The organism is Nocardia sp. NPDC004711, assembly GCF_053601595.1.
Genome location: NZ_JBSGCB010000035.1, coordinates 1 through 56,135, shown reverse-complemented (window position 1 = coordinate 56,135; position 56,135 = coordinate 1). Strand labels below are relative to the sequence as shown.

General features: G+C 64.6%; 60 protein-coding genes and 2 pseudogenes (1 of these 62 running past the window's edge). 41 read left to right on the top strand and 21 right to left on the bottom strand.

Annotation, left to right across the window (positions count from 1 at the left end):
* From ACWEKS_RS31270 to ACWEKS_RS31255, 4 genes and pseudogenes are all read left to right on the top strand, one after another.
* On the top strand, positions 1-88 hold the end of the coding sequence (locus ACWEKS_RS31270) for a carbohydrate ABC transporter permease (RefSeq protein ID WP_452343410.1). The gene continues 746 nt to the left of window position 1, outside the view; only the last 88 of its 834 coding nucleotides appear in the window; its start codon lies off the left edge, out of view; the stop codon is at positions 86-88.
* Complete coding sequence (locus tag ACWEKS_RS31265) at positions 88-792, top strand: glycerophosphodiester phosphodiesterase (RefSeq protein WP_452343409.1); 705 nt, start codon at positions 88-90, stop codon at positions 790-792. The genes ACWEKS_RS31270 and ACWEKS_RS31265 overlap by 1 nt, the downstream gene beginning before the upstream one ends.
* 190 nt (positions 793-982) lie before the next feature.
* A complete protein-coding gene (locus tag ACWEKS_RS31260) occupies positions 983-2,227 on the top strand; it encodes an ABC transporter substrate-binding protein (RefSeq protein WP_452343408.1) in 1,245 nt (414 codons plus the stop codon).
* A gap of 185 nt (positions 2,228-2,412) precedes the next feature.
* Positions 2,413-2,832 (top strand): annotated as a pseudogene (locus ACWEKS_RS31255) (transposase); the annotation flags it as partial.
* Here the strand turns inward: ACWEKS_RS31255 and ACWEKS_RS31250 are convergent.
* On the bottom strand, positions 2,832-3,200 hold the full coding sequence (locus ACWEKS_RS31250; protein ID WP_452343407.1) for a group II intron reverse transcriptase/maturase: 369 nt from the start codon (positions 3,198-3,200) through the stop codon (positions 2,832-2,834). The pseudogene ACWEKS_RS31255 and the gene ACWEKS_RS31250 overlap by 1 nt on opposite strands.
* Before the next feature lie 20 nt (positions 3,201-3,220).
* Between ACWEKS_RS31250 and ACWEKS_RS31245 the strand changes: the two genes are divergently transcribed.
* Positions 3,221-3,427, top strand: a complete 207-nt coding sequence (locus tag ACWEKS_RS31245; protein WP_452343406.1) for a DUF4158 domain-containing protein — start codon at positions 3,221-3,223, stop codon at positions 3,425-3,427.
* A 180-nt stretch (positions 3,428-3,607) separates the two neighbouring features.
* On the opposite strand, the gene ACWEKS_RS31240 is transcribed toward ACWEKS_RS31245, so the two are convergent.
* From ACWEKS_RS31240 to ACWEKS_RS31230, 3 genes and pseudogenes are all read right to left on the bottom strand, one after another.
* Entirely contained in the window at positions 3,608-3,838 is a 231-nt protein-coding gene (locus ACWEKS_RS31240) for a helix-turn-helix domain-containing protein (protein WP_452343463.1), read from the bottom strand.
* Positions 3,833-4,178, bottom strand: a pseudogene (locus ACWEKS_RS31235) (recombinase family protein); the annotation flags it as partial. The gene ACWEKS_RS31240 and the pseudogene ACWEKS_RS31235, both read right to left, overlap by 6 nt.
* A 359-nt stretch (positions 4,179-4,537) precedes the next feature.
* The gene (locus ACWEKS_RS31230; RefSeq protein ID WP_452343405.1) at positions 4,538-5,128 is read right to left on the bottom strand and encodes a recombinase family protein; all 591 of its coding nucleotides are present in this window, start codon (positions 5,126-5,128) and stop codon (positions 4,538-4,540) included.
* Between the two features lie 276 nt (positions 5,129-5,404).
* Between ACWEKS_RS31230 and ACWEKS_RS31225 the strand changes: the two genes are divergently transcribed.
* Complete coding sequence (locus ACWEKS_RS31225; RefSeq protein ID WP_452343404.1) at positions 5,405-5,869, top strand: hypothetical protein; 465 nt, start codon at positions 5,405-5,407, stop codon at positions 5,867-5,869.
* A 56-nt stretch (positions 5,870-5,925) separates the two neighbouring features.
* Positions 5,926-7,806 (top strand): tetratricopeptide repeat protein, encoded by a 1,881-nt coding sequence (locus ACWEKS_RS31220; RefSeq protein ID WP_452343403.1) that lies wholly within the window; start codon positions 5,926-5,928, stop codon positions 7,804-7,806.
* A 42-nt stretch (positions 7,807-7,848) separates the two neighbouring features.
* Here the strand turns inward: ACWEKS_RS31220 and ACWEKS_RS31215 are convergent, their stop codons facing one another.
* Positions 7,849-8,121 (bottom strand): hypothetical protein, encoded by a 273-nt coding sequence (locus tag ACWEKS_RS31215; RefSeq protein WP_452343402.1) that lies wholly within the window; start codon positions 8,119-8,121, stop codon positions 7,849-7,851.
* Positions 8,122-8,236: 115 nt separating this feature from the next.
* Between ACWEKS_RS31215 and ACWEKS_RS31210 the strand changes: the two genes are divergently transcribed.
* The 3 genes from ACWEKS_RS31210 (at position 8,237) to ACWEKS_RS31200 (ending at position 10,536) form a co-directional block, all read left to right on the top strand.
* The gene (locus tag ACWEKS_RS31210) at positions 8,237-8,740 is read left to right on the top strand and encodes a nucleoside deaminase (protein ID WP_452343401.1); all 504 of its coding nucleotides are present in this window, start codon (positions 8,237-8,239) and stop codon (positions 8,738-8,740) included.
* 240 nt (positions 8,741-8,980) lie between these two features.
* Entirely contained in the window at positions 8,981-9,172 is a 192-nt protein-coding gene (locus ACWEKS_RS31205) for a hypothetical protein (protein ID WP_452343400.1), read from the top strand.
* A gap of 419 nt (positions 9,173-9,591) precedes the next feature.
* Complete coding sequence (locus tag ACWEKS_RS31200) at positions 9,592-10,536, top strand: AbiTii domain-containing protein (RefSeq protein WP_452343399.1); 945 nt, start codon at positions 9,592-9,594, stop codon at positions 10,534-10,536.
* A gap of 606 nt (positions 10,537-11,142) precedes the next feature.
* Here the strand turns inward: ACWEKS_RS31200 and ACWEKS_RS31195 are convergent.
* Positions 11,143-11,283, bottom strand: coding sequence for a hypothetical protein (locus tag ACWEKS_RS31195; protein ID WP_452343398.1), 141 nt, complete (start codon positions 11,281-11,283; stop codon positions 11,143-11,145).
* Between the two features lie 238 nt (positions 11,284-11,521).
* Between ACWEKS_RS31195 and ACWEKS_RS31190 the strand changes: the two genes are divergently transcribed.
* The 4 genes from ACWEKS_RS31190 (at position 11,522) to ACWEKS_RS31175 (ending at position 13,342) form a co-directional block, all read left to right on the top strand.
* Complete coding sequence (locus ACWEKS_RS31190; RefSeq protein ID WP_452343397.1) at positions 11,522-11,746, top strand: hypothetical protein; 225 nt, start codon at positions 11,522-11,524, stop codon at positions 11,744-11,746.
* Positions 11,736-12,695, top strand: a complete 960-nt coding sequence (locus ACWEKS_RS31185) for an RNA polymerase sigma factor (RefSeq protein ID WP_452343396.1) — start codon at positions 11,736-11,738, stop codon at positions 12,693-12,695. The genes ACWEKS_RS31190 and ACWEKS_RS31185 overlap by 11 nt, the downstream gene beginning before the upstream one ends.
* Positions 12,692-12,886, top strand: coding sequence for a hypothetical protein (locus ACWEKS_RS31180; RefSeq protein ID WP_452343395.1), 195 nt, complete (start codon positions 12,692-12,694; stop codon positions 12,884-12,886). The genes ACWEKS_RS31185 and ACWEKS_RS31180 overlap by 4 nt, the downstream gene beginning before the upstream one ends.
* Positions 12,887-13,219: 333 nt before the next feature.
* The gene (locus ACWEKS_RS31175) at positions 13,220-13,342 is read left to right on the top strand and encodes a hypothetical protein (RefSeq protein ID WP_452343394.1); all 123 of its coding nucleotides are present in this window, start codon (positions 13,220-13,222) and stop codon (positions 13,340-13,342) included.
* A 68-nt stretch (positions 13,343-13,410) separates the two neighbouring features.
* On the opposite strand, the gene ACWEKS_RS31170 is transcribed toward ACWEKS_RS31175, so the two are convergent.
* The gene (locus tag ACWEKS_RS31170; protein WP_452343393.1) at positions 13,411-14,094 is read right to left on the bottom strand and encodes a hypothetical protein; all 684 of its coding nucleotides are present in this window, start codon (positions 14,092-14,094) and stop codon (positions 13,411-13,413) included.
* A gap of 929 nt (positions 14,095-15,023) precedes the next feature.
* On the opposite strand from ACWEKS_RS31170, the gene ACWEKS_RS31165 reads away from it, so the two are divergent.
* From ACWEKS_RS31165 to ACWEKS_RS31105, 13 genes are all read left to right on the top strand, one after another.
* On the top strand, positions 15,024-15,902 hold the full coding sequence (locus tag ACWEKS_RS31165) for a carbohydrate ABC transporter permease (RefSeq protein WP_452343392.1): 879 nt from the start codon (positions 15,024-15,026) through the stop codon (positions 15,900-15,902).
* The gene (locus ACWEKS_RS31160) at positions 15,899-16,720 is read left to right on the top strand and encodes a carbohydrate ABC transporter permease (RefSeq protein WP_452343391.1); all 822 of its coding nucleotides are present in this window, start codon (positions 15,899-15,901) and stop codon (positions 16,718-16,720) included. Before ACWEKS_RS31165 ends, ACWEKS_RS31160 begins: the two co-directional genes overlap by 4 nt.
* Before the next feature lie 68 nt (positions 16,721-16,788).
* A complete protein-coding gene (locus ACWEKS_RS31155) occupies positions 16,789-18,063 on the top strand; it encodes an ABC transporter substrate-binding protein (RefSeq protein WP_452343390.1) in 1,275 nt (424 codons plus the stop codon).
* Complete coding sequence (locus tag ACWEKS_RS31150) at positions 18,060-19,187, top strand: ABC transporter ATP-binding protein (protein WP_452343389.1); 1,128 nt, start codon at positions 18,060-18,062, stop codon at positions 19,185-19,187. The genes ACWEKS_RS31155 and ACWEKS_RS31150 overlap by 4 nt, the downstream gene beginning before the upstream one ends.
* Positions 19,187-20,008 carry a glycerophosphodiester phosphodiesterase gene (locus ACWEKS_RS31145; RefSeq protein WP_452343388.1) on the top strand — a complete coding sequence of 274 codons (822 nt, stop codon included), beginning with the start codon at positions 19,187-19,189 and terminating at the stop codon, positions 20,006-20,008. Before ACWEKS_RS31150 ends, ACWEKS_RS31145 begins: the two co-directional genes overlap by 1 nt.
* Positions 20,001-20,735: a GntR family transcriptional regulator gene (locus ACWEKS_RS31140; RefSeq protein ID WP_452343387.1), complete on the top strand. Its 735-nt coding sequence runs from the start codon at positions 20,001-20,003 to the stop codon at positions 20,733-20,735. Before ACWEKS_RS31145 ends, ACWEKS_RS31140 begins: the two co-directional genes overlap by 8 nt.
* Positions 20,669-21,184 (top strand): phosphonate C-P lyase system protein PhnG, encoded by a 516-nt coding sequence (locus tag ACWEKS_RS31135; protein ID WP_452343386.1) that lies wholly within the window; start codon positions 20,669-20,671, stop codon positions 21,182-21,184. Before ACWEKS_RS31140 ends, ACWEKS_RS31135 begins: the two co-directional genes overlap by 67 nt.
* Positions 21,181-21,837, top strand: coding sequence for a phosphonate C-P lyase system protein PhnH (locus ACWEKS_RS31130; RefSeq protein WP_452343385.1), 657 nt, complete (start codon positions 21,181-21,183; stop codon positions 21,835-21,837). Before ACWEKS_RS31135 ends, ACWEKS_RS31130 begins: the two co-directional genes overlap by 4 nt.
* Position 21,838: 1 nt before the next feature.
* Positions 21,839-22,927 (top strand): carbon-phosphorus lyase complex subunit PhnI, encoded by a 1,089-nt coding sequence (locus ACWEKS_RS31125; RefSeq protein ID WP_452343384.1) that lies wholly within the window; start codon positions 21,839-21,841, stop codon positions 22,925-22,927.
* Positions 22,920-24,704, top strand: a complete 1,785-nt coding sequence (locus ACWEKS_RS31120) for an alpha-D-ribose 1-methylphosphonate 5-phosphate C-P-lyase PhnJ (protein ID WP_452343383.1) — start codon at positions 22,920-22,922, stop codon at positions 24,702-24,704. The genes ACWEKS_RS31125 and ACWEKS_RS31120 overlap by 8 nt, the downstream gene beginning before the upstream one ends.
* A 1-nt stretch (position 24,705) precedes the next feature.
* Positions 24,706-25,431, top strand: coding sequence for a phosphonate C-P lyase system protein PhnL (locus ACWEKS_RS31115; RefSeq protein ID WP_452343382.1), 726 nt, complete (start codon positions 24,706-24,708; stop codon positions 25,429-25,431).
* Positions 25,428-26,570 carry an alpha-D-ribose 1-methylphosphonate 5-triphosphate diphosphatase gene (locus tag ACWEKS_RS31110; RefSeq protein WP_452343381.1) on the top strand — a complete coding sequence of 381 codons (1,143 nt, stop codon included), beginning with the start codon at positions 25,428-25,430 and terminating at the stop codon, positions 26,568-26,570. The genes ACWEKS_RS31115 and ACWEKS_RS31110 overlap by 4 nt, the downstream gene beginning before the upstream one ends.
* A gap of 26 nt (positions 26,571-26,596) precedes the next feature.
* Positions 26,597-27,448 (top strand): inositol monophosphatase family protein, encoded by an 852-nt coding sequence (locus ACWEKS_RS31105; protein WP_452343380.1) that lies wholly within the window; start codon positions 26,597-26,599, stop codon positions 27,446-27,448.
* Between the two features lie 476 nt (positions 27,449-27,924).
* Here ACWEKS_RS31105 and ACWEKS_RS31100 read toward each other — a convergent pair whose 3' ends face one another.
* Positions 27,925-28,125: a three-helix bundle dimerization domain-containing protein gene (locus tag ACWEKS_RS31100; protein WP_452343379.1), complete on the bottom strand. Its 201-nt coding sequence runs from the start codon at positions 28,123-28,125 to the stop codon at positions 27,925-27,927.
* Between the two features lie 368 nt (positions 28,126-28,493).
* On the bottom strand, positions 28,494-28,652 hold the full coding sequence (locus ACWEKS_RS31095) for a hypothetical protein (protein WP_452343378.1): 159 nt from the start codon (positions 28,650-28,652) through the stop codon (positions 28,494-28,496).
* 306 nt (positions 28,653-28,958) lie between these two features.
* Between ACWEKS_RS31095 and ACWEKS_RS31090 the strand changes: the two genes are divergently transcribed.
* Together ACWEKS_RS31090 and ACWEKS_RS31085 are read left to right on the top strand one after the other, a co-directional pair.
* A complete protein-coding gene (locus tag ACWEKS_RS31090; protein ID WP_452343377.1) occupies positions 28,959-29,237 on the top strand; it encodes a hypothetical protein in 279 nt (92 codons plus the stop codon).
* Positions 29,238-29,386: 149 nt separating this feature from the next.
* A complete protein-coding gene (locus ACWEKS_RS31085) occupies positions 29,387-30,271 on the top strand; it encodes a MurR/RpiR family transcriptional regulator (RefSeq protein ID WP_452343376.1) in 885 nt (294 codons plus the stop codon).
* A gap of 124 nt (positions 30,272-30,395) precedes the next feature.
* Here the strand turns inward: ACWEKS_RS31085 and ACWEKS_RS31080 are convergent, their stop codons facing one another.
* The 8 genes from ACWEKS_RS31080 to ACWEKS_RS31045 form a co-directional block, all read right to left on the bottom strand.
* Positions 30,396-30,641 (bottom strand): hypothetical protein, encoded by a 246-nt coding sequence (locus ACWEKS_RS31080; protein ID WP_452343375.1) that lies wholly within the window; start codon positions 30,639-30,641, stop codon positions 30,396-30,398.
* Between the two features lie 83 nt (positions 30,642-30,724).
* Positions 30,725-31,426, bottom strand: a complete 702-nt coding sequence (locus ACWEKS_RS31075; protein WP_452343462.1) for a hypothetical protein — start codon at positions 31,424-31,426, stop codon at positions 30,725-30,727.
* Positions 31,427-33,319: 1,893 nt separating this feature from the next.
* Positions 33,320-34,426: a dipeptidase gene (locus ACWEKS_RS31070; protein WP_452343374.1), complete on the bottom strand. Its 1,107-nt coding sequence runs from the start codon at positions 34,424-34,426 to the stop codon at positions 33,320-33,322.
* 20 nt (positions 34,427-34,446) lie between these two features.
* Complete coding sequence (locus ACWEKS_RS31065; RefSeq protein ID WP_452343373.1) at positions 34,447-35,316, bottom strand: carbohydrate ABC transporter permease; 870 nt, start codon at positions 35,314-35,316, stop codon at positions 34,447-34,449.
* Positions 35,306-36,121: a carbohydrate ABC transporter permease gene (locus tag ACWEKS_RS31060; RefSeq protein ID WP_452343372.1), complete on the bottom strand. Its 816-nt coding sequence runs from the start codon at positions 36,119-36,121 to the stop codon at positions 35,306-35,308. The genes ACWEKS_RS31065 and ACWEKS_RS31060 overlap by 11 nt, the downstream gene beginning before the upstream one ends.
* Positions 36,122-36,240: 119 nt before the next feature.
* On the bottom strand, positions 36,241-37,551 hold the full coding sequence (locus ACWEKS_RS31055; protein WP_452343371.1) for an extracellular solute-binding protein: 1,311 nt from the start codon (positions 37,549-37,551) through the stop codon (positions 36,241-36,243).
* Positions 37,552-37,909: 358 nt separating this feature from the next.
* Positions 37,910-39,040 carry a pyridoxal phosphate-dependent aminotransferase gene (locus ACWEKS_RS31050; RefSeq protein WP_452343370.1) on the bottom strand — a complete coding sequence of 377 codons (1,131 nt, stop codon included), beginning with the start codon at positions 39,038-39,040 and terminating at the stop codon, positions 37,910-37,912.
* Positions 39,041-39,044: 4 nt separating this feature from the next.
* Positions 39,045-40,601: an alkaline phosphatase family protein gene (locus tag ACWEKS_RS31045; protein ID WP_452343369.1), complete on the bottom strand. Its 1,557-nt coding sequence runs from the start codon at positions 40,599-40,601 to the stop codon at positions 39,045-39,047.
* Between the two features lie 346 nt (positions 40,602-40,947).
* Between ACWEKS_RS31045 and ACWEKS_RS31040 the strand changes: the two genes are divergently transcribed.
* From ACWEKS_RS31040 to ACWEKS_RS31010, 7 genes are all read left to right on the top strand, one after another.
* Positions 40,948-41,838 carry a MurR/RpiR family transcriptional regulator gene (locus tag ACWEKS_RS31040; protein WP_452343368.1) on the top strand — a complete coding sequence of 297 codons (891 nt, stop codon included), beginning with the start codon at positions 40,948-40,950 and terminating at the stop codon, positions 41,836-41,838.
* A 259-nt stretch (positions 41,839-42,097) separates the two neighbouring features.
* The gene (locus ACWEKS_RS31035; RefSeq protein ID WP_452343367.1) at positions 42,098-43,177 is read left to right on the top strand and encodes an ABC transporter ATP-binding protein; all 1,080 of its coding nucleotides are present in this window, start codon (positions 42,098-42,100) and stop codon (positions 43,175-43,177) included.
* A gap of 413 nt (positions 43,178-43,590) precedes the next feature.
* On the top strand, positions 43,591-44,745 hold the full coding sequence (locus ACWEKS_RS31030) for a trans-sulfuration enzyme family protein (RefSeq protein ID WP_452343366.1): 1,155 nt from the start codon (positions 43,591-43,593) through the stop codon (positions 44,743-44,745).
* Between the two features lie 97 nt (positions 44,746-44,842).
* A complete protein-coding gene (locus ACWEKS_RS31025) occupies positions 44,843-46,051 on the top strand; it encodes an FAD-dependent oxidoreductase (RefSeq protein ID WP_452343365.1) in 1,209 nt (402 codons plus the stop codon).
* Positions 46,052-46,087: 36 nt separating this feature from the next.
* A complete protein-coding gene (locus tag ACWEKS_RS31020) occupies positions 46,088-46,780 on the top strand; it encodes an HAD hydrolase-like protein (protein WP_452343364.1) in 693 nt (230 codons plus the stop codon).
* Between the two features lie 772 nt (positions 46,781-47,552).
* Entirely contained in the window at positions 47,553-47,831 is a 279-nt protein-coding gene (locus ACWEKS_RS31015) for a hypothetical protein (RefSeq protein ID WP_452343363.1), read from the top strand.
* Between the two features lie 59 nt (positions 47,832-47,890).
* Positions 47,891-48,379 carry a hypothetical protein gene (locus tag ACWEKS_RS31010; protein ID WP_452343362.1) on the top strand — a complete coding sequence of 163 codons (489 nt, stop codon included), beginning with the start codon at positions 47,891-47,893 and terminating at the stop codon, positions 48,377-48,379.
* Between the two features lie 622 nt (positions 48,380-49,001).
* Here the strand turns inward: ACWEKS_RS31010 and ACWEKS_RS31005 are convergent.
* Both ACWEKS_RS31005 and ACWEKS_RS31000 read right to left on the bottom strand, forming a co-directional pair.
* The gene (locus ACWEKS_RS31005; protein WP_452343361.1) at positions 49,002-49,463 is read right to left on the bottom strand and encodes a DUF397 domain-containing protein; all 462 of its coding nucleotides are present in this window, start codon (positions 49,461-49,463) and stop codon (positions 49,002-49,004) included.
* Complete coding sequence (locus ACWEKS_RS31000; protein WP_452343360.1) at positions 49,460-50,356, bottom strand: helix-turn-helix domain-containing protein; 897 nt, start codon at positions 50,354-50,356, stop codon at positions 49,460-49,462. Before ACWEKS_RS31000 ends, ACWEKS_RS31005 begins: the two co-directional genes overlap by 4 nt.
* 193 nt (positions 50,357-50,549) lie before the next feature.
* Here ACWEKS_RS31000 and ACWEKS_RS30995 point away from each other — a divergent pair, with 193 nt between their 5' ends.
* The 5 genes from ACWEKS_RS30995 to ACWEKS_RS30975 are packed head-to-tail and all read left to right on the top strand — an operon-like array spanning position 50,550 to position 53,548.
* The gene (locus tag ACWEKS_RS30995; protein WP_452343359.1) at positions 50,550-51,113 is read left to right on the top strand and encodes a hypothetical protein; all 564 of its coding nucleotides are present in this window, start codon (positions 50,550-50,552) and stop codon (positions 51,111-51,113) included.
* A gap of 26 nt (positions 51,114-51,139) precedes the next feature.
* A complete protein-coding gene (locus ACWEKS_RS30990; protein WP_452343358.1) occupies positions 51,140-51,931 on the top strand; it encodes a hypothetical protein in 792 nt (263 codons plus the stop codon).
* Positions 51,928-52,722, top strand: a complete 795-nt coding sequence (locus ACWEKS_RS30985) for an SAM-dependent methyltransferase (RefSeq protein WP_452343357.1) — start codon at positions 51,928-51,930, stop codon at positions 52,720-52,722. The genes ACWEKS_RS30990 and ACWEKS_RS30985 overlap by 4 nt, the downstream gene beginning before the upstream one ends.
* Positions 52,723-52,745: 23 nt before the next feature.
* Complete coding sequence (locus ACWEKS_RS30980; RefSeq protein WP_452343356.1) at positions 52,746-53,081, top strand: hypothetical protein; 336 nt, start codon at positions 52,746-52,748, stop codon at positions 53,079-53,081.
* The gene (locus ACWEKS_RS30975) at positions 53,078-53,548 is read left to right on the top strand and encodes a hypothetical protein (protein ID WP_452343355.1); all 471 of its coding nucleotides are present in this window, start codon (positions 53,078-53,080) and stop codon (positions 53,546-53,548) included. Before ACWEKS_RS30980 ends, ACWEKS_RS30975 begins: the two co-directional genes overlap by 4 nt.
* Positions 53,549-54,218: 670 nt before the next feature.
* Here the strand turns inward: ACWEKS_RS30975 and ACWEKS_RS30970 are convergent.
* A complete protein-coding gene (locus tag ACWEKS_RS30970; protein WP_452343354.1) occupies positions 54,219-54,899 on the bottom strand; it encodes an MspA family porin in 681 nt (226 codons plus the stop codon).
* Between the two features lie 54 nt (positions 54,900-54,953).
* Positions 54,954-55,574 (bottom strand): MspA family porin, encoded by a 621-nt coding sequence (locus ACWEKS_RS30965; protein ID WP_452343461.1) that lies wholly within the window; start codon positions 55,572-55,574, stop codon positions 54,954-54,956.
* Positions 55,575-56,135: the final 561 nt, after the last annotated feature.

Below are 56,135 nucleotides of genomic sequence, written 5' to 3'. Positions count from 1 at the left end.
CCTGGCCGTTGCCCCACTGATCCTGGCGTTCCTTCTCGCGCAACGTCACTACGTGCGCGGGATCGCCTTGCGAATGAACGCGGACTGATGACACTGATCTTCGCCCACCGTGGCCGTACCAGCAGTTCCCCCGAGAACAGCATCACCGGAATCATCTCTGCCGCGCGGGCCGGCGCCGACGGTGTCGAAATCGACGTTCGCGTCACCGCTGACGCGACCGCGGTGCTGATGCACGACCCTACCGGTCTACGCACCACCGGCCATCCCGCCCCGATCGATCGGAGTAGTGCTGCGGAAGTGACGCACTGGCAGCTCAGCGACGAACCCGTTCCCACACTCGAGCATGCGCTCACCGTGGCAGCTGCACTGAAATTGCACGTCATCGTCGACCTCAAAGATCCAGCCGCCGCAGACGCGGTCGCCCGCACCACCCACGACACACGCCACGCCATCGATCCCACCCGCCTTCTCGTCTGGACCGCCGACCCCGACGCGATCGACCTGCTGACACATGCGCCCACCACGCTCGCGATCGGCTTCGCCAGCCAACACAGCACCCACCCCACGGCACAAGCGGTCGGCTACGCCGCGAAGCTCGGGCTGCCCCACATTGTCATTGACCACACCGAGCTGAGCACCGCCATTCTCGACACATGCGCACGCCAAGGCTTGGCAGTCAGCAGCTACTTCCCGAACTCATCCACCACCGCACACCCCACGCTGTGGCGCCAGCTGCGCGCGGCAGTCATCGATACCCCGGCCAACTACCCACGAGCCCACCGGCACCGGTGAGCACCGCTTGGTTGCAGGACCGGAGAACTCATTCGGACGTGCGCAGAGACTGTGGCGATTCCTTCAAATACCCGTAACAGCCCAACCGCAACTTCAGTCGAGTTGAAGAAACCGGCATGTATTCGAGGAGAAGCATAAAATGCCGTACAGAATATCCAGCAGCTATAGGCGAATCCCGCGGATCGCGGCCATGGTCACCGCAGTCATTGCGCTAGGAGCGCTTCTACCCGGTTGTGCATCGTCGATGAAGAGCCAGCGCGACGACAAAACAATCGAGATCGTGACAGGCTACAAGAAACAAGCCGACACGATTTCGGCAACCCTGGATGCGAAATTCACCGCCCGGACCGGGATCACGGTCAAGGTCGTCAATACCGGTCAGGAAAACTACGAGTCCGTAGACGAACGCCTCAAGTCCGATGCCGCGGCCGGTACACTCCCGCAACTGGCCGCCGTCGGCATGAGTTCGGTAGCCACCTACGCTGGATCCGCCGCGAAGCCACTGACCACATTCCTCAACTCCGACAAGGACTTCGTAGAGAAGAATTACGGTCAGTCACTGCTGAACGCCGGCACAGTGGCCGGCGATGTATACGGTGTCCCGTACGCGATGTCGAAGATGATGATGTTCTACAATGCAGACGCATTCAAGGCGGCCGGCCTCGATCCGCAATCGCCTCCGACAAGCTTTTCCCAGCTCGCCGACGACGCAACTGTCCTGGCCAAGTCCGGGGCGAATCGGTGGGGAGTCAACTGGCCCAACGATATGAGCAGCAACCTGGGGTTTCAGAACTTTTTGTTCTCGAGCGGCGGCCAGATGATGGACGCCGCCGGGAAGAAGGCCACGTTCAACGAGCCAGCCGGTGTTGCTGTTGTCAAATTCTGGCAGCAATTGGTGCGGTCGGCTGCAGCCTTGGACGCCACTCAGGATCAAAGCGATGAAGCCTTTTTCCGCGGCGACCTTGCGGTCAACATTGCCAGTACCGGTCGACTGGCCAAAATGACCAAGAACGCTCGCTTCGACGTCCGAGTCGCGGCGTTGCCCGTCCCCGATGGCGGCAGCCGCAAGACAGTGCCGGGTGGGTCCGCGCTGATCTCCTTCTCCGACAATCCCGCCGTGTGGACAGTGATCAAGGAACTGACAGGACCCGAAGGCTCGGCGCAGCTGACCAAGTCCACCGGCTACACGCCGGTGAGCCGAACCGCAGCCAGTGACCCGCAGTACCTCGGAGCATGGCTGGCTGAGAATCCACTGAACAAACAGGTGCTACTGGGCGACGAAACGGTGGTGCCGTGGGTGCAGTTCCCCGGTCCCAACGCCGTCGAAATGAGCGACACGCTCCGCAACCAGATCGAATCCGCGCTCACACACGGTACAGACCCCAAGGCAGCATTGGATTCGGCAGCGATACAGATCCAGAACCTGCTCAACTGACACCGACCGCCGTCCCACCACCGGAGGCGTCCGCAGGTCCTCGACCGATCGGGCCGGGTGGCGTCCAATAGCGTGGTGGAGCAACAGCGATCGGCTGCTGAGTCCGTAGTAGTCCCGGACAGCGGGGTGGCCATCGCGTGATCCTTCCAAAGACCTACCAAGTCGCTCCGAAGGAAGAAAAGACCATGCGATTGCCCGATCTCCAGCCTATCGACCCTGCCAGGCCCCTTCACCGAGCAATTGGCAATGGCCAGCCCGGATCTGTTGCGCGCCATGGTATCGAGCTTCGTGCCAGATGCTGATGTCCGCCGTAGCCGGCGCCGCGTGCGGCGCTGGCTACGGCGGACAGCGACGACCGCGTCAAAACCGCAACGGCTACCGCCGCCGCGATTTCGACACCCGGGTCGGCACCATCGCCGAAGGTCGGCGAGAACGGGCGTGTGGTGAACGTGCAGTGCCTGATCGCCACTGGCGTCAACGCCGACGGCTATGGCGAAATCCTCGGTGTCGAAGTGACTTCCGGTGAAGACGGAGTCGGTTGGTTGGCATTCTTCCGCGACTTGGTCGCCTGCGCACTGAGCGGCGTCGCCCTGGTCACCTCCGATCACTGACGCCGACCTGGTCGGACAAGTTGGTCGGCGAGGTGGTGCGCCTTCTTGCCCTCGCGCGTGAGGCTCGCTTCGAAACATGTTTTTGGCCCGTGCGGTGTGGGGGTCTTGGCCTTGAATCTGGCGGTCATTTTCGACACCGACGAACCATGTTTGCCCGCAAGCGTTTTGAGCATGGAGCTCTCCATAACCCAGCGCGGCCGGTGAAGTCGCTGAACGTCCCCGGCGGGCAGGTAATACTGGACGATGCCCCGATATTCGGCCCCGAATCGGCCGACGATGTAACTGTCGGTTTCGTTGACCAACGCGCTCCGGCATGCGGGTTTTCCGCGTGACAGATACGGGGCTGACTTGGCCTCGATCACGGCCGGGTGATCCACCGTGTGTGCCGGAGTGTCTGGCGAGGGAGAAGACGAATCTCGAACACGCCTGGGAGATTCAGCAGGCATACGGGCTGAACTCGTTCGTTGGCGTCGAGCCGGAATTGGCCGCGTGGATGACTGGCGATGACCCGAAAGCGATTCTGACCGGCGCGGTGGCGTGGCTGCAGTGGCGCGAGGCCCTGATGCCGGGGATCACGCCATTAGAGTAGCTGGTCGCCGCCGGAGTGACCGGAGCCGACAGCTTCTTCTGCGCGCTAATCGCGGAGGCTGCGCGAACCGTATTCTCTCGCGACTTCTCTGCCTCTTGGGGTTCCGGTAGTAACCGGACGAAAAACAACGACAATGGCTTGACCAGCAGTGATGGCTCTAGTCGCAAGCGGTCATTGCGTTCAGGCGGGTTCGAGGTGGCGGTAGATGGTCTTGCGGGAGACGCTGAAGGTTTCGGCGATCTGGGCGACGGTGTATTTGCGTTTGCCGTGGTGGTCGCGTTCGTCGTACATCTCGCGGGCCTTTAGCGCTTGCAACTGGGTGAGCGCGGGTGGCCGGTCGCCGACTCGTCCTCGGGCGCGGGCGGATTCGAGTCCTTCGAGGGCGCCTTCGCTGATGAGGTCGGCGAGCATCTCGTCCATCGCGGCGATGACGTGGAACAGGAACCGCCCCGCGGGGCGCGGGTTCGATGCCTTGTTTGAGCACGACCAGATCGATACCGCGTTCGTCGAGTTGGGCGGCGAGTTCGGTCATGTGCCGCACCGAGCGGAATGGGCGCGAGAGCCGGGTGATCACCAGTTCGTCACCACGGCGCAGGTGTTCGAAGCATTTGTCCCACTCCGGGCGACGCGCCAGCTTCCCGGAGGCCTTGTCCACCCAGATTCGCTCGCACCCGGCTGCGGTGAGCGCGTCGATCTGGGAATCGTCTTTCTGCCCTCGCGTGGACACCCGCGCGTACCCGAACCGAGCCATACCCCGGACTGTCCCAGAAAGGGCCGACACATCCGGTTTCGTCCCGTAGATACCGCACACGGGTTCTGACCCGAAATGGGTAAGCATCGATCTGGGCAGACGCGGCACGCGGTGAGGTGGCTCAGTTTGGGCCAGAAACGAACGTTACTGACCCACAGCAGTACGCGCGACCGAACGCGTAGTGAGGTTCAGCGGTGTGAATGTAGTTGTGCGAGAAGCTGTTGCAGGTCTTGGTTGTGACTCGCAGCGGTAGATGGCGGTGTTCTCGCACCGTCATGTGGCGCCGATGACGAGGGGTGCTGCGGGCAGTTTCGACGACATCGGTGGTAATGGTGTCACTCCGGTCGACCCAGCCGGGGTCACGCCTCCATTTCCGCTGCGGCAGAAGACAGATGCCGGTAAATGGTGGGGCGGGTGACGCCGAACTCGGCCGTGATCTGCTCGACGGTGTAGCGGCGCTTGCCACACTCGTCGAGTTCGTCGTACATCTGCCGCGCCAGATCCACCTGGCGGGGTCCGAGTTTGGGCTTCTGCCCGCCGGTGCGCCCGCGGGCACGGGCGGCGGCCAGGCCGTCACGGGTGCGTTCGGACATCAGGGCATGCTCGACTTCGGCTATTGCGCCGAGGATCTGGAAGAACATCCGCCCGACAGCGGTGGAGGTGTCGATGCCCTGATCGAGGACCAACAGGTCCACGCCGCGGTCCTGCAAAGTCTTCGAGAGCTCGATCAGATGCTCGAGGGAGCGGCCGAGCCGATCGAGCTTCGTCACCACCAGCTGGTCGTTGGGCCGGTTGGCCACCAGCAGCGCCTTGCTCAACTCCGGTCGGGAGGCGAGCTTGCCGGAGGCCTTGTCGATGAAGATCTGCTCGCAGCCGGCCGCGGTGAGTGCGTCGTGCTGGGACTCGGGATGCTGATCGCGGGTGGAGATCCGCCCATAGCCGATTCGCATGCGACGCAGTGTATTGCGAACCCCCGACAGGTTGACATTGGTGTCGATGTTCGGAGTCGTCTGCACGGATGTCCGAAGTCGTCTGCCCACGCTCGGGCTGAGTAGCGCTTTTTGTCACATCCGACGATCTTGTGGTCGATGTGGGTGAGGTTGTCCTGCAGGTCCTTTGCGCTGTCGCCTATTCGAATGACTGTGGGTGCGGTGCTTTTTGGTTACATTGGCGGTGTTGGCCAAGGGCCGGATGGGCCGAGTTGTGAGAGTGGGAGGTTCACCGAGGTGGATCCTGTGACGGCGGCGGTGGTCGCGGCGATCGCGGCGGGTGCGGCGGCGGGGGTGAAAGACACCGCAGTGCAGGTGGTGAAGGACGCCTATGCCGGGTTGAAGAGTCTGCTCTCACGCAAGTACCAGAATGTGGATGTCTCCGGGGTGGAGCGTAAACCCGATTCGGAGACGAAGAAGGCGTCGCTGGCCGAGGACCTCGAAGACGCCGGCGCCGCCGGTGACGCGGAGCTGGCGGCGGCGGCTGCGGCGCTGCTAGAGGCGGTGCGCCGGCACGCCCCGCACGCGGTCGTCGGTGTCGATGTCGACGACCTGACCGCCGCGGCGCTGGACATCTCCGATGTCCGATCGACCGGGGACGGAGTGCGGGTGAAGAACAGCCGGATCGACGGTCCAGCGAAGATCAGTGGGGTGCGGTCGGGGTTCGGTGGAACACAGGACCCTGGGACGGCGCGGGCCTGAGTCCCGGTAGCCCCGCGCCCGGTGCCCCGGCTCCTGCTGGTGGCACGACGATCACCGTGACCGGGAGCCAGTTCTACGGCGATGTCACGATCAACGAGTCGAGTGAACGTCCACGCCGGTTGTTACAGCAGTTGGTGCAGGTGTTCGGCGGCACCGATCTCCCGATGGTTGGTGAGGTGAACCCGTACCTGCTGGGGGCGACGAGTTCGGCGTTCGGTGGACCCACCGACTATGGCCGTCGTGACGAGTATGTGGCGCGGACGGCGAACGAGGTCGATGCCCGGCTGGCCCGGGCGTTGACCGGTGCGCGGATGGTGATCGTGGTAGGCCCGTCGAAGGCAGGCAAGACCCGTACCCTGTTCCAGGCGGTTCACGCCTTCGACCCGGGAGCGCGGGTGGTGTGCCCGGTGCACGACGGAATCGGTGAGCTTGCTGGCCATCCTCGCCTGGCCGGGAGCATAGACACGGTCGTGGTGTGGCTCGATGACCTGCACGAGTTCCTCACCGGCACGAATTCCCTCACCCCGGCTGTGCTGGCCCGACTGACCGCTCGCCGGGGCCGGACGCTGGTGGTGGCGACATTGCGGTCGGAGATGCGCGCCCAGCTGCGTGGTGACGGCGAGCTGCGCCGGGAGACCCGCATGCTGCTCGAACAAGCAGTGCTCATCGACCTGGCCTCCACCAGCGACGACCCTGCCGAGACCGCCGCGGCCGCGGCCGCGTACCCCAGTCAGGAGTTCGACGGTCACGGGCTGGCGGAGGTGCTGGCGGGGGCATCGGAGCTGCTGGCACGCTACGACGACGCGAGGGCCGCCGACCCGATCCGGCACACCGTGATCGCCGTATGCATCGACTGGGCGCGGATCGGGCGACCGGATCCGATCCCCGAGGCTGTTCTCACCGAGTTCATGATTCAGTCGTTGCGCCAGACCCGCCCGGAATTGGACACGACCGAGGACGCGGTGCGTGCTGCGATCACGGCCGCGCGGACACCCCCGCAAGGGGCGGGGCGGACGGCGGCGTTGCACACCCGCTACCTCCACGACGGGCTCCGCGGGTACCGGCCCTTCGACTACCTCGTCGCCGCCGACGACGGCCAAGACGACCACACCCCACGACCCATCCCGGATACGTTCTGGCACACAGCAACCCGCGACACCGACCCCGAAACCCTGACAGAGGTCGGGACTACCGCCTATCGCCGCGCCAACACCTCCATCGCGGGCACACTCTGGCGCAAGGCCGCCGACGCCGGGCACGCCGGTGCGATGTCGAACCTCGGGGTCCTGCTGGCGGAGCGGGGGGATCGGGCGGAGGCCGAGACGTGGTCGCGCAAGGCCGCCGACGCCGGGGACGCCGTCGCGATGTACAACCTCGGGATTCTGCTGAAGCGGCCGGATGATCGGGCGGAGGCCGAGACGTGGTGGCGCAAGGCCGCCGACGCCGGGCACACCGACGCGATGTACAACCTCGGGGTCCTGCTGGCGGAGCGGGGGGATCAGGCGGAGGCCGAGACGTGGTACCGCAAGGCCGCCGACGCCGGGCACACCCACGCGATGTACAACCTCGGGGCCCTGCTGGCGGAGCGGGGGGATCGGGCGGAGGCCGAGACGTGGTGGCGCAAGGCCGCCGACGCCGGGGACGCCGTCGCGATGTACAACCTCGGGATTCTGCTGAAGCGGCGGGATGATCGGGCGGAGGCCGAGACGTGGTGGCGCAAGGCCGCCGACGCCGGGCACACCCACGCGATGTCGTACCTCGGGACCCTGCTGAGGGAGCGGGGGGATCGGGCGGAGGCCGAGACGTGGTGGCGCAAGGCCGCCGACGCCGGGGACGCCGTCGCGGCGTTGCAACTTGCGGTCTTGCTCGCCGGGCGGGAGAGTCGGCGGAAGCGGAAGTTCTGGTGGCGCAGGGCTGATGACGGTGCGTCGTCTTGAAGGTTCTCGTCCGGGGTGCACCCCGACACCCGCTGATGATCATCATGTGGTCGCGTTGTGTAGTCGGTCCCGGTAGATCCGAAGTGCTTTGCGATCGGCGGCCGAAGCGCTCTCACCGACGGTTTCGGCGGCGGCCAGCAGCGCCCGGTGGACGTGCGGCGGTGCGGTGACGTGCAGGCTGTAGCCCTGGCCGCGTCGTACTTCCCGGCCCTGTTGCAGGGCGTAGTGCTCGGTTTCACCGAGGTCGGCGGCGTAGCCGGTCAGGCGGCGGGCAATCTTGCCCGGCATCTCGATCCGGATCGGGGGGGTCGCCATCCGCACCGCCTTCGCCGACCTGCTGCCCGGCCGACCCGAACAACCAGCACGCGTCGGCATCGACGAACCGGAGAGGGCCCGCCGAGTACACGGTGACGACGATAGTGTGACGGTGATGATGGAGCCGTACGAAGCTGTGGGACTTGCCTTGTCGGTCGCTGACGACGGATTGTCCGCTGGTGAAATGCCGATAGGTGCGGTGGTGTTCGATGACGAGCGGATCCTCGGTCGTGCTCACACCCTGGAGAAGGCGTTGGGCCAGCGGATTGTGCATGCCGACCTTCTCGCTATGCAGCAGGCCGATGAGGCACTGGGGTTCATACGCCCAGCCGGCATGCTCACGCTCGCAGTGAATCTTGAGCCCTGCTTGATGTGCATGGGTGCGGCCATCACGTTGGGCATCCGGAGAGTGTGGTTCGCACTCGCGTCGCCGAACGACGGCGCCGCCGCTTTGGTGCAGTCATGGTCGCCGCCGGAGGAACTTGCATTCTTCGCGAAGCCTCGCGAGATCAGGGGTGGCATCCGATCGGATGAAGCGCGGGCGCAGTTCGCTGCCTACGCCGCCGGTGATGGGCCATCGGGTATGCGCGCGTGGGCTGGTGGGCTCGCGCACAAGTAAATGACGAAGGACTCCGGACGCGCACCGAAGGATAGGGGCTTGGGGAACATCGGTGCGAAGGGTAGCTCTATGCCGTTGCGACCGGTGCGCATTATCTGCGGTAATTCCTTAGCGCCGGATTCCGTGCGAATGCCAGTCGATCGGCATCAAATCACCAGGTCACCGGCTACACGACTTCCGCAGCTGCGGGCACGGTGAGATTCTGATCTTGGAAGGGGTATGCAGTCGAAGGAGGTAGCGATGTCGAAGTCCAGCAGCAAAGGCTGCAGTCACGCCAGCGGCGGCAAGATGACCGCCAGCAGGGCCTCCGCGATCCAGAGCGCCGGTGCCCGCAACCCGGACAGTCGCACGGCCACAACAGGGTTCGCCAGCCGAGCCCAGTCCGCAGGCGCGACCAATGCGTACAGCAGCGGCGGATCCGGCAAGAAATAGCAACAGCCATAACCGATCTCGTGACGCCCTGGGACTCTGCCCGGGGCATCACTGCGTTAGCGCCGGATTCCGGCCGGATGTCACTCACTACCCCCAAGATCGGCGGATCGGTCTGGTCAGCGCGTCAGCTCCCGCTGTTCGGCGGCCACAGCTAGCTGATGAGCAGCTTGTCCGCTGGAGATACAGCGCCTGCAGACTCTGCGCGCACGGATCGATCAGATGATCGACGACGCACAGGACCGCTTGCTCACCGCCGCCGGTGATCAGGTGGCCGCGGGCCTGCCGGTCTCGGACTACACCGCCGCACTACTCGCCGACAAGAGCAACCCCTGATCGTCTTCCGGACACCGGTGGGCTCGGAAACGGCCTATACCTCAGCCTCACAAAGGCATTGGGGCCGAGTGTGGTGCGATTGGATCGTGAATCGTCAGGAAGAAGCATTGCGGCTGGCCACGGAACTGCTCGAAGACATCGAGCTGCAGCGTTTGAAGGCTTCGGAAATCGTGCTCAAAGCCAGCAGGGTTGCCCGCCTGGTCCACCACAACGAGCTATCGACCTTCCTGCGGCACGAGCGTGAGGGGTACCCGCTGGATGGATCGGCGACTGGCTGGTTCTCCCGTGCCGACCGGTGGACCGACAAGAAAGAACGCAGGTGTAACCCGTATCCGATAACTCGTATCGAGGCGTCGCTCGAAGGAGGCCGACAGGCACTCGATGCACTCAAGAACGGTGGGAACTACTCGGGGGATTCGGTGCCGATCGCGGCCCGCGAGCATGACGCCAAGATCATTGGGACCACGAAGACGGTCAGCGAGTTGGCGGCCATCAGCGGTGCTGTCGTGTCGACGGTGTACGGCATGGTGACCGAGATCTATCACGAGTTGCTGTTCAGTGAGCTCCAGGCGACTCTGTTCGCGTCCGTGCAGGACAACGTCGATGGAGCGCTGGCGGTCGCGAGTGGATCGGCCCTGGACAAGATCGCCAAAGTCTCCGATCGTCTGCGAGAAGGTGACCCCGAGTCGGTCAGCCAGGCCCTGACGACGTGTCGGCGCCTGATCGATTCGTGTGCCGATCACCTCTTCCCGGGCCGCGACGAGCCCTACAGCATCGGGGACAATGTCGAGCCGCTGAAGGTCGGCCCGCAGAACGTGCTCAATCGGTTGCAGGCCTACTGCCACCAGCAGAAGCTGTCCAAGAGCCGCCGCGACCGCCTGCGGAGGACGTTCAGCGAGCTCTACGGACGGTGCTCGACCGGAACACACGCCGAGGTCGAGGTGGAGGAAGCACGATTCGTGTTTCTCCAGACGTATGTCGTCCTGGGTGAAGTTCTGACTCTCGCCGATTCGGCGCGCGCCACTCCGTAGGGCCCGCAGGGCGATTCAACATGAGGGAGGCCTTGTTAGGTGTGGGTCACCTAACAAGGCCTCCCTCGTCGGTTCAGGGGTGCGCTCATCACCGCGCGATCGTAGCTGTCGCTCACCACTCAGTCGGACAGCACAACTAGGGGTAGATCTCTCCGAACGTCTTACTGACCGCCCGATCGGGTCATACTGCAGCTCATGGGGTTTGAAGCTGTGCGGCGGCATTCTCGGCGGGGAAAGACAGGTGGGGGTTACGTGAGCGGGTACGGCCGCTTCACCGACCGACGCGCACCCAGGCGGGGCCGCTACACGTCTCTGTACGTTCATGGCTACCGCAGTGCTTCACCCATCCCGATCCTGTGGGCATTCGGGGTGATCGGGGGTGGTGTGGCCCTGCTTCTGGTCGTGCTGACCCTCACCCACATGGGATCGGCCGCCACGTCGGTCGACACGACTGTGGTCACCTCGACCGTCGCACCCGCACGACCGACTGCCCCGCCACCGCCGTGCTTCCCGGTCCAGACGTCCTGTTGATTGCACGACGCTGAGACCTTCAGCGCCACTGGAGGTCTCAGTTCTCGAACTGCTGGCCCGCACCGTGCCGGGTAGTCACGCAGGGTCGGCAGCGGTGATGCCGAGGCTGCGGTCGTACCAGGGGGAGACCTCTTCGAGGATCTCCAGCACGACGATGTTGTCCGCCGGGGTGAGCAGGGCGTCGAGGGGTTCCGGTAGTAGTCGCCGAAAATACAACGATGTTCGACGAGTTCTACCGGAATCTGAAACCTGTTGACCCACAGGGGATGTCCTGACCGCCGTGAAGAGCATGTAGCCGTCCTGTGCTTCCCCGGGCAAGTTCAGCCGTATCAAGCCCGCCGCCCGTACCGGACTGCCGGACGCCCCGAACAACTCGCGATGTCGAGTACACGTTCTGGCCCTTGCCTCGCCACTAACTAGATAAAGGCGAGGTGACCAGGAAGGCTGACGCGCAATGCATTGGGACGGTGCTGTATCGGTGGTTGCCGTGGGAGGACTGGCCCTCCAGATGATGCAGGCGACGATGACGGGCTGGCAGTTGCGCCGGCAGCTGCGCCGCGAGCGCGATGCGGCGCAATCCCCGCGTCCGCCAGGGGACATGGAGCAATCCTCCACCTCCCGGCATGCTGGGAGCGAGCCCGACGGCATGGCGGAAGGGGACAAGAACGATGCTTTATGAAGGTAGGCAGACCATCACGAGCAGCGTCACCCCCGAGTGGGCTGTGCTGGTCGAGCCCGACACGTGGAAGTTGAGCTGGCTGCCCGAAGCCCCACTGAGCCGGGAGGAAGCCCGACTGGGCATGATGCTCGACGAATTGCTCAGCAACCTCGACCTCGTCCATGATCCGGAAACCCACAAGGCCGTTAGCCGCTACGCCGACCAATTGGGCATCCCGCTGTCGCAGGCCCTACTTCTCTTGGTCCGTCGTGTCGGCGAGCGAGACCGACTCGAGCTCATGGACAAGACCGCCGAGATTGTCGACCAAGCCGGCGAGCTGATACCCGAGTGCGTCGTCGACGAGGCCGCCGACCAGCTCGACGTGGACACTCAGCCCGAGACCGCGCTCCAGACCGAGTTGTCCAAGGCGGATGAGGCCGCCGCGCAGGCGGATCGGCGCGCCGACGACCATGCCGCCGGCAGATTCGACGCCGAATACAGCGGCTTCTACCGCCAATTCGTCCCGACCCTGGTGGCCTTCCTGATCCGGCATGGCGCCACATCCGCCGATGCCGCCGACCTGGCGCAGGAAACCCTCGTCGACGCCTATCGCGCCTGGCCGCGGATCACGGCACCGGCCTCCTGGTGCTACCGGGTGGCCTTCCGGAAGTTCATCCACAGCAAGACGAGTCGACGCGAGGCCCCCCATGCCGAGCGGCCCGGCGAGCAGCATTCAGCGCTGCTGCGTTCCGACGACAGCGTGATCGGTCAGGACACCGTCGACCGCGCCTTGGCGCAGCTGCCGCCCCGGCAACGGCAAGTTATGGCGTTGACCATGTTCGATTTCACTCCCACCCAGATCGCCGAAGAGTTGAAGATCAGTCCGGTGGCCGTGCGCGGCAGTCTCCGAAAAGCCCGGCAGGCCCTGAAGAAATTCATCGACAACGAGAGGAACGGTGATCGGCAATGAGCGATCAGACTTCCGACGCGATCAAGCAGTGGAACCTCGCGCAGGACCAGGAGCTCATCGACACGCTGTCCGACACCCTCGACATCGAAGCCGGTCTGGCCGAAGCACTGCACCGCGGCCGCACCGCGAACTCCGGTCACCGGACTGACGACGGCCGCGAGCCGACCCCAGGTGAGGCCGAGCAGCCGTAACCGCTCGAGGTACTCGAACCGCCCGCGCAAAAGTAGAGGTTCCGGACTGTCAGGGCGTATGCATCAACAGTCGACGATGTTCGCGTCAGATGCGAGAAAGTCGTGTCGGACGCGAGCCTGGCCTGGAATCTGCCCGGAGACCTTCGTTCACGAGACATTTTCGGCTACAGCAGGTTTTCGGGGTCCCGGTAACGCCCGCTGTGCTGCGCGGATTGATAGCCAAACCGCTTAGCGTGACTTTTCGCTGATCTGGCCCAAGCCCCGGTACTCGCCGCACTTAGCCACCTCTACCGGGATATGTTCTCGCCTGTAGACCAGGACAAGCGTGCTCGCTTGCTCGATCGTAAAGCGAACCTGCTGGATCGGATCGCGGCCGAGGAAGGTCGACCCGAAGCGGCTCAGCAGGCAGCGGAAGCGCGAGCACTGGCCACCGAACTACGCGCCCAGCTCAGTTGATCGTTTTCCGCGCACACAAACGATGGGCCAAACCGTAGGCACCCCGAAGCCATATCGATGCGGTCCCCTTATTGGCCGATGTCGGGTACCGCGTTGAGCGGCTTCTCCAGGGGTTCGGCAGCGGGATCGAGGTACTTGCGCATGCCGTTCATGAAGGCGAACAGTGGGTCTGCTCGCTCGTCCTTCGGAGCAGGCTCTGTGTTGGAGGTGAGTAGCGGGAACGAATCCGCGAGAGTCACCACGACCACCTCTCGCGCGAGTTCGACCAGTTCGCGCGGGAGACTGACAGCGATCAGGTTGAACACGTTCAGCAGCGGCCGGATCCGTTCCGGCATCGACGATGCGGTGTCGAGCGCAAAGTCCACCCCTGGCGCGGCGTCCAGGATCTGTTTGACGCGCTCGGTAGCTTCCTCGGGCGTCGAGGGCGGATTCGCGGCGAGGTCCTTCTCGAGCCGCGCCTGCTTTGCTTTCGTCTGACTGAGCAGCCAGTTCACCCTGCCCAGCTGGAGGGCCTCGACCTCGGCGATCAACCGCGTTCCCAGGTCCCGAACCCGCTCCCGTCGTTGAGCTTCTTTTTCCCGTTCTTCCTTGCGTCCCTCGCTGTTGGCCAGGTTCTTATCCTTGACCCGCTCCAAAATTGCGCCACCCCCTGCTGTGCTGATCGCGCCGATGAGAGTGCCGGCGAGGGTAGTGACGGCAGTGGTCCACCAGGGAGCCGAGCCGTGGGTCAGGAAGTCGGAGAAGCCGCTCACAAAGAGCAACCTACGTCGGGCCTTGGCCGGCAGTCGTCAGCAGCCCGCCTGCAGCGGATAGCACGTGTGCCCGTCTCCGGCCGGCGTCGTCGGCACGACGGGCGGGGAACCACTAGCGGCGCCGGGTGCCGGCCGTCGGAATGGCTGGTTCCTCCGGCGAGGAGGACGCCGGCCACAAGGACCCCGCTGAGAGCCAGGAGCCCCAGCGGGGAGCCTGATCGGCCTCGGGATCGGCGGCTGTGCGCCCGCACGGGGCGCCCGTTGCGCAGATGCGCGCGTACACGGTGAACAGTCATAGCCGCGAAGTATGGCAGTAGGCACCGACAGTTTTCGGTTCGATCTTGTTGTGCTGCAAGACATCCCGCACCGCCGTCCGGCTTTCCGGCGAACTGTCAGAGCCTGTCCCGCGCTTCGACATGCGTGCTTGTCGTTTTGGGGTACAGCAGCATCCCGCTGACCGGCCGCGGACCGTGGACAACCCGTACCGATGCCCTCGTCGGCCTACTCGGCTACTACATCGACCTGCAGACGGCGGAGAAACAGAAGCGCCGACGGGCCCGACAATTTTCGCCCGAGTGAGAGCACTGACATCACCAGGACACGAAACCACTGGTCAAGCCATTGTCGTTGTTTTTCGCGCAATTACTACTGGAACCCCCTCTTGACGGCAGCGCGCGTCTCCCCCTGGGCTGACCGCGCCATCCGGCCAGCCGGAGCTCCGATGTGGGACGAGCATGCAGAGGCTCAACCAAACAACTTGTGGCAACAAGTTGACCGGTTGTTCGCCTAAGGTTCCTGACCTTGTCATCCGCGGCCGGGAAGCTCTGGTCGTGTTGTTACAAACGGAATCGAGACGAGGTGACCGGATGCTCGCAACGCGACGCGCAGCGCCACGCCCTCCGACGCAAAGGGGGTGGGCGAGCGGCCTCTTGTTCCGACACGACGCCTTGTCCTCGCTCGTGCTCGGTGGCCCGGCGGCCGTGCTCATCGGCGCTTTCGTCCTGCTGCCATTGCTGGTGGTGGGACTTCTATCACTTTTTTCGTTCGACCCGTTCACTCGAGAGTTGGACTTCGTCGGGTTGTCCAACTACAGCCGCGTGTTGACGAGCGGAGCTCTGCGGCAGGCGACGGTCAACACCGTTGTTTACGTCGTGCTGACGGTCCCGGTCAGCGCTGCTGTCTCGCTGTTGGTCGCGGTCGGCATCCGTGAAGTCAAACATCTGCAGGGACTGTGGCGCACCGCTTACTTCCTGCCCGCGGCCTCGACACTGACGGCGATGTCTGTGGTGTGGCGGTGGATGTTCTTCCCAGACAGCGGGCTGATCGACTCGACAGTCGGGCGCCTGTTCGGGATCCACGACTGGCTGGATTCGAAGGCCTTGGCGCTGCCGGCGATGGCCCTGATCGGCAACTGGCAGGAGCTGGGAACACTGATGGTGTTGTTCCTGGCCGGACTGACAGCGGTCCCTCACGGCGTGCAGGAAGCAGCGCGCCTCGACGGGGCGAGTGCATGGACACGGTTCTGGCACGTGTCGTGGCCGGCGCTGCGACCGACCACCGCGTTCGCCCTCGTGGTCGCCACCCGCGACGCGTTGCGGGCTTTCGATCAAATTCGGGTGATCACCGATGGCGGCCCGGTGAACAGCACGACCACCCTCGCTTACTACCAGTGGCTGCGGGGCGTGCACTATCTCGATATCGGCGGCGGCAGCGTCGTGAACCTCATCTTGTTGGTGCTGGTGCTGATCCTGGCCGGGATCATGCTGCCGAGCTACTGGCGACGTGCTATGGCGGCAGGGGCACGATGAACCTGCGTCTTTCACCGTCGTCGTTCAAGCAGATCCTTGTCCACCTGTGCCTGCTCGGCGGCGCGTTGCTGGTCCTGAGTCCGTTCGTGATCATGGTGTTCACTGCCTTCACCGCAGAGAAGTACGTGCTCGACGGGATCAGCTTCGAGCATCTGACTCTCGACAACTTCCGTATGGCCTGGTCCGCGCAAGCCTGGCCGGCGCTGTATGCGAACAGCATCGTGACCACAGGTCTGATCCTCATCGGAGGGTTGGTGACGTCCATCCCGGCGGGGTATCTGCTGGCCCGCCGGACATTCCGCGGAAGTGGCACCTATCTCGTGCTTGTGCTGGTGTGTCTGTCCATCCCCGCGCAGGTCACCGCGCTGCCGACCTACGTCGCGCTGGCAAAGCTGTCGTTGCTCGACACCATCACCTCTCTGGCGCTCCCGTTCCTGGGCTCCGCCTTTGGTGTGTTCTTGTTTCGGCAGTTCATTCTCACGATCCCGCGCAGTCGTTTCGATGCCGCTCGCATTGATGGCGTCGGGCCGGTGGCGATGGTGTGGCGTGTCGTGCTGCCGAGCGTCCGTCCGGCGATCTATGCCTTCGCCATGTTCAGCGTCACCTCGCACTACAACGATCTGTTCTGGCCCTCGGTCGTGCTGCAGGGCCCTCAGGCCGCGACGGTGCCGATCGGCCTGACGACCTATGTCAACCAGGATGTGGGCAACTATTACGGCCCGCAGATGGCCAGCGCGATTCTGGCGATCCTGCCGCTTCTGGTCGCGTTCGCGCTCGTGCAACGTCGACTCACCCAGGGTGTGGCCCTGGCTCAGTGAAGCCACTCCCTACCGCTCAACTCACCGAAGGACCCGCCATGTTCTCAATCCTCATTCGCCGTCGAGCGATGCTGCTCGCCGCAGCCGCAACCACACTGCTGATGACCGCCGCATGCAACGCGCAGAGCCCGGGGACCCGTGCAGCGTCGAGTCAGCCGAACTCGTTGACCATGCTGTCGTTCTCCTACGACCCGGTGCTCAAGTCGTACTCGCAGGCGCTGGACCCGCTCGAGCAAAAGACCGGTGTCAAGGTCACCGTCCACAGCACCGGCTCGTCGTCGTATGAGGACGTCGCACAGAAGCTCGCCAGCTCGATCACCGCCGGAAACGCTCCCGATATCGCCGCTGTCGGCACGAATGACGTTGCCCGATTCGCACAAGAGGGCGTCGCCCAGCCGCTAGACGATCAGCTCGCGGGCGATCAAGAGTTCGTCAAGACCAACTTCGAGTCGTCGCTGCTGGACGCCGACAAGGTCGACGGCAAGCAGTACGCGATCCCGTACTCGGTCTCGACGATGATCATGATGTACAACAAGGACGCGTTCACCAAAGCTGGTCTCGACCCGAACAACCCGCCGCGCACCTTCAGCGAACTGAAAGCAGATGCTCAGGCTCTGGTGCAGAGCGGGGCCGTGAAGACCGGGACCAATTACGCGACCGACACCAGCGGTAATTGGAATTTCCAGAACTACCTGTTCTCCGCCGGCGGCTCGATGATGGACCCGGGCCAGAAGAACATCACTTTCAACGGCCAGCAGGGACAAGATGTTCTGACCTTCTGGCGGAGCATGGTCTCCTCCGGGCTTGCCGTGGCCGGTAAGGAGGCCGATGCGGTCGACCGGTTCACCCGCGGTGATCTGGGGATCCTGATCGACAGCGGCGCGCAGTTGACCAACGTTGCGCCGAAGATCGGCTTCGGCCTCGGCGCGGCGCAATTCCCGGTCCCCGACGGCGGCACGCGCGCGGTCGCGCCGGGCGGTTCGTCGCTGATCGTCGTCACGAAGGACAAGGCACGTCAGGCGGCCGCATGGAAGGTGATCCGCGCGCTGACAGGGCCGGAGGGATCGACCGCGCTGACGACCAACACCGGGTACACCCCCGTGAGCAAGCTCGCCATCAACGGAAACGACTACCTCGCACCGCTGCTGGCCCAGCAGCCCCTGCGGAAGGTCTCGATCCAGGCGAGCACGCAGATGGTGCCGTGGTTCCAGTTCCCTGGCCGCAATGCCGTCGAGATCAGCACCGGGCTGAGCAACGAGATCACCGCGATCCTGCGAGGCGAGGAGACCCCGAAGCAAGGACTCGACAAGGCCGCTGACCAGGCCAAGGGCCTTCTCCCGTGAGCCGCCCCGCACTGCTCGGCGCTGACGACGAGCCCCACACCACCGAGGAGAGCGACATCGCTGATGAGGCGATCGTGCGTTGCAGCGATCTCGGCGTGCGCTTCGGCGATGCGACCGTGCTCGACGGCATCGAACTCACCGTGCAGGCCGGCGAAGTACTCGTGCTGCTCGGGCCATCGGGTTGCGGCAAGACGACCCTCCTGCGGACCATCGCCGGCCTGGAGAAGCCCACCTCCGGGACGGTGCACATCGAGGGCCGGGATGTCACCGGCATCGCTCCCGAACGACGCGGAGTGGCGATGGTGTTTCAGAACTACGCCCTCTACCCGGAGAAGACGGTCTCCGGCAACATCGAATTCCCTCTCCGGATGCAGGGCGTCGCTGCTGCCGAACGCAAACGGCGCGTTCGCGAAATTTCGCAACTACTGCGACTGGACTCGCTGCTGCAGCGCAAACCAGCGCAACTGTCAGGAGGCCAGCAGCAGCGCGTCGGGATCGGGCGGGCGCTGGTCCGCAACCCGGCAGTGCTGCTCATGGACGAACCGCTGTCCAACCTCGACGCCGAACTCCGTACGCAGATGCGCGCCGAGTTCCGCGCCCTGCAGCGACGACTCGGCACGACAACCATCTACGTCACCCACGACCAAACCGAGGCACTCAGTCTGGCAGACCGCGTAGCCGTGCTGCGCCAGGGCCGCATCGAACAACTGGGCCCACCCGAAGAGGTCTACCGCCGACCGGCATCGAAGTTCGTCGGCTCACTCGTGGGCGGAATGAGCTTCGTGCCGGCCCGGCTCGCGACACCCCACGCACCGAGCACCGCGGAGGTGGTGGGTGTACGCAGCGAAGACGTCCGTATCGGGCCCGGCGGGCCGGATGCGGTGACGATGACCGGAGCCACCGTCCTGACCGAGCTCGTCGGACGCGATCGCCTCGTGCACATCGATGTCGACGGAGCCGTCGTGCGTGCACGCCTGCATGCCGATCAGCCGGTCGGATCCGAGCTCACCGTGCACGTCGGCAAGCACGACCTGCACCCGTTCACCACAGACGGGCACCGCTGTCCGCCGTCCCCCATGGCGCACGCTTCACCGGCGCCGCCGGAACTGGAAAGGAATCACTAATGACCCGTTTCCTCGATATTCCCCGACCCTTCGGAATCGCTCATCGCGGCAGTGGTGTGGGCGTGACCGAGGACACCTTCCCCGGTGTGCAGAGCGCTATCGATCTGGGTTTCCAATGCGTCGAAATCGACGCGCGACTCACCTCCGATGGCCAGGTTGTCGTCTGGCATGACCCGAACCTCGTCCGCTTGCTCGGGCGTGACGTCGCAATCGACGAGATGACACTCGAACAGATCCGTGTAATCGAGCTCGCCGGTGGCGAACGTATCCGGACACTCGAAGAGTTCTTCGTTCGATTCCCGGAGCTCACCTTCCTTCTGGATGTCAAGCGTGACGAGTGCATCGAACCGGTCGCACGCATCATCGCCGACCTCGATGCGGCCGACCGTGTGTGCATCCATGGCTCGAACACCGACGGACCCGAGGACACCTGGCGTGTCTCCGGTGACCGGATGCGGCGCCTACGCGATCTGCTCGGCGCGTCGGTGCCCGGGACTATCAGCCACAGCTCGATTCTCGCCGTGGCCGAAACTGGGCAGCTGCCCGAGCAGGAGAGCGGTCGCTACGCGGTGTTGTCGAGCAACTACGACCACCTCAACTGGAAAACTCCCGATTTCATCGCCACGATGCACGCCGCCGGCGTGCAGGTCATCGCCACAGACCACGGCGACCCCGCCGTCCTCGACACCCTGATTTCGATCGGCGTCGACGCGTTGCTGACCGACCTGCCAGCGATGGTGAGCGACCGGCTGCGCACGCAGGAGCAGCGCGACCAGCACACGACTGCCGAGACAGTGGAGAGCGGGTCGGCGCATGTCTGACCAGATTCCCACCTACGTCGCCCTCGCTGACCGGCTTGCCGCCGATGTGGAGGCCATGCCCGCCGGCACTCGTCTCGTCTCCGAAAACGAGCTCGCCGCGCGAGAGTCGGTGAGTCGAGACACCGCCCGCGCCGCCCTGCAGGAGCTTGAGCGCCGCTACCTCGTGCGGCGGTCGCACGGCGCCGGCACCTTCGTCGCTCCGCGCATCGCCTACCCGATCGGCCCGGACACCCCGCCGAGCTGGACCGAGACAGTACGACGCGCGGGTGCGACACCGCGGCGGGAAGTCCTCGACGTCAGACAGCTTGACGAGCCCGACCCGTATGTGCAGCACGAACTGGAGTTGACCCCGGGTGAGCCGGTCCTGCGCGTCACTACCCGCGGATTCGTCGACAACGTCGCAGCGACCGTCACCATCGCCTACCTCCCGGCCACGCTCGCTCCGCTCATGGAGGAGCAGCTCGCACTCGGCGGATCCCAGTACAGCCTGCTGGTCTCCCTCGGGTACACGCCGCAGCGCGACTGGATCGCCGCCGAACTCGACATCGTCGATCACCAAACAGCCCGCTGGTTGGAACTCGTCGGCCGCCCGCCGACCTGGCGCAGCGAGTCGCGCCTGTCCGACGCCGCGAGCGGCCGCCCCCTGCACTACGCCACCGGATGGAGCCGCCCCGACGTGATCCGGCTGCGTATCGCCATCAACGACCGAACGAAGCGGAATTCATGACAGCGCACACCACCATCGACCTCGACGCCGACCGCGATCTTCGCACCGGGTTGCTCGCTCGCGCCGATCGCACGGCCCTGATCGAACTCGCCGACACCTGCCTCGAAGGCCTCGAGGTCTCGCTGATCACAGGACCCCAGCTGGGGACCCTTCTGATGCAGATCCGCGAGCCGATCGAACGCCGCCGGTTCTACCTCGGCGACGTTCTGGTGACCGAGGTCCGCCTCAGCGTAGGTTGCCGGCAGGGGTGGGCGATTCGCCTCGGCGACGACCCGGAAGCCACCGTCGCTGCCGCTATCTGCGACGCATGCTCCGAAGCCGAGAGCCCGTACCGTGCGGCCATCCTCGAGCTATGCCGGGCGACGCAGGCACAACTGGCCGCGAACAGCTCTGCCGACATCGCCGACATCGTTCCCACTGCGATCGCGTTCGAGGAGCTCGGCGGATGATCACCTCCAGGATCAACTCAGCAGTCGTGGCCTCGCTGCCGCAGCAGACACCGCAGCAGGCCTTCAGTGGGCAGACGTTCCGGGCGCTGCTGTCGGCGTTGTCACAGCCGGGAGCGCGAATCGAGCGAACGCCCGCACCGGAGTTCTTGGCGACCACCGTGCCCAGTGTGTGCCGCCTTCCACTCGCACTCGCCTCCCACGGCACACCGATCGCCGTGCCCGGTGTCGATGACACCGGGGCGCACGCCATCGCCACCGCAACCGGGGCCGAGCTGACGGACCCGGCGTGTGCGGAACTCATCGCCTTTGTCCGGGCACCACGGCCCGGCGAGCTGCTCGACATCGCCCGCGGCAGCGCCACCGAACCCGAACGCGGTGCCTCCGTCGCCATCAGTGTCGCCGGGCTGCGCACGCTGACCTCGCACGAACCCGCGATCGCGGATAACGAGCGGCACCTGCGCATCAGCGGGCCCGGTGTTGACGGCAGCGTCAGTGTCGCCGTCGAGGGGGGCACTACAGTCCTGGACACGGTCCTGCGAGATCGGCGCACCGCCTGCCAGAAGCAGCCGGCCGGGATCGAGTTGTGGTTGTTCGATCCCACCGGCAACGTGCTGGGGATCCCGCGAAGCAGCACCATCACCTGGGAGCACTGACATGGCCTACCAATCCACCGGCCTGGCCGCCATCGAGGCCGCCGAGCGACTCGTGCGCCACCACCGTGACCACGACGACAGCGCACACCTGGAACTCGACCAGATCATCGGCCGGCTGCGGATCGTGGTCGACCAGGTCATGTCCGAAGGCGGGCTATGGGACGAAGCAACCGCGGCCCGCGCGTTCCGGCAAGCCGAAGGAGACACCTTCGAGGCCGCCTCGCTGGTGCGCACCTTCCGCTTGAGCCTGCCTCGACTCGGCGTGACCCCGCCCATCGACGCCGACGAACTCATCCCCCTGCGCCGGGTGGTGCCGGCATACCGAACCCCGCCTGGACGACAGGTCCTCGGCAGGACCCGCGACTACATGCCCCGCATCCTGCAACGCCAGCACGACCCGGCTGCACATGAGACGACTCACGATCGTCGCGACCAGCGCCGCGACGACAACGGGCTCGGCGAGAACCCCGGACGCCTGTACTACCTGCTGCAGGCGCACGACATGGTGGTGGCGCGCAACGCCCCCGGCGACCCGGACCCGATCGATGTGGTCCGCCAATCGCCGCGGCCCGGCCAGGACCGCTCAGCGCGGCTTGCGCTACTGGCCCGGGGTGAGACCGCGGCCCTGGTCACACACTGGTACACCGACCTGCTCGACTCCGGATCCTACGACCACACCGTCGTCGCAGGCGAGATCCGCGGCGGACGGCTTCCGGTGCGGGTGACCAACCCGCTGACCGGTGGCGCGGTGCATGTAGGCGACATCCGGGTGACAGAGGCGGAGGCAGTCGAAGACCTCGACGGACCCGACGAGGACGCCTCCCGCTTCGATGTCGGTTACGGGCTGTCGTTCGGACAGAACGAACGCAAGGCAATGTCGATGGCCTGTCTGGACATCGTCCTCGAACGTGATCGCGGCCGCACCGGCCAAGAGGAACGCATCCTGCGCACCGCCGACGGTATGGACGCCAACGGGCTCATCGAGCACCTCAAGTTGCCGCACTATGTCACCTTCCGGGCCGCGGCCGACATCAAAGCGGCGCTGCGCGCCCGCGCCACGCACAACCGTCAGGAATCCGATCATGAGTGACCAGGCCCTCTCCGAGGCGCCCGCCCGCACCACCGTTCACCGGCTCGCGAGCTCACCCCAAACCGACAGCTTCGCCCTGCTCGACGAGGACACCAAACGCGACGTCCGCCGCGCCATCCTGAAGGCGACCGCGATTCCCGGCCATCAGGTTCCGTTCGCCTCGCGTGAGATGCCGGTGCCCCGCGGCTGGGGCAGCGGTGGGCTGCAGGTGAGCTTGAGCGTCGTCGAACCCACCGACGTCGTCAAGGTCATCGACCAGGGCGACGACGACGCGGTCAGCGCTGCGAATCTGCGGCGGCTCATCACCCAGACCAGCGGTGTTGCCGACACCAACAAAACACGCGAGGCCACCCTCATCCAGAGTCGGCACCGGATCCCCGAACACCCGCTCGAGGGCGACCAGCTGCTGGTCCTGCAGGTCCCGATCCCTGAACCGCTGCGCCCCATCGAACAGCGACTCGAGGAAACCCTGCGCATGCACGCCGAGCAGGACTATGCGCTGATGTGGGTCGGGATCTACGAGGAGATGGTGCGTTGCGGCGCTACCACCAAATCGTTCGGGTATCCGGTCCTGGTCAACGGCCGCTACATCATGTCGCCCTCACCCATCCCGAAATGGGACCTCGCCAAACTCGACAACGCCGATAACCTCACTCTCTTCGGCGCCGGCAGAGAGCGCCGCATCTACGCTGTGCCCCCGCACACCAGCGTTGAGCCGCTCGCGTTCGACGACATCGAGTTCACGGTGGAATCAGTGCCCGGAACCTGCGCGCGCTGCGGCAGCGAATCGACCTACCTCGTCGAGGTGCCCGATCCCACCGGCGGTGGGGGACGATGGATCTGCAGCGATACCGATTGGTGTGCCGACGCGCGTGCGATGAGCACAAGCCGCGCAGCTTCGCACCCGCAAGTCCACGACGAAGCCCGGCGACACCCCACCGCACGCGAACGCAGTGGACTCGCTGCGACCTCGGCTGCGCTGATCCTCACCCCGCAGCAGCGCAACGCCGAACACGCCACCACGCTCGAGGCGCGGGATCTGCTCGTACGATACGGCGCGTTCACCGCAGCACGAGATGTCTCCTTTCGCGTCAACGCCGGCGAGGCACTCGGCATCGTCGGCGAATCCGGATCCGGCAAATCCACGGTTCTGCGCACACTCACCGGCGAGCTACAACCCGACCGTGGCTCGGTGCTGTTGAACACGAACAACGGGCCCGTCGACCTCTACAGCATGAGCGCCGCGCAGCGCCGGGCACTGCGCGTCGGCCAAATCGCGCTCGTGCACCAGGACGCGGCACGCGGGCTCGACCTGCGGCTCAGCGCCGGCGGCAACGTCGCCGTTCCCTTGGCCGCCGCCGGCGCACGCTCCTTCCACGCCATCCGCGCCACCGTGCGTCACCTCCTCGAGCGCGTCGAAATCCCCGAGGACCGCATCGACGATCCGGTCCACAGCTTCTCCGGAGGTATGCGCCAACGGGTCCAGATAGCCAGAGCGATCGCCAGCGCACCGTCGATCCTTCTTCTCGACGAACCCACCACCGGACTCGACGCGTCCGTCGCCGCCGGGGTGCTCGACCTGATCCGGGGACTCATCGAGGAACTACATCTTGCCGCTGTCGTGGTGTCCCACGACTTCGCCGTCGTCGAGCTTCTGTGCCGCCGCACCGTCGTGATGTATCAGGGTCGCGTCGTCGAATCGACCCTCACAGACCAGCTTCTGGAAGACCCCCAACACCCCTACAGCCAGCGACTCGTCGCCGCCGCACGAGGTTGACATGACACAGGTATTGACCGTCCACGCACTGACCAAGACGTTCACGCTGCACCACACTGGACGCCGCATCGAGGGCCTGCGCGGCATCGACCTCACGGTTTCCCGGGGCGAGCACGTCGCTCTGGCCGGAACGAACGGATCCGGCAAATCGACACTGCTGAAATGCGTGTACCGGACCTACCTGCCCAGCAGCGGGTCGATCGTCGTGCACCTGCCCGATGGCGAGGTCGATATCGCCGCACTCGACGCGACCGAGGTCGCCGACCTTCGTGAACGCCACATCGGCTATGTATCGCAATTCCTGCGATCCGAGCCGCGCCGCACCGTCCTCGAACTGGTCACCAAGGCCGCCAGCCGGCTCGGATTCCCACCCGATGCGGCCCGCGCCGCCGCGACCGCGACCCTCGATGAGCTGAACATCGGTGAGCGGCTGTGGCACGTTTACCCGACCCTGCTTTCGGGCGGGGAAAAGCAGCGGGTCAACATCGCCGCCGGCACCATCGCCCCGCCACCCCTTTTGCTGCTGGACGAGCCGATCTCTGCCCTCGACCCCGCCAACCGCGACCTCGTGATCGAGCGAATCGAGCACCTCACCGATCACGGCACCGCTGTCGTGTCCGTCTTTCACGACCCCGAGGTCATCGACCGCGTCGCTGATCGCGTCGTCACCCTGTCCGAAGGCCGCGTCGCCCACCAGCGAACCATCGCACACCTGGAGAATTCATGACCCCCATCGCACTGCACGCTGCCCGCCTCTACACCGCGACCGGCGCCGATGACGGCCACCCCGGCTACGTCACCATCGACGCAGACACCATCATCGCCGTCGGCAAGGACCCGGCGCCCGGCGCACAAGTCATCGAACTCGGCGACGTCGACGTGATCCCGGGGCTGGTCGACCTGCACTCGGACTGCTGGGACCAAAAGGCCCATCCACGCCCCACCTACGGCTTCCCACTCACCGACGCCCTCGTCGTCCTCGACGCGGAGGCAGCGGCCTGGGGGATCACCACCCACTTCGCGTGCGTGATCATGCAAGACGACATCCTCAAATGGCGTTCGCTCGAGCAAGCACTCGACGCGGTCGAGGCCATACGCACGCTGAAGGCACAGTTGCGTGTCGATCACCGCATCCATCTTCGGTTCGACCTCACCACCGAATACCTCGACACCGCGCGCAAACTCGCCGAGACCGGCGACATCCACCTGCTGTCCTACCTGGACTACACACCAGGCCAGGCATCGTTCAAAGAACAGGACGACTGGAAGCAGTCGATGAGTTATGCCGGTGCGCAGAACCTCGACGAAGCTCTGGTGAAGCGACAGGCGGCCCAGCCCTATGTTGCGGCGGTTCGTGAGGAACTCGCCGAGCTGGCCCGCGAACACGACATCGCCTTCGCCTCGCACGACGATGACAGCCCCCGGGCTGTGCAGCTCGCCAACGCTCTCGGAGCCCGCATCGTCGAGTTCCCTGTCACCAAGGATGCCGCCGAAGCCGCGCGCACCCACGGCCTGTCCACCGTGATGGGCGCACCGAATCTGCTTCGCGGAGCCAGCCAAACCTCGGGAAACCTGTCGGCCAGGCAGGCACTCGAATCCGGGCTCCTCGACATCGTGGCCTCCGACTACTACCCGCCGGCGCTGCTGCGAAGCATCTACCGTGTCGCCGAAGAAGGCGTTGTGTCCAAAAGCGACGCCATCCGTCTCGCGACCGCGAATCCTGCCGCAGCAGCCAACTTGACCGATCGTGGAACACTCGAGCCCGGTAAGCGAGCCGATCTCGTCGTAGTCCGCCAGCTCAACGGTCAACCAGTTGTGACCCAGACCTGGGTGCAGGGACAGCCCGCCTTCGGGGCGCGATCGTGAAACCTGAACAACACCTGCACCCCGCATTGACCACCGCCGCGCAAGCAGCACGCATCGCCTACCACAGCGCACGAGCGACCTACCCGAGACAACAGCTCGAGGCGGTGCACAGCGTCGGCGCCGACGGCACAGACACCATGCTCATCGACGTCCTCGTGGAGACCGCGATCCTCAACGCAGTCGATGCGATCCCGGTGAACATCCTCTCCGAAGAAGCCGGACACATCGACAAAGGCCACGCGGCCACGCTCGTGATGGACCCTCTCGACGGCAGCGCCAACGCCGCCGCGGGCGTCCCGCTCGCCTGCTTCTCCGCCGCGCTCGTTGTTGACGGCGAGTTCGATCAGGCACTGACATGCTGGGTCGAAACCGGAAACACCTGGCACGCATCCGAACGAGGCGCCTGGGACCCCCTCGCACGCCCACTCATTCCTCGTCCATCGGCAAACCTTGCCGACGCAGCGATCGATTTGCTCAGACCGCACACCGACAAACCGGCCGGAGCCGGATGGTGGGCCATCGCCACCGCAGCCAAGCGAGTCCGCATACTGTCCTGTTCGACCCTCGAGACCGCACTCGTCGCCGACGGATCGATCCACGCCTTCGCCGACGCAGGCAGCGACACCCACCGCATCGTCGATCTCGCGTTCGCCGCGACGCTGGACCGTCTCGGCATCGCATCGCTGCGAGACCTGCACGACCGACCGGTCGAATTCGATGTCGACCTCACCCGCCGCTGGAGCGGAATCTTCGCATCCAACGACACTCTGGCCCTAGAGGTCCAGACGCGAATCAAGTCAGGCATAGAGGCCGGTGATTCCCCGGAGTCTCAATGCTGCGACCAGCACAGCAATCACGTTCTGCGCCACAGTGATTGACGATGCCGCCGGGGAGGGGGTTGCGACGGCATCGGCGGCAACGACGACAGGCTCGAAGTCGACGTGGCCGAGAGCGGCCGCGGGCGGGTACCCCTGAGCTGCCCCATCGCAATGCTGGATCGGACGGCCGAAGACGTCATCGCGGCACGCAAGGCGGGAAAGCGCTTGTGAAGGTGGGCGATCCGGCAGCGAGCTCGGCGTCGTGCCGCGACGCCGCGGGCTCGGTAGGAAGGGCTTCGCGGCGGCGTACCAGCGCCTGCGCGTGCTGCGTCAGCTCACGCACGAAGGCGCGAATTGGGCGAGTGCGGGGGTCCTCGGACATTGCTCTCGTACCGACAGGGGTAGCACGCATCGGCAGGGGCGGCGCCCGGGGGGCGACCATCGAACCATGGACCGTCAACCCAGAATTCGCCAACGATTCGGACAATCGACCGGAGAGTACGACCTAGCGGAATCGGCGGCGTCGCGGTGGCCGGTCAGCGGACGGCCGACACGAGCTGTCGTGCGGCGACCCGCTCGACCAGCAGCGGAACGAATTCCCGCACCGGACGGCCATCGAAGTCCTGGTGGATCTCGTGCACGATCGTCGTGATGGTCCAGGTGCTGATTGCCGGGAACCGCTGCGCGAGCCGGTCGGTGAGTTCCTCGAGCCGCCTGATCTCATCAGATGATGGCATGAACCATGGTTGCTCGCCGTTGGCGCGGCAGTCAACTGAAGTCGATCCGGTTCGGTCGGTATGCCCCGAAATTTCTTCGGCGGCAACCGGATCCGGGCCGGATCGCCCTGGTACGTCCTTGGGGCAGATTCGTCGAGCAGGCGAGGGGGATTCGGGGCGGGTGCGTAGTCCTCGGCCGCATGCCCGGCCGGTGGTGATGGGCGGGGTGCTGGGCCACCACCACCGTCACGGCATTTCGTATCCGGGCTGGGGCTGGCAGCCGCATGTGAAAGGCACAGAGGATGGGAGTCCGGCGGTGTCACTCAGGCGAGGCCGTGGGTGCTGGCGCGGTGGGTGCCGGGCAGGGACCGGGGCCCCTGCCCGCAGGGTCAGCCGCGTTCGAGCCAGGTGTCGAGTCCCTGATCGAAGTTGGCGGCGTTGCGCTCGTTCTGGAGGAAGTGGGTGGCGCAGCCGCGGATTGAGCAGGTGTAGTACAAAGCGCACGGGTTCCAGGAATCCCGGCCGAGCTGGCGGCCGAAGTCGTCCATCGTCGCGGTATCGGTGCCTCCCCTGGTGCGGGTTCGTAGTCGAATCGGCTGCGGGCGGATTGCTCGGTTCAGTGGACGGCATAGCGGTCACCAGTTATTGCGACGGTGCTTGAGCCACTGTCGCATTGCCGAACATTCAGGAGGCGCTCACAGGAAGTGCCGCGCGTGGCGCCCATACCACTCAGATGCGCGGATTGCTGCAGCTGCGCGACATCCGACGGCTACGCGGTTCATCTCCAAGGGAGTGGAACGCGGGCGCCGTCCGCTGCCCCGTTACCGACAACGTCACAGACGGAAGGGCAATCCATGGCGAAGAAGGTCACCGTAACTCTGGTAGACAACTACGACGGCGCATCGACGGCCGACGAGAACGTCTGTATCGCACATATGCCTGGGCCAGCGCGGAGTCGACGGCCTGGTGCCGCCGATCCACTCGGGGATCGCGTCGAAATCAGCAGTGCGAGAGAAGGTTTCGCCTTCGGTGTCCAGCTCCCGTCGGACGGCGACCTCTGCGCGAACCAAATCAGCGCTGTGCAGGTCGACTATCAGTGGCGCGAGGTCGCGATAGCGATCGCTGAGAGCTGAAACCATGGCCGCGCGATGTGTGGGTGCCTGATAGCGACTCCGTGGATGAAGTATCCGAAGCGGACCTCATGACGGGACGTCGTTTCCGACGCATGGTACTCTCCTGTCATTCTGCATCCGCTCTTGCCAGAGAAGTCGAATGAGGTCTTATGACTCCGGCTAGCCCCTTACTGACGGGCGGCGAGTTCGTTGCGCGGGCTCAGGCTGCATTGCCCAAGCTCGGCCGGACAGACAGACGCGTGATCGAAACGATCTTGAGCGACCCGGAAGCGGTTGTGCAAGGCGCGGTGACAGAGCTTGCCCAAAAGGCTGGTGTCGCCCAGTCGTCGGCGGTGCGCGCCTGTCAGCGCATTGGATACCGCGGCTACCAAGACGTCAGATTAGCTATCAATCGCGACCTCGCCCATCAGTCGCAGCGGGACCAAGAACTTTCGCACGAAGCCGGGATCGACAGTCGGACACCGGTAGGTCAACTTCTCGATCGCGTCCTTCGCAGGAGCGGCCAAGCACTTGTCGATGCGACACAGACTGTCGCCCCGGAGAAGCTCTCGCTCGCGATCGACAGAATCGCTGTGGCCAGCCGTGTTCTCGTCGTTGGCAACGGAACTTCCGCTGCGCCGGCCCATGATGCCGCCTACCGGTTCTCAGCATTGGGCCTGGTTACGGTCTTCCCGTCAGACGTCATGGCTCAACACTTGGCTGCTCGACATCTCGACTCGACCTGCGTGTGCCTGGTGATCAGCCATACTGGCGCCAGTCGCGAGTCCCTTCTTGCTGCTGAGGCAGCGCGAGCGGCGGGTGCGTTCGTGGTAGCGATTACGAGTTTCATCGATTCGCCGCTGACTCGCGCGGCGGATACGTCGTTGGTTGCCGGCGGCCCCGAGTACGGGTTTCGCCTGGAAGCGATGACCAGCCGACTGACCCACTTGGCAGTTGTCGACGCGCTTTTCGTGGGAATCGCAGTCCGCCACCCGGAAGCGTCCACCGAGGCTCTGGATGTGATGGCAGACATCACTGTCGAGCATTCTTTGTAGATCGAAGCCGCCGGAAGAAACAGCGACCTCAGCGCCTGAGGGCAATGGCTTTTCTGAGGGCCGAGAGCGCGCCGCAGCGCCCCTGCGGATACGAGTACCAGCCTGCCCGAGAGGCAAGGCGAGCTCAGGGCCGCGCATCGATTTGGGCGGTCACGATCATGCAGTGCCCGATCGACGTAGTGCGATCAAGGAATCTGACGGTCATGGAATTTCCAATATTGAGGATTCCCCTACGGTCCATTGCCAGGAAGGAGCGCGCCGCGCGGAGCGAGTTCGGGTCCGAAGGCGGGAAACCCTGCTTTTCGATATAGCGATGATCCGATCCGGGCGATGCCTTCCAGAGGTTGCCCAAGAGCTGTTGCTCGTTCAATCGAGTGACGTTCGACAAGATTCATCGCAATCGACTTTTCGGCGGGATGCCCAGCCTTGGAGGCTGGGCATTTCACCTGCCGTTTATTTCGACGGGGCGATGAAGGGTTGGTTTACTGTCGTAAAGTATTGGGCTGCAGCCAATATTGCCACCGGTGCCGTCACCAGGAGCTGGCCTGCCAGGGTCCCCAGGGCGCCTACCGCGACAATGCCGCCCAAGCAACCCACAGCCGCAGCCGGAATAAATGGGCCGAACATACCGACGATGCTCGCCGCCGCCACGGTCGCGCCTGCGAGACCTCCAAGGACACACCCGGCGGCGCCTCCGGCGAGACCACCTACCACCGTACCGATGGTGGCGCCCGCACTGATAGTAGAGGTCAGGCGGTTCCACGCGGCCTGCTCCCGATCGAAGGGCGTCTTCCACGGTGCGGAATCCTCGTACGGCAATGCCACCGGCGCGTACACCGCGTGTGCTACATCGAACTGAGGAGTGAGTGCCGCGGTCAGCCCATGTACCTCCGCGGCAATCGGGAAGGTGAAATCATCCACTCGGAACGACAACTCAGTCCCCGCAAGCACGGTTCCATCGGGTGCCTTAATCTCGAACACACCATTGTCGGTGGCGAGTGACCCCGAGTCTACCGAGAGCAGTGTCGTCGCGGCGCTGTGAGTCACAGAATAATGTACCGACGCTGCGTCCCCAGGTGACGGGTCGGCAGCTGCAGCGGCGGACGGCAGAAACAGAGTGGCCGCCACAGCAACACACGCCATTGACCTTTTCATAATCGGTTTCACCTTTCCGGGGTGATCAGAATGGATAGACGGCTTTCGCGCACGAAAATCAATCCGAGAGCGAGTCGCCAGACACGGAACGCAAGAAGCCCGAGATTCAGGGAGGTTTCAATTCACCGACACGACCTGCCATCAGGCCGTATAGACATCGGCGCCCGGCTCTTATTGCGATACCGCTCTTCCTGGCGGTACACAGTGTCAGGTGCCGGGATGACAGTGAAGCCAATTCGCGATGGCTACGGGATGAACTATCCTGAAGTTAGTATATGGCTGGATTATTCATCCCAGTATTCATCCAGTTCGGCTTGAAGTTCCCGACGTGGGGCGGTGGGCCACCGTGCGCAGCCCACAGTAATGAGCGCCGAGGCCGTGGTCCTAGCACGGCAGTTCGGCAGTTGTAATTCGTTGCGCTGCAGCCATGTTTGTTCCGGGATAGCTTGTTCTCGCGCTGGATGATGTTGTCGCTGGTGATGTTTCGGCTTGGCGGTCAGGGTTCGATGAAGTGTTTTCCCTGGTGGCGGGGGTGTTCTAGGATTCGTGACCTCGCTGGGCGGTCGATCGCTGCCGGGCAGTGGCGCGAGGGTGGCCCTGAGATCTTCGTCGTGCTCGACGCCGGTTACGACGGCCTATCGCCTGGTTGCTCGCGGAGCTGCCCGGGCGGATCCTGGTGCGATTGCGCTCGGATCGGGTGTTCCGCCGTCCGCCACCGCCACACGTCCACAACCGGAAAGGCGGCCGGCCGGCCATGGCGGGGTGTTCGTATTCGGCGATCCGGCCACCTGGGGATCGGAAGATGTCCGAGCAGAGGCCCAGGCAAGGCTTGCCGGGCAGCGACCGCGCGGGCATGGGATCGGCTGCACCAGAGGTTGCAACGCCGCTGGGCATGGGGCGAATACGACGGGCGATGCCGATCATCGAAGGCACCGTGATCCGGTTGTCCGTGGAGCACCTACCCAGCGGCGGGGTCTACAAGCCCGTATTGCCGTGGTGGTCCCACGTCGCCGCGAGCGGCGACGTCGACCATTGCTGGCGAATGTTCGTGCGGCGCTTCGATATCGAGCACACATTCCACCTGTTCAAACAGACCCTCGGGCTGGACCCGCCCTCAGCTGCGGGACCGGGATGCGGCCGACCGCTGGATCTGGCTGATCCTGACGGCATACACGCAGCTACGTTCGGCGCGGCCCTTGGCTGCCAACCTACGACATCCATGGGAGAAACCCGCTGCACCACAACGGCTCAACACCCGCCCGAGTCCGGCGGGTGTTTCGTAACATCTGCACCAGAACGGGGTCCCCGGCGGCTGCAGCGAAACCCACCCGGCCCCGGCCGGGCAGACCTGCGGGCTCGAAGAACCGGCACCGCCCCACCCGCCACGACGTCGGCCTGGTCCTGGTCACCGACCAGGCCGACACCCGCCCAACACCTCACAACGAGGGCACCCGACCGCGCTGCACAGGTCAAGAATCAAGCGGAGAACCTCGTGGACGAGCGGCGGCGTCCTGGGCAGGGGATCGCTCACGGGGGCATTCGCAAACGCCTTGGCTGTGACGATCATTCGCTGCCAACAGCCTTCGCTGACCATATCAGAATATAGCCAGTGCGGGGCATCTGCAGCGAAGCTGCGCTCTCACAGGCTTGGCGCGACGCGTCATCTGCTCTGCGGCAGCTTTCGCGCCAATGTCGCCGGGCTCGACGGTGGCGAGGATCGGGGTCAGCATCATCAGCAGTTGTCGCCGTAATCCAATCCGCGCGCAGCTACTCGCCGCATTGAGGATCGCGAGAGCGATCGGCCGGCATCGGCGAACCAGATCTCGACCAAAGAGCAAGTAACTAGGGAAGATTCGACATCTGATGGCACCGGGAGGGGGCCTTGGGAACGGCTCATGCGTTCCGTGCCTGTGACCCTCCCTGCACAGTTTCGGTCGCTCGTATGACGCGCAAGATATTGCCGTGGGTCAACGCCGCCAGGTCGGAGGACGACCAACCACGGCGGCGAAGTTCTGCGAGCAGCGCCGGGTAGCGGTCGACAGAGGCCATATCGTCAGGTGGCGTCATGCCGTCGAAGTCGCTTCCCAGGCCGACGTGATCGACCCCGGCGACGTCGCGGATGTATTCGATGTGGTCGGCGATTTCCCGAATACCGCAAGCAGGCTTGGGGTTGCCAGCCAGCCACGCAGCTTCCAGGGCAGCGGCATCTGACCCCGACCACTGCTGCTGTTCGGCCTTGCGGGCTGTGGACCAGTCGCCGTATTCGCGGCTCAGGAACTCCGGCAGGAAGACGGCCATGACTATCCCACCGCTCGCTGCGACAGCGCGCAGCGTGTGGTCGGGGACATTGCGTGGGTGGTCACACAGGGCTCGGGCCCCGGAGTGTGAGAAGAACAGGGGCGCGGTGGTTAGCCGCGCGACGTGATCGACGGTCGCGTCGGAGCAATGCGACAAGTCCACGAGCATGCCGAGTTCGTTCATCGTGGCCACCACTTGTTCTCCGAACGCGGTGAGGCCGTCTGCCGCCGATGTATCGGTTGCGCTGTCGGCCCAGCTTGTGTTCGCGTTGTGTGTCAACGTCATATATCGGACTCCGCTGCGGTACAGGGATCGAAGGACGTCGATCGAGTCGAGGATCTGGTGACCCCCTTCCAGACCGATCAGCGAGGCGATCCGGCCCTCGGCGAAGCAACGCTCGACGTCGTCTGCGGACAGTGCCAAGGCTGTGAGGTGCGGATATGTTTCGCACATCCGGTGAACCGCCTCGATCTGCGCAAGGGTCAGAGCGGGAAGATCAGCTCGGTCGGTAGCGCACGGTGCCCAGACCGACCAGAATTGCGCCCCGACGCCTCCGCGGCGGAGGCGGACGAAGTCGGTGTGCAGTTGCTGTGGCTGCTCCTGGGCGATATCGAGCATGGCGAAGTCGAGGCCGGCCAGCTCGTGGTGCTTGGCAAGCATGTCGTTGTGGCCGTCGAAAACAAGGTGATGGTGGGAGGTCATGCGCAGGGTCTCCGTACTTGTCATTGGTGAACTGCGCCGTCAGCGACGGCAGCGACGATATGGCGCCTGAGCAGTAGGTAGGCGGCGAGTGTGGGGACGGAAACCAATGTCGCGGCGGCCATCGTCGGGCCCCATTGGTTTCCGCCTTCGGCGCTGGCGAACTGAGTGAGTCCGACGGTCAAGATCTGCATCTCCGGGCGAGGCGCAACCAGACTCGGCCACATGTACTCATTCCACGCACCGACGAAGATGAAAACCGCCAGCGACACGATCGGTCCACGAACGGCGGGCAGCAGCACTCGGGTAACAACGGCGGTTTCGTTCGCGCCATCGAGCTGGGCCGCTTCCACAATGCTGCGAGGGAACGCCCGGAAATGCTGCCGCAGCAGGAAAACCCCGTACGCGCTTGCCAGCTGCGGGATGATCAGGCCCGCGTAGGTGTTCACCAGTCCGGCCTGGGCCACCAGGATGTAGTTGGGGATCAGGAAGATGATGAACGGGATCGGGAGCGACGCGAGGAAGATCGCGAACAGGACGCTCGAGCCACGGAAGGTCCACTGGCTGAAAGCGTAGGCAGCCGGAACCGCGACGACGAGCTGCCCCAATGTGGTACCGCCAGCGAAGATTACGCTGTTGAGAAGCTGATGGGCGACGTCGCTGGTGGTGAAGGCATCGACATAGTTGGCCAGCGTTGGGCGCGTCGGTAGGGGGTTGAGCGAGCTGGCGAAGATGTCGGCCGGTCGTTTGAAACTGATTCCGACCATCCAGATGATCGGCGCGATCGTGAGCAAGCAGGCGCATGTCAGGACCAGCTGCACGACAAGCCGGCCAATCCGGAATCTCGTGCGGTTCGCCCGGGTGCCGCTGATCGCGCGGAGGTTAGTGGTCATAGTGCACGCGCCTGTCGAGGAGTCGGAATTGCCAGATCGCGGTCGCGGCCAGAACCACCACAAGGATGACGGAGGAAGCAGCGCCGGGCCCGACGGCGAGCTGCTGGAACGCGTCCCGATAGGACTCGTACAGCACATTGTTCGACGCTCCGCTGGGCCCGCCCTGGGTGATGACCTGGATCAGGACGAAGACATTGGGCAGGGCCTGCAGCACGGTTGTGAGTAGGAGAAACAGTAGGGTTGGCGCCATCATCGGAACCATCACATGGCGGACCAGCTGAAGTACGCTGGCGCCGTCGATCCGAGCAGCTTCCATCTGGGGAGCCGGGACAGCCGATACGCCTGCCAGTGCCACGACGTAGTTGAATCCCAAGAATTTCCACGTCGCGATAACACTGATTGCGGGAAGAGCGGTCTGCGGCGAGTTCAGCCAATCGTGCGATCCAAGGCCGAGGTGCTCGAGCAGTGCGTCGACAGGCCCGACACCGGGCAGCAGCAGGAACTGCCAGACCAGCCCAGCGACCGCGGCGGCGATGACCGTCGGGGTGAACAGGACAGCCTGGTAGAGAGCCGCGCTACGAGGCCCGACCCAACGGGTGAGTACAGCAAGCACGACCGGCAGGACGAAGCTACCCAGCACCGCCAGGGCAACATACTCGAGGCTTTGCACGAGCAGCGTCCCGAACTCTGCAGTGAACAGTCCACGGTAGTTGTCCAGCCCAATCCAGGTCGGTGTGGGCGTGATCAGATTCCATTCGAACAAGCTCAACACCGCAACCAGTACCAGCGGCACAAACAAGAACACCAGGAGCAGAATCAACGCTGGGGCAGTGCAAACGTATGGCCTCAGCCTGCGCCATGCCGTGGCGCGCCGATGATGAGATGCGGCCTGCGCTCGGCCCGGGCGCGTCGCTACGGGGGTACTCACGGACACGGCTGCCCCTTGATCAGGCCATCGATTTTCGTGGCGATGTCTGCCAGAGCCGGTCCGACCGCCGCGCGCGAGTTCAACAGAGCAACAATCCCGTCGAACAAGGCTTGTGCGGCCTGCGGCCCCTGCGGGCCGGGGAATCCTTGGCGCGGCACGGTGAAACCGGTTTGCTCGACTCCGAGTCTGCCGAATGCGTCAGCGGGAGGCGGAACATCCTGGCGTACCGGGAGATAACCGGTCGCCTTGTCGAGGGCCGCTTGCGTGTCGGGTGAGGCCAGAAACTGCATGAGCCGCCACGACGCCGCCTGCCGATGTTCGTCACGAGCGAAGCAGACGGTGAGTTTGCCGCCGATCGGCAGGCGCTTGGGAGCTGAGCCGAATGCCGGGACCGGCGTGCCGGCGATCTCGAATTTCGACTGGGACTTGAACGTCCCGAACAGGCCCGGTGTTGTGAAGACCACGGGAAGCTGGCCGGCCATGAATGCTTGCTGGGCTGCTGCCGAGCGGGCAGGGCTGGCGAGGCCGTCACGGACGAGGCGGGTCCACATGTCTATCGCACCCACGCCGGCAGGGTCGGTGAAGCCGGCCTTGGCGCCGTCGGGCCCGCAGCTCACCAATCGGCCGCCGTTGCATTCGATGAGTGTCTGCGAGCCCCAGTTGTCAGTGGAGTCGAGGTGGATCCACAACGGCGGCGCGTCGGTCCGCTGCCGAATCGTGGTAGCCGCGGCCCGCCACTGATCCCAGGTCGCAAGCCCCGCAGGGTCAACCCCTGCGCCGCGGACCACGTCCACGTTGTAGATGCCCATCAGCACCGCGGCATAGAGCGGCAGCCCGATTTGGGTCGATCCGATCTGCGCGGCCGCAAGCATGTTGGCCGGCATCTTCGCGAGGAAGTCCTTGCCGCCGAACTTCTGAGCAAGCTGGTCGACACTGATGTACGGGAACTTGTTGGCCACGAGCCCGAGCAGCTCGCTGCCGAAGTAGACCGCCGCGACGTCGGGCGGGTTGGCTCCGCCTATGAAGGTGGGCTGCAGTAGCTGCAGCGGCTGGGTCGCGGCATCTTTGTAGCTGCTGATCACGTGGATATCGGGGTTCTGCTGGTTGAATTGCGTGATCAGCCTCTCCATCTCCGCTCCGCCGTAGGCTGCGGAGAACTGGTGCCAATACTGGATCGTGACGGTCTTTCCCGTCTCAGAGACGCTGCTCGCGCAGGCTGTCAGTGCCGCGCCGGCAGCCGCTGCGCCGGCCAGACCGAACAAGCGACGCCGGTTCATGGAAGTGCCGACCATGTCGGAGGGAGTCATGACGTTCCTATCTCGCGTGGAGCTAAGGCGGAGACCGCCGGGCGATGATTCGTGGGCTGGTGGAGGACTTGCGGGCAAGCTCGTGAAGCGAGCGAGGTCCGGTCAGAGCTGAAGGAGTTCTGGGAGCACCCCAGACGCGGAGGTCGGGCCGCGACCACGACTTGGTCCGAGAGGCCGACACGATGGATCAAGGAGGAGGCAGCCGCAGATGTGCCCGCCACGACGACATCGCAATGGGTGTCGGACCTAGGGCAGCTGCAACCCGACTCATGTCGGCGGTGCTGCGGTCAGCGATTTGCGGGATTCTGATCGCCACGATGCCTGGCGCTAGAGCAGGTGAGGTGCTGGGCCGAACATGTCAGCTGCCCCGTTTGTTGAGGACCTCGGCCATGGTCTCCAGTCCGCGGCGTAGTTGCTTGTCGCCGATGGCAAAGCTCAGTCGTAGATGTCCCGGACAGCCGAACGACGAGCCGGGCACGGTGATCACGCCTGAGTTGATGAGGCGGTCTGCAACTGCGATCTCGTCGAGGTCGAATTGTCGGACGTCGGGGAAGATGTAGAACGCGCCGTCAGGAGGCGTCCGAAACAGTCCGACAGGTTCCAAGATCGACTTGCACAGATCGAGCCTTTCTCGAAGAATCGTGCGGAAACCGGTGGTCACGTCCGGTCCGGTGAGCGCTGCAAGGGCCGCTGCCTGAGCGATGCGGCTGACGTTCGACGTGGTGTGGGATTGGATCGCTGTCGCGGCGTCGACAACCTCTGTAGGGCCCGACATCCAGCCGACTCGCCAGCCGGTCATAGCGTAGGACTTGGACACGCTACCGACTGTGACAAGCCTGTCCGCCAGTCGTGGCTCGAGCTTGCTCGGTGCTGGAACGGGCCGGAAGGCTAGATCGACATACGTTTCATCAGAGACGACCCATAGATCGTGGTCTGCCGCCCATGCCAGAATCGGCCCTAGCTCCGACTCGTCGTAGACCATGCCGGTGGGGTTGTGCGGTGAGCACAGCACGAGTGCTCGGGTCGACGGCGTACGAGCTGCCTCCAAGGTTTCCGTAGTCACTTTGAGTTGACCTTCTGGCGGCTGGACAATGATGGGGAGCCCGTTGGCGAGTCGGACCGAGGATGGAAACGTCACCCAGTAGGGTGCTGGAATCAGGACTTCGTCGCCTGGGTCGAGCAGGGCCATGAAGGTGTTGAAGAGGGCTTGTTTTGCTCCGTTGGTGACGATCACGCGGGAGCTGTCGACATTTGCGGCGGCCCTGGGTGTGAGCCGATCCCCGATCGCCTGACGTAAGCGGAGTTCACCGCCGGTGGGTCCGTAGTGGTGGTTCTCAGGCTTGTCCGCGGCCTCGATAGCGGCGGCGACGATGTGAGCGGGCGTTGCCAGGTCGAGTTCACCTGCGGAGAAGTCGAATACTTCGATGCCCTGTCCGCGCAGGGTCGCGGCGCGCTGGCGCAGGGCAGCAGTCGGCGACAAAGTGACCACAGTGTTATTCCTCATTTCCGGAATCGGTGGGCCCGGACGGGGCGGCGGCGGAGCGATCGTGTTCTGCGAGGCTCTCGCGCTGGGTGGACATCCGCTCGTCGGGGCTTCCGCCGAGCAGGTAGGTGCGGCTCTCGATGCGGCTGACGGTGATGGCGGCGCCGCATCGCTGGATTGTTTGCTCAACCGGATGTGTTTGGTCGTCGGCAACGCCGCACAGTGACTCGGTCAAGATGCGGCCGTCGATGTCCTCGAGTGCCGTACCGGTGATGAGCTTGTACACGGTGGCGGCAATATCGGCGGGTCCCGCAGGGGCCGTGCGTCGTGTGCGGGGGGCAAAGGCAGGACCGTGCAGGATCAGCGGGATGTGCATATCGGCGGGGTGGACAGTCCCATGTACTCCGCTGACCGCTGCGGTTCCGTCGGGCCGAGCGTGCAATGCACGAGCCTCTGGCTCTGTGGCTTGGATGTGGTTATGCGATTCGGCTCGCATGGTGATGATCAGGTCCGGTGTGAAAGGGGAGACGCCGTCGACAGCCAGCGAGACAGGGAAGGCGTTGTCAGGGCAGTAGGCGTCGTCGCAGAACACAGGCCCGGCCCACAGCTGTTCGGCCAATTGGCTGGCCACATGTGTCCGTTGCGAGGGTGCCGTTTCTGGTGCGAAATAGCCGAAGACAGCACCGCCGTTGAAGGTGGTCACAAGCTGCTCCGCTGACAGGCCGGCACCCTCGGCGACGTGGTTCATCGTGTCTGTCAGTTCGAGCGATTCGATAGTGGCGCAGAAACCATGGTCGGCCGTCACGATCAGGTTGCATTCACGCCCGGTGTCGAGCGCGGCGGTGTGCAGCCGCTGTACGGCCTGGTCAACTCGCCGGATCGCCGTAGCGCTGGTCATCGAGGTCAGCCCGCTGGCGTGGTGGGCGGTATCGGGTTGCCCGGACCAGAAGATCAGCAGGTCGGGGGCGTCTGTTCTGATGGTGGCGACTGCTGCGGCGACCGCCCACTCCAGTGCCTCGTCGTCGCTGGCCGGGCGCGGTCCAAGACCTGCCAGGGCAGCCATGAACTTCTGGGGTATGGAGGTGTAGGTTTCGCTATCGGGCCCGACCGATGCGATTCTTGCTCCGTACCCAGCGTCACTGCCGGGATTGAGCAAGTAGGTGCAGCCGGGTGAGCCGTTTCCGACCACGACAGTGCTGTGCCCCGACCTGGTGAGCCTTTCTGCGATGCTCGCCTGTGGCATCGCCCCGGCACCCCGCATTCGCCGCAGATCCTCGACATCCGAAGTGTCGATCCACCCCAGTTCGTGATGCCATAGATGATTTCCGAGGATTCCATGTCGGCCGGGTAGGCATCCGGTCGCCAGCGTCGCGGCGTTCGCGCGAGTAAGAGCTGGAAAGGCAGCGACTGCACGCTCGTAGGAACAGCCCTCCATCACCATGCGGGACAGAAACGGCGTGGCCGTGGCGCTGAGCGCTGCTGGCCGGAGACCATCGAGGACGGCGATCACAGTGATCGGCGGCGCAGAGACCGCGCCCTCCGTTCTGTTCATTTCCTCTACCTTCATCTTTCGGGGTGCCTCTGGCTTCCAACGTCTCGTCGGCAGTCGGTACGAAACGCTGGGGCGCCACGAACTTCTCCGCCCGAAGCGCCGCCGCCACGGTGGAACTCCCTCTCGGGGACGACATTTCAAACGATGGCTTCGGCCGCGACAGGCGCGGACCCAGTGCTCAGCAGAGCCCGCTTTGGCCCGGAATGAGCCAGTGGATGGCGCGTGCATCGAAGGGAATGGTAGGACGGCGGGGTGTTCCAGCAGTGTCCGGACGGTTAACTGCGGAATAACATTCCTTGATATCGATATTTAGGAGGAGCTTTCCTCCTTCTAGAGCATTCTGACGAGGTACGATCCTCGCATGACAGCGAAGAACCGCACCTCTCGGCTGCGCACGGGAGAAGTGGCAGCGAGGATTCAGGCGGGGCGGTCGGGCCTGGTACCGAGCGCGGTCAAGGTCGTCGACCTTGTCGTGAACGACCCGTCGTGGGTGCTGACATCGTCGGTGTCGGAGATGGCCGATCGAGCCGGGACAGCGGAGTCCACAGTGGTGCGAGCATGTCAGAAACTCGGCTTCAAGGGATTTCACGGCTTGAAACTGGCTTTGGCCAGCGATCTGGCCACGCAGGAACACAGTCATGGCGATCTCGAGCACGCCGAGGGCATTGGTCCGCGAACCCGCAGGAGTGACATTCCGGGGTTGGTTCTTCGCAACAGCGCAATGGTCCTGCAGGACGTCGCCCGCACATTGGACCTGAACAGCTACGAAAGAGCGGTCGACAAACTGTCCAACGCCCGACGGATCTTGGTGATAGGCAACGGCACCTCGTCGGCACCCGCACAGGACTGCGCCTATCGACTCACAACGCTGGGACTGGTGGTGCAGGCACCGCCGGAAACGTTCGCCCAGCATCTCATCGCCCGGACGCTGGAGGACCGCGACGCGGTGGTGGCCATCAGCCACACCGGCAGCACCAAAGAGACATTGACCGCAGTGCAAGCGTCACACCGCAACGGTGCCGGGGTCGTCGCCGTCACCAGCCACCTTCGTTCACCTCTTGCCGCCCTGGCCCACGACGTCCTCGTCGCCGGCGGCCCCGAACTCGGCTTCCGGCAGGAAGCCATGATCAGCCGCCTTGCTCACCTGGCAGTGCTGGACACGTTGTTCGTCGGCATCGCCATGGCCCGCCCCAAGCGTTCGCGCGAGTTCCTCGACGCTATGGCTGACATTACTGCCGAGCACAGTCTGTGAGTTGCATGCTCAACAAACCCGAAGTTTTTGCCCGACATGTTCGCGCGGATGCCATCTCCCGGCTGCCATGGGCGCATTCAGGACTTCGTTGCACGCCGTATCTGACCCGCTCGCAGCGCAGACGGCAGCTGACGAGCATGGCACCGCGGCGCAGCAACCTTCGGGCATTACGTACCTGGGCTCGCCGAGCCCCGGACCCGATACCTCTGTTCGAATCGTCCGGCACGTTCCCGCCGGTGAAGGGATGATGTGATCTTCCGTGGCCACCGTTACCTTTGAACGCGCTACCCGGATGTATGCGGGCACTTCCACACCCGCGGTCGACCAACTGGATCTCGAGATCGCCGACGGTGAGTTCCTGGTTCTGGTCGGACCGTCGGGCTGCGGCAAATCGACATCGCTGCGCATGCTCGCCGGACTCGAAAACATCGACGGCGGACGGATTTTGATCGGCTCGAATGATGTCACCCACGCCGAGCCCAAACAGCGCGACATCGCCATGGTGTTCCAGAATTACGCGCTCTACCCGCACATGACCGTCGCGGAGAACATGGGCTTCGCCCTGAAGATGGCGAAGGTCCCCAAGGCAGAGAAGGATCGGCGAGTTGCGGATGCGGCCAAGCTGCTCGACCTCCAGGACTACCTCGACCGCAAGCCCAAGGCGCTATCGGGCGGACAGCGCCAGCGCGTGGCAATGGGCCGTGCCCTCGTCCGCCAACCACAAGTCTTCCTCATGGACGAACCACTCTCCAACCTCGACGCGAAACTACGCGTACAAACCCGCACCCAGATCGCGCAACTGCAGCGCAGGCTCAGTACCACCATGGTGTACGTCACCCACGACCAAGTCGAGGCGATGACGATGGGTGACCGGGTCGCCGTACTGAAGGACGGCCTCCTGCAACAATGCGCCGCCCCACGCGACCTCTACCGCAATCCCGCAAATCTGTTCGTCGCCGGCTTCATGGGTTCACCCGCGATGAACCTGTTCACCTTGCCTGTCCGCAACGGCACCGTGGCTTTGGGCAGGCACACCTTGCCAGTACCCCGTACCGCGACTGATGCCACCGGCGATTCCCTGGTTGTCGGCATTCGTCCCGAACATCTGGAACTCACCAGTGTCGGCGCCGGAATCGAGATGGAGGTCGACATGGTGGAAGAACTCGGCTCCGACGCCTACATCTACGGCCGCACCATGCCCGATGACGGAAGCGGGACGGGCATCGTCGCGCGTGCCGATTGGCGAAACCCCCCGAACAGGGGTCAGCGGGTCACTCTCACTACGGACCGAAATCATGTGTACTTCTTCTCGCCCATCGACGGTCGTCGCCTCAACTGAACGCTCGGAGGCTGCCTCTGGGAGGCTGGACGAGTCGCATCCGGGCCGCGGCGTTCTCGCTGTCGGTGACTTTCCTGACTACCGCCTCCGCCGAACGAGGTGTAAAGATCTGCGCGCACGTCTCGGCGCGGGTGGGGCGTCGCATCACAAGCGATGGTGCATCTGCTGTCCACCGTTCCCAACCTGGCCTCGGGCAACCCGACCTACCGCCCCGCACCTGGAGTCCGACATCGTCAAGGAGCCGAGCGACACCTTCGTCAACGTTGGCTGCGAGGTGCGGGGTGCTCCGGGCATCGGCGAACGCTCAACGCTGACCTCGTCGGAGGCTACGCGCACGACTACCAGCACAATCCGGCGCGACGGTGGGCTTGGACATCGTCATGAGCACACCACCCACCGAAGGAAAAGGGCATATGGAAGCTCCACCACCAACCAATCGGCGAGCGCAGACCGATCACCGGCATCGTCTGTCTGAGCTGGCGTTCGAGTCCCGGATCGTCCACGCCGGCCGCCGGCCCGAGGAGAACCTCGGCGCCTTCGTCCCAGCAATCCACCAGGCGGCGGTCTGGGAGCGAAGCGCCCTCGACGCCGATGGCGAGTATGAATACTCGCGCTCAGGGAACCCGACTCGCACCGCCTTGGAGGATGCGTTGGGGGCTGTCGAGGGCGGCCTGGCGACCGTCTTTTCGACGGGCATGGCCGCTGTACAGGCAGCGGTATCGGGTCTGTGCCAGCCCGGAGACAATGTCGTGTTGAGCCCGGGGTCTTACGCGGGCACTGTGCGGCTGTTGGTCGGTGAGATCCAGCGTTGGGGGCTCGAATGCCGACTGGTCGACTTCTCGCATCCGGAAGCGGTTGAGGCAGCCGTCGACGAGCGCACACGCCTGCTGTGGGTGGAAACGCCGACGAATCCGCTCCTGGAGATCGTGGACCTGCATCGCATGGCCCTGGCTCGGCAGAACGCGCTGCTCGTGGTCGACAACACCGTCGCCACCCCGATCTATCAGCAGCCGCTCGACCAGGGCGCCGACATCGTCCTGCACTCGACGGCGAAGTACCTGGGAGGCCACTCCGATGTCATGGGTGGCGCGTTGATCGTGCGCGACCCCGCGCTGGACGCACGCATCAAATGGCTTCAGAACGCTATCGGGTCGGTGCTCGGACCCTTCGACTGCTTCCTTGTTCACCGGGGCCTGCGGACGCTGCATGCACGGATGCCGCTACACACCCGAAACGCTCGGGCTGTGGCCGACTACCTGGTGACCGATCCACGTGTCAGCGATGTCCGATACCCCGGGTTCAGCGGACTGGTGAGCTTCCGGCACACCGATCCGGCGATACTCGGACACCAGACCAGAGTGTTCACCCTCGCCACCTCCTTCGGGGGCGTCGAGTCGACCTTCAAGGTTCCGACCGCCATGGTTGCCGAGGTACCGAAGTACGTTCCCGCTGGGATGTACGACGGCCTCGTACGGCTCTCATGCGGAATCGAATCGGCCGCCGATCTCGTGAATGACCTGCGCCACGCGCTCGACGCGGCCGAAGCATTGACCGCGGTCCGGTCCTGATCGGGAGTATCGCGTGTAGTCGCCGTGTTTGGGGGCGCGCACGATCATGTTCGGCTCGACAGCCGGATCGAAGAACCGACAACCAACACTGAAATCTATGCGCGATGCCGAGGCCACAAAGCTCGGGGAATCAGCTCGCGGCCGATCTGGTCAAGGGCGATTCCATCGTCGAAGAAAGAGAAATCGAGGACTGACACAAATGCAAAGAGTCATCATTGTCGGTGGCGGCATCATCGGCATGCTGCACGCCTGGGAAGCCCGCAAGCGGGGTTTGGATGTCGTACATCTGGACAGCGATCTCGAGCCTCGCTCGGCGACCGTGCGGAATCTCGGGATGATCTGGGTGACCGGCCGCCCTACCGGCCCGGAGATCGAATTTGTCCTGCGAGCCCGCACGATGTGGGAGCAGATCGCGCAGCAGGCGCCGGGCATCGGTTTTCGTGCCACCGGAGCATTGACGGTTCTCTACACCGACGCCGAGGTCGACACTGTCCGCCAGACGATCGACTCCGATGCCGGAGTCCACGGATATGAGTTACTGGACCCAGCGAACGCGCGAGAGATCAATCCGATACTTCAGGGCGATTTCGCGAAAGCCCTGTACTGCCCGAAGGACGCGGTCATCGAGCCGCGGGCGGTCCTGCCAGCACTGCGAGGGGTCCTCGCTGGAAAGAACTATCGATGGCTTCCCGGAGTTACCGTCGTAGAATTCGGTTCCGGTTGGGTACGTGGTCACGACGGCACGACCTACACCGGCGATCAGGTCATATTCTGCGTAGGCTCCAGCCGGGTCGGGGTTTCGGCGCGACTGTTGACCGACATGCCGCTGCAACGAGTGCGGCTGCAGATGCTTGAGACCGAGCCACTCGACATCCGTTTGCCCACCTTGCTTTCCGACTCGCTCTCGCTGCACTACTACCCGGTGTACGACGTTCCCGCGAGACGAAATATCCCGGCCCTGCCGGATCTGGTCAGCAGCTTCGGAATCAAGCTCATGGTCGCCCAACGTGCCGACGGTTCGCTCACCATCGGCGATACCCACCTCTACGACGAACCATTCGACTTTGCATCGACCGAGCAGTGCTACGAGTTCATTCTCGATCGGTTCACCAAACTCACCGGACGCCCCGCGCCCGCGGTCCGCCGGAGGTGGACTGGTACCTACGCACAGCGCACTGATGGTGAGCTGTTTCTACGCAGGGAGATCGAGGAGAAGGTCCTGCTTGCAACCGGTATCGGTGGGCGAGGAATGGGTACGGCACCGGCGGTCGCGGAAGATACATTCGATCTGATCTGCGGTACCTAAAATTTTCGGCATCACGAATCGTAATTATGAGGTGGCATGTCAAACGGAAATTCCCTCGAGAATGCGGACAAGGCGCTTCCCCGGCTGCTGGTAGCCGACCTGGTCGGTACCACGATCGCCGATCCGGTGGAATCCGCGATCAACGCTGCGCTTGTCCACGTCGGCTCCGCGCCGGTGGATCGGCGAGCGCTGGCACCGCTACGCGGCGGCCTGAAAAAGCGTGACGTGTTCGCCGCACTGCTCGCAGACGACGAGGACAAGGTCAACGCTGCCTATCGTTACTTCGAACGCGCCGTGATCGACGACATCGAGTCGGGCAAAGTCGCTCCCATTCCCCACGCCGAGAACGCGCTGCGACAACTGGCCGATGCGGGCGTCGCCATCGCCTTCACCACAGGGCTGACACCTCGACAGTGCCCGCGACTCATCGATGCTCTCGGGTGGACCGATCTGGTCACCTGCGTGATCACCGCAGAAGACACCAGACGCGGTCGCCCGTATCCCGACATGATCTTCGAAGCGATCGTGCGGACCGGGACACAGTCGGTTCGCCAGACCGCCGTGGTGGGTGACACCACCAACGACCTCTGGGCCGGCGACAACGCCGGGGTCGCCGTCAACATCGGAGTCCTGACCGGCGCACACACTCATGATCAACTACGCGCCGCGCCGCACCACACCCTCCTCGACAGCATCGCCCAGCTTCCCGAATTCCTGCATCATCTGTAGAAGGGGGACCAGCGTGATCTGTCCCCTATGGACTCGGATTCCGGACGTGCGCTCCCCGCGGGCGCGCTACCGCCCGCCCTCGATGAGCAATGGATCGGCGGGCCCGGCGAACTATAGGTGCTGGTCAAGCCATTGTCGTTGTTATTCGCGCGATTCACCCCGCATCCGAGTGTCGTTCTGCTGGCGAGGCGGCCGAGAAACTGGCCGAAGCGCGCGCACTGCCTCGGCGTGGCCTTGCCCATCCTGACGGCTGTGCCGCCTACGCGGTCGGACCCGAGAAGCAGGACTGGTCAAGCCCGCGGCCGGTGCGGCGGATAGTTGGTGCATCGGCTACCGGGGCAGGGCTGAGGTGCGTTCGGGATGGGCGGCGGTGACGTATCGCATGGCGGTCGACTCGCTGATGCCGAACAGCCGCATCAGATGCAGGGGTCGGCGCTGTGGTGGGCTTCATCGAGAATTCGATCCTGGCGCACCTGTCCGACGGCCAGGCCTGGGTGGCGAAGACCCTTGGGGGCATCGATACCCTGCTCGGTGGGTGTTGGGTGTGGAAGGCGGTCTGCTGGTTGATCAGCAGGTGTGGGTTCGTGCTGGCTGGCCAGCGCCGGTGGCGTTCGGTGAGCCACTGCCCGGCGAGCTTGCCCAGACCGCCCGGTGGGGGCGCGGATCAAGGGGCGGCCGAGGCCGATCACGTAGTGACGCGAAGCGCCCTTTGGAGTGCCCCGCCGGGTGGTATGCCTTCGGCAGATCGTGCGCCCTGGCCGAGAAGGAGTCCATGGTGACGTCCGGCTGCCACCTGCGGACGCTCCGCGGCTGCGCCACCCGCGCCACCGACCGGCGCGCGGCCGGAGCGGTGGCCGCCAAAGTACAACTGGCCCAGCCACTTCCGGAGCGGTTGGTGCGCGCCGGTGGAGCGTGCTCGAACGTATGGCGGCTGGGTGGTGAGCCTGCGGGAGCTGCGCTGGGTGCGGGAGGGCTCGGTGTCGCGGCAGCTCAAGGCATAGGCGGGATGCTGCTGGCCGCCAGCCACGGCTGGGAGCGGTTGAACAGCTGAAATCTGGTGTTTGATCAGGGTTTTGATCTGCGGTTTCGCGGCCAATTCCGCTTTCAGATGTGTCGAATGGTTCGGGTATCGAGGTCGTGGACACCGAGGGCCTACGTAAGCGCTGGTCGGCGTGCTGGAAGATGGCGGCCGCTGATCGGTTTGTGCAGGTCAATTGGTGGGGCAGGTCGCCGATGGCGGTGTTGGTGTCGGCGGGGATGTGGCAGGAACGTCGGAAGTTGAACAAGGCTCTGGTGGTGCCGGATTCGCGGGTGCGTGAGCGGCCGTCGTCGGATGGGTGCACGCAGTTGACGGAGATCTCCGATGAGCTCGAGGCGGGCGTCCATACTGTGTTGCTGTTTCATGGCAAGCCGAAAGCGGTTGTGGTGCCGTATGTGTGGGCGCGCAAGGCGTTTCCGGAGTTGAGGTTGGCTGAGCCGGTGGAGCCGCTGCATTCGGATGTGGGGTGGGATGGCGAGCTGGCGTTGGTGCTGTATCGGAGTCCGCGGGCGGCGCGACGGGTACGCGTTGGCTCTGGTGGCGGCGGCGTTGACCGGTGAGCAGGTCGACGAGCGGTTCCCGGGTCTGGGTTTGTATCGGGGTGAGGCGCGGCCGGCGGCACCGGGCTCTCCGCGGGAGTACATCGGCCTGCAGGGCGTGGGGATCGGCGGCTGCGTGTGATGGGTTGTGGCGCAGAGTGTTTGGGTGCCGATCTCGGTAGTTGGCTGTTGTGGGTTTGATACAGATGCCGCCGGGCTTTCCCCCTTGTCCGGCGGCATCGCGATGTCGGGGGAGTGTAGGTTAGTTGTCGCCATAGAGGGCGCGGGGTCCGAGCAGGCGGAACAGTTCGACTTCGGCGTGGAATTTCATCGGCGGCCTGGAGGTGGCGCACGCGTTCTACGTCGTCTTGGCCGTATCGGTCGAACAGAGCTTGCAGCGGGGCTCGGGCTTTGGTCAGCTTCGCCGCGGCTGAAGTAGTCCTGGGGGCAGCGCAGTTCGTCGAGTATGTAGCGCGCGTCGGCGGTGGATGCCATCGGCGGGTCTCCTTCGGTGTCGTTCAGCTGATTTCGCGCGCGGCGATGCCACTAGGGCTGGTAGGTGAAGGGAGCCCGGCCCGGGAGCACGGCGGGGGCACTGACCACCGTAGCTATGAAGCACCCGACCAGTGCGGGATTGGTTGGACTATCGAGCGTGCTGCTGCTCTGCTGCGGCTGCTACCCACTGGTCTGCGAGGTCATCAAATTCGCCGTCCGATACCCCAAGGGAGAAGTACAACCATTCAGTCGGCGTGAAATCTAGGGTGACGCCGTCGGCCGATTGGAGTACGGCCGATCCCTCGGCGCGCACGATGATGGCGGGTTCCGATACCGCCGTAGAGCGACCAGCAACAACGTCGAGGAAATCACGCCATTGGGCGATAGAGACGGTGATGATCGGCTGAGCCTCAGGGTCGTTGCTTGGGTCGCGCAGGTACTTGCTATCGCGAATCAGGATCGCGGTGCCGGCCGATTTGACCTCTACGCAGTTGCCGCCGTTTCCGCCGCTACGGTGGGCCTTCCGCCAAACACCGACCTCGACGCAGTTGCCCCCCTGCCCGCCGCTGCGGCGGGCCTTCCGCCAGGTCACGGAGTCGTAGGTGGTCATCGCGTAAGTCCTTCCAATGCAGAGGTAATGAGATTCGCGGAGTCGGAAGCGCTGAGCGCCTTCTTGTCGATGTCGCGCCATATCCGCTCGTAGGCGGTGAACTCGTCTTGTTTCTGCAAGTACATGGCGCCGGTGAGCGTGTCGACGTAGGCAAGCGGCGGTTCGATTGGTTCGCCGCTCGGATCGTCAGGAAACTCCAGAAGAGTGAACGAGTTCGCGGCGGTCATGCCGCCGTGCCCGCCTGCTGACCAGGGCAGAATCCGGATTGAGACGTTCTTGCGTTTGCCCATGTCTAGCAGGTGCTCTAGTTGGGGTGCCATGACTTCCGGGCCGCCGACGAGTCGGCAGGTGACCGCTTGGTTGAGTACGACAACGAGTCGCGGCGGGTTCGGCCGGGCAAGCACACTCTGCCGGTCCAGTCGGACCTTCACCTTCTGCTGGATCTGGTCTGGGGTGTTGAAATCCGTAGGGATGCTGAACATCGCTTCGGCGTATTGCTGGGCTTGGAGTAGCCCCGGCACGAGTTCGGATTCGTAGCTGCGGATTCTGGTGGCGGAGTCCTCCATGATGACGAACTGGCCGAACCATTCGGGTAGCTCGGTGTTGGTGTAGTCGTGCCACCACGACTTCGAGCGGCCGTTTCGGGTCTCCGCGGCGAGAGCCAGCAGGATTTGCCGGTCGTCGTCGCCTGCCTCGTAGAGGTCGAGCAGCGCTTTGAGGTTCGGCACGGTGTACCGAACAGCCTCGTGACCGTCCTCCATGCGGACGATCGTCGAACGGCTGATTCCGAGCGCGGTGGAGACCTGTTCTTGGGAACGTTTGCCCCGCAAGGCAGTTAGACGTCGGCCGATGTGCCGCCGGATGAGCGCGGTACCCACCGTATCCAATGCCACGTCAAGCCCCTCCAATCACGCCGAGTTGTGTCACGCAAATTAAACAACGACACATCTCTACTTACAAGACTACTCCGCGGCAGACTCATGCCAGTTTTGCCTAGATTCAACCAGTTATCTATCAGACTGCCGTTGGTGACACAGACTGATTTCAAGCATTGTTTTATCGGTCCGAGTGTATAACACTTGCGTTGTGGCCGGAGTCACCCCGCGCACCCACAAACAGGCAGGTGAGGCGATGATGCAGTCATGCGACACGGTGTTGAGCCGTTGCGAGTACTACCGCCGTGCGCTGCATCTGCCGGCCATGCTGAGCTCTTGTGGCAATCGGATCGTCGTGCGTTCGGACCTGGTGAGCGGTCTTGTCATTCCGCTCTGGTTGGCCGGACCGACCTGCGAGTACCTGGCGGAGCGCGACGTGCTCGGCCCGGTCGTCGGCCATATACAGGCGGGCCGGGCAACGATCTTGACGTGCGGGTCAGAGGGTTCGGAGTTCGCGGAGGATGCTGGGCTGCTTCGCCTGAATGTCACTGGTGCTGTCAAGTCGATCGTGTTGCCTACCCCGGCCGATGAGCAGTCTGGCTATCGACGCTGGATTGTCCAGCCGCACAGCACTTTTCTGCCCTCGATGCACACGGCTGTAGCCGCCGTTCTTGAGGCGGCGACAGGATGGCCGCGCCGGGGCCCGGACATTCCCCCGGCCCACGGGGGCTCATTCCAACAAGATCGAAAGGCGGGGTGGCCATGGGGCCAGTGATATTCGGGTATCTGCGCGAGGACCTGGTGACCGATCGCCGTGGGGAAGTCGAGCAGATGATGCGTGACTTCGGCGAGCTGTACGGGCTCGGCGGTGTGGAGTTCTTCCGCGAGCCGGGTCCGACGGTGGACGTGCTGTGGTCGCTGTATGCGGCCGTGGCGACGGCGGGCCCGCAGCAGCATGTGGTGATGCCGACACCGGCGCATCTGGAGGGCTTGGTGGAGGCGAAGTCGCTTCTGCTGCGCAGATTTTCGGATCTGCGCGCGCAGGTGTGGTACTTACCTCTGGAGGCAAATTCAGTGATGCATCGGCGGCGTGTGGTGACGGCGCTGGCCGATGTCGGTGGTGGTGCTTCGCTGGTCGGCGAGTTCAGCTGCCGCGCGCTGGCGACGGCGGAGCCGGTAGCGCGGCTGCATCTGCATGAGGATCTGACCCGGGCGGGCCTGCGCGACATGGTCGAGGTCGCGGAGGCCGTGGTGGTTTCCCTGGTCGGTGATGCAGTGGCGGCGACGTGGTCGGAGATCTCGGCGGCTACGCCGATCTCGGCGGAGATCGATGCCCAGTTCAATCAGCTGACGGTCCGGGTGAGCCGTACCGCTGATGAGCTGCTGATCGAGGTTCACGAGACGCGCGATCATGCTGACGAGCCGGTCCGGGTGACGGTGTCGGGCCGGGGACGCGCGTCGCGGATTCGCGCAAGTGACGGCGGCACTCTGACGTGGTGCGTGTTGCCTCTGGCGGGGGATTGGCGCGATCCGAATGTCGCGGTCGGCAGGTGCAACGCCAGGGTCGATGTCGAGCAACGGAGCTGGACGTGAGCGGCACCGACTACCCGGAGCTCAGATTCGACAGGCCTTCGTCTGCGCGCGTCTATGACTTCTTGTTCGGCGGTAAGGACAACTACCAGGCTGATCGGGCGCTGGCGGAGTTGCTGCTGGAGCAGTGCCCGTCGTTGCGGGTGACGCTGGGGCAAGGGCGGCGATTCGTGCGCGATGCTGTCGCGCGGCTGGCGGGTGCGGGCGTGCGGCAGTTCGTGGATTTGGGGACTGGTATTCCGCGTCAGCCGTACTTGCATACCGAGGTTTTCGATCGGGCGCCGGAGGCACGGGTGGTGTACGCGGATTGCGATCTGATGGTCGCCGCGCATGCTCACGCGCTGATGGTCGTTCCGCCTGCGGTGGGGTTCGTGCAGGTCGATATCACCGATGCTGAGGATCTGATGCGTCCCGACAAGCTGGCGGGCGCGCTGGACCTGTCGTTGCCGGCGGTGGCGGTTCTGGAATCGGTGGTGGAATTCTGGCCCGCCGCGCACGAGGTGGTGGCTGGGCTGGCGAGGTTGCTGGTGCCGGGCTCCTATGTGGTGATCAGCCACCTGGGTTCGGACATCTCGCCACGGATCGAGCATCTACGGAGGGTGTTCGGCGGTGGAGGTATCGACCTGTACCCGCGCAGCCGCGACGAGCTGGCCGAGCTGCTGTGCGGATTCGAGCTCTGCGGGCTCGGCGTGGCGCCGGTGGTCGAGTGGCTGGTCGGTGAGGCGGGGGTTGAGGGTGCCGTCCCACACGCGTCGACGCGGGTGGCCTGCTATGGCGCCATCGCCCGCCTCTGACCCGCATTGAGTAGGAGCCATCGATGGACGTGAAAAAGCTGGGTTTGGGTATTGTGCGGTCGGATCTGGCGGGGTCGGCTGCGGCCGAGCAGGAAGAGACGGTGCGGCGGCTGGCCAGGGATGTCGGCTTGCCGCTGGCCCAGGTCTCGACACTGCCGAATGATCGGGATCTTCCACTGCTGCATGCCGGCCTCGAGCAGGCCGGGGTCACCACGGTGGTGGTGCCGAATCGGCAGACGCTGGGTAGTGAGTGGCTGCCTGTGATCGGCTTGGATGTCGATGTGCTGATTGCGGATCCGCTGGGGTTGCGGCCGCGGCGGTCGTCGAGTGTCGGCCGGGTCCGGTGGAGTGAGCGGTGATCGCGGTGGCCGATGCACAGTGCAGCGCGCTCGCCCTGGCGGGCGCGGGTTGGCCGCGGTGGGCGGTTGCTCTGCCGGATTGGCATGAGCTGGTCGCGGCGATCAGCGGGCACATCGGTGACGGCCCGGATGCGCATCCGGTGACCCGGTGTGCGTGGGCGCTGGCGCAGCTGCGGGTGACGTCGTCGAATACGGCGGGGTTCGCGGAGATGCGGGCGGGCCTGGTGGAGCGAATCGACGTGTGGGGGCGAGTGTTCGCGCCGTTCGCCGCGAAATGCTCGCAGTCGCTGGGGGAGGCGGTCGATGCGCTGGCGCGCGCTCATCTCGACGCCGAAGCGGTGTTGGCGGCCGGATGCGATGCCGACGCGGTGCATGAGGCGTGGCGCGCGGCCAGTGAACGCGCGGTCGCGTGGACGGATCTGTGCGCTGAAGCGATGTGGGGGCAGCGGCGTGTACCGCGGCGATGAGTTCCCGGCCGCGGTGGTGAACGCGCCGGGGTGGGCGAAGCGGTGGAGTCGGTGCGAGGTGGAGGTGAATGGTACGGCCAGCAGTTGTACCGGAAGAATTGTTGTGCACGAGCAGTTTTCACGCGGAATCGAGTTGTATCTGCGCGGGCCCGGGACCGGGACTGTCGTGTGGGATACCCCGTTGTGGCTGGGTAGCACCTCGCTGACCGACCAGGTGAAATCGTTCGCCGCTGATGTCGTGCGCGGGTTGGCGTTGTATGAGGCTGCGGGGGTAGTGGATTCGGTGGTCGATGCGGTGGCCCGATTGCAGCGGTGGAACGCCGCGCAGGCCGGGCGGATGTCGCCGGCGGGTCGGCTGCGGCTGCGGTGGTCGCAGCCGCAGGTGCTGGTGGTCGAGGTGTGGGACGCGCGCCGTCCATGGCTGGGTTCCCCGGCCCTGATGGGGTCCGGGCCGGGTTATCGGTACTTCTCAGTGACTCGTCTGCGCGTGAGCACTGTCATGGTCATCGACACGGCTTTCCCTGCTCGTGGGAGGTATTCGTCTCGGCTCGCTGGTCCGACGGGTCCTGTGCGCGGCGAAAGTCCTACTGGCAGTGAGTTCTTCGCAGAGTCGTCGATCCCTGGCCTTCAGCGGCCCCGGGCGAGCGACGCTGACATGGATTGGGTGGTGTTAGCCGATGCTGAAGGGTTTGCCCCAGATGGTGACCCAGCTGGTGATGGTGTCGGTGTCGATCTCGTAGCTGACGAATGCGCGGGCTTGGGCGTAGCCGGCGCAGCCGGTGAGGCCGATTGTTTCGTCGGCCCAGGCCACTGAACCGTCCTTGCCTTTGACCGGGTTGTATTTCTTGTGCGAGTCGGCGCCGAATCCATCGGGTCGTTCGAGGTCGAGGACGTAGAACGACTGGGCTTGGCCGGGGCCGAGGGTGAGGTTGCCGCTGGCGTTGCCCGACAGCGACGGGGTGACGCTGCCGTTGGAGCCGACAGTTACCCCGGTGGTGGGGCCGCCGCTTACCCCGCCGCCGTCGATGGCGACTTGGCAGCCGACTACGTACCCCGGCTCGATGAGCGATGAAGCCGCGGCCGTGTTTCCGGCGGTGATTTCGATGTGTGCGGTGCCCGAAGCCCAGGCGTTGCGATGCAAGGGGGTGGCGCCCATCGAGGGGTTGATGTTGGCGGATTCTCCGTCGAGCCAGACATGCACGACGGTGCCGTCGGACAGGGTCTTGGTCAAATCTGCGCCGGGCAAGGGCACGATCGTGTCGGCGGCAGCGGTGAAGGGGAATAGCAGCAGCGCGGCGGCGGCGATAGCGCTGGCACCAGCCGCGCCAGTCGTGAGGTGGGAAATTCTCATTGTCTGTCCTGAATGTGAATCGCTGTGTGTACGAGCGGCTTGGGGCGATAGCGGTTAGCCGATGGAGAACGGCTGGCCATAGAGGGTGGTCTTGGAGTAGTGGTCACCCACGATCTCGACCACGGTGTAGGCGCGAGCTTGGGCGTAGCCGGCGCAGTTCTGGATCTGCATCTGCGCGTCCTGGTATTCCACCGAGTAGTGGCCCGGTTTGGTGATGTCCTTGGAGTCGATTTCGACGAACGCGACCTGCCCGGGTCCGAGCTTGAGTCCGACCGAACCTCCGAGACTGCCGCCGGTCAGGCTCAGGCCGCCGGAGATCCCGGCGGAGATGGCGTCGGAGGCGATGTTGACTTGACAGCCCACGATGTAGCCGGTGTCGATGATGGAACTGCCATGGGTGGAGGAGTCGTTCGTTCCCGGCGCATTGCTCGGTCCGTTCCACGGCCCGGGCTTGGTCTCAGGGGTGTCGGGCACATCGGCAACAGCGTTGCCTGAAACCCATACGGTGCGGCCGGCGCCGTTGGCTGCCAGTGACGGGGAGATGGTTGCGTGTTCGCCGGTGCGTGTGACCACGACACCGTTGGGTCCTTGCTTTTGACCGTCGGGCAAGGGCACGAACGTGTCGGCGTTGGCCGGTGTCACCGCGGTGATACCGGGAAGAATGATTGCGCAGATAGCGAGTGTTGCTGCTGCGGCGCAACGGATCGGGAGGGTTTTCACAGATGACTCCTGGAAATGAGGGGTGGTGCGGCCCTGGACTCGGTAAATCAGGGCCGTTCTCTGTCGGCGTTACCACGCCGACGTGATGAGCCGCGACGCTGGCCACCCCGCTCGGATGCTGGAAATGGTAGGCCGGGCCCGGACGCGAAATACGTTGCGGTCCAATGGAAACGATCCGCTGCCGGTTGCATCGCGTCTGGTCGAGGGTTATGTAAATGTTTGGTCAGTTCGCTGGTAGGAATTGGCTAAGTCGCCAACCTCGTGGCTGAGGGTCGATCAACAAACAAGGCAATCGCTACCCGAAAAGCGATTCCACAGCGCATGGCTGGGATTCACCTACCGTGCGCGGATCGCTGCCTGGGCTGCAGAGCATTCCTGCGACAACCTCGTCCAAGTGAGTCGAAGATGCCCGTCAACATCCGGTCAAGTCCCGGGGCGTGGTGTAACTGGGGTGGTCACCGCATGATCCGGAATGGGGTCAGGCGGTGAGTTCTGCTGGTGCTGGGTCCTCCTGTT

Coding starts and splice junctions, on each gene's coding strand:
- ACWEKS_RS31040 (WP_452343368.1), top strand. CDS start 40,948: ATGACAGCGAAGAACCGCACCTCTCGGCTGCGCACGGGAGAAGTGGCA.
- ACWEKS_RS31045 (WP_452343369.1), bottom strand. CDS start 40,601: ATGAAGGTAGAGGAAATGAACAGAACGGAGGGCGCGGTCTCTGCGCCG.
- ACWEKS_RS31215 (WP_452343402.1), bottom strand. CDS start 8,121: ATGGCGACCCCCCCGATCCGGATCGAGATGCCGGGCAAGATTGCCCGC.
- ACWEKS_RS31190 (WP_452343397.1), top strand. CDS start 11,522: ATGCATTGGGACGGTGCTGTATCGGTGGTTGCCGTGGGAGGACTGGCC.
- ACWEKS_RS31015 (WP_452343363.1), top strand. CDS start 47,553: ATGGTGACGTCCGGCTGCCACCTGCGGACGCTCCGCGGCTGCGCCACC.
- ACWEKS_RS31075 (WP_452343462.1), bottom strand. CDS start 31,426: ATGAAAAGGTCAATGGCGTGTGTTGCTGTGGCGGCCACTCTGTTTCTG.
- ACWEKS_RS31065 (WP_452343373.1), bottom strand. CDS start 35,316: ATGACCACTAACCTCCGCGCGATCAGCGGCACCCGGGCGAACCGCACG.
- ACWEKS_RS31055 (WP_452343371.1), bottom strand. CDS start 37,551: ATGACTCCCTCCGACATGGTCGGCACTTCCATGAACCGGCGTCGCTTG.
- ACWEKS_RS30980 (WP_452343356.1), top strand. CDS start 52,746: ATGGACGTGAAAAAGCTGGGTTTGGGTATTGTGCGGTCGGATCTGGCG.
- ACWEKS_RS31145 (WP_452343388.1), top strand. CDS start 19,187: ATGACCCGTTTCCTCGATATTCCCCGACCCTTCGGAATCGCTCATCGC.
- ACWEKS_RS31100 (WP_452343379.1), bottom strand. CDS start 28,125: ATGCCATCATCTGATGAGATCAGGCGGCTCGAGGAACTCACCGACCGG.
- ACWEKS_RS31260 (WP_452343408.1), top strand. CDS start 983: ATGGTCACCGCAGTCATTGCGCTAGGAGCGCTTCTACCCGGTTGTGCA.
- ACWEKS_RS31115 (WP_452343382.1), top strand. CDS start 24,706: ATGACACAGGTATTGACCGTCCACGCACTGACCAAGACGTTCACGCTG.
- ACWEKS_RS30970 (WP_452343354.1), bottom strand. CDS start 54,899: ATGAGAATTTCCCACCTCACGACTGGCGCGGCTGGTGCCAGCGCTATC.
- ACWEKS_RS31155 (WP_452343390.1), top strand. CDS start 16,789: ATGCTGCTCGCCGCAGCCGCAACCACACTGCTGATGACCGCCGCATGC.
- ACWEKS_RS31160 (WP_452343391.1), top strand. CDS start 15,899: ATGAACCTGCGTCTTTCACCGTCGTCGTTCAAGCAGATCCTTGTCCAC.
- ACWEKS_RS31230 (WP_452343405.1), bottom strand. CDS start 5,128: ATGCGAATCGGCTATGGGCGGATCTCCACCCGCGATCAGCATCCCGAG.
- ACWEKS_RS31210 (WP_452343401.1), top strand. CDS start 8,237: ATGATGGAGCCGTACGAAGCTGTGGGACTTGCCTTGTCGGTCGCTGAC.
- ACWEKS_RS31120 (WP_452343383.1), top strand. CDS start 22,920: ATGAGTGACCAGGCCCTCTCCGAGGCGCCCGCCCGCACCACCGTTCAC.
- ACWEKS_RS31085 (WP_452343376.1), top strand. CDS start 29,387: ATGACTCCGGCTAGCCCCTTACTGACGGGCGGCGAGTTCGTTGCGCGG.
- ACWEKS_RS31070 (WP_452343374.1), bottom strand. CDS start 34,426: ATGACCTCCCACCATCACCTTGTTTTCGACGGCCACAACGACATGCTT.
- ACWEKS_RS31125 (WP_452343384.1), top strand. CDS start 21,839: ATGGCCTACCAATCCACCGGCCTGGCCGCCATCGAGGCCGCCGAGCGA.
- ACWEKS_RS31140 (WP_452343387.1), top strand. CDS start 20,001: ATGTCTGACCAGATTCCCACCTACGTCGCCCTCGCTGACCGGCTTGCC.
- ACWEKS_RS31030 (WP_452343366.1), top strand. CDS start 43,591: ATGGAAGCTCCACCACCAACCAATCGGCGAGCGCAGACCGATCACCGG.
- ACWEKS_RS31005 (WP_452343361.1), bottom strand. CDS start 49,463: ATGACCACCTACGACTCCGTGACCTGGCGGAAGGCCCGCCGCAGCGGC.
- ACWEKS_RS31110 (WP_452343381.1), top strand. CDS start 25,428: ATGACCCCCATCGCACTGCACGCTGCCCGCCTCTACACCGCGACCGGC.
- ACWEKS_RS31095 (WP_452343378.1), bottom strand. CDS start 28,652: ATGGACGACTTCGGCCGCCAGCTCGGCCGGGATTCCTGGAACCCGTGC.
- ACWEKS_RS31135 (WP_452343386.1), top strand. CDS start 20,669: ATGGAGCCGCCCCGACGTGATCCGGCTGCGTATCGCCATCAACGACCG.
- ACWEKS_RS31240 (WP_452343463.1), bottom strand. CDS start 3,838: ATGCTCGCCGACCTCATCAGCGAAGGCGCCCTCGAAGGACTCGAATCC.
- ACWEKS_RS31020 (WP_452343364.1), top strand. CDS start 46,088: ATGTCAAACGGAAATTCCCTCGAGAATGCGGACAAGGCGCTTCCCCGG.
- ACWEKS_RS31180 (WP_452343395.1), top strand. CDS start 12,692: ATGAGCGATCAGACTTCCGACGCGATCAAGCAGTGGAACCTCGCGCAG.
- ACWEKS_RS31025 (WP_452343365.1), top strand. CDS start 44,843: ATGCGCGATGCCGAGGCCACAAAGCTCGGGGAATCAGCTCGCGGCCGA.
- ACWEKS_RS31265 (WP_452343409.1), top strand. CDS start 88: ATGACACTGATCTTCGCCCACCGTGGCCGTACCAGCAGTTCCCCCGAG.
- ACWEKS_RS31130 (WP_452343385.1), top strand. CDS start 21,181: ATGATCACCTCCAGGATCAACTCAGCAGTCGTGGCCTCGCTGCCGCAG.
- ACWEKS_RS31205 (WP_452343400.1), top strand. CDS start 8,981: ATGTCGAAGTCCAGCAGCAAAGGCTGCAGTCACGCCAGCGGCGGCAAG.
- ACWEKS_RS31090 (WP_452343377.1), top strand. CDS start 28,959: ATGGCGAAGAAGGTCACCGTAACTCTGGTAGACAACTACGACGGCGCA.
- ACWEKS_RS31185 (WP_452343396.1), top strand. CDS start 11,736: ATGCTTTATGAAGGTAGGCAGACCATCACGAGCAGCGTCACCCCCGAG.